The following is a 55700-nucleotide window of genomic DNA, read 5'->3' as shown; positions in this document are numbered from 1 at the left end:
CGGCCGCGCACGCCCGCCACGAAGTTGTGCGCGGCGGCGATCGGCTGGCTGACCTCGTGGGCGATGGCCATCGCCATGTCGCCCATGGCGTTGAAGCGGGCGAGGTGGTTGAGATGTTGCGCGTCCCGGCGGTGCTCCTCCTCCGCGCGTACCTGGTCGGTGATGTCGTGGAAGAGCAGAAGGCACCCTCGCAGGTCGCCCTCGATGTCGATGTACTGGCACCGGACCGAGAGCCAGCGTTCCTCGCCGTTCGTCGCGCGCAACCGGTAACGGCCGTCCCTCGGCGCCCCGCCCCGCGGTGTCGTATCCAGCACCTCGCGCAGCCTCGTGGCCGACTCGCGGTCGCAGAACCGGGTGAAATCGTCCCCGGCGAGCCGCCCGGCGTCGACCCGCAACAGGGAACCCGCCGATTCGCTGGCGAACAGCACCCGCGCGTCGTCGTCGAGAACCACGATGCCCTCGTCCAGATTGCGGAGGAACGTCTGCAGCCGCCCCTCCGTGCGGGACAGATCCATCCGCGTGGCCTTCTCCTCCGCGATGTCGCGGAACTGCACCATCACCACAGGGCCGGACGCGAGGTCCACGCGGATGGCGACGGCCTCGGTGAGAATGTCCTCGCTCGCCTTGGACCGATAGCTCCACTCGATGGTGGCGGTGCCGTGGTCGGCGGCCCGCTGCAACCACGCGACGCCGATCTCGCGGGCGTACTGGCGGGCGTTGGAGCTCATGTCGGGCGCCTTCAAGGGCTTCAGCTCGTCGAGGGTGAAGCCGAGGACGTCGCAGGCGGCCGGGTTGGCCCAGATGATCTCCTTGGTCACCGCGTCGTGTACGAGGACGCAGTAGCGCAGCGCCTGGAAGAGCCGGCCCAGGTCGGCCAGCGTGAGATCGGCCATGCGGTTTCCTCCAGCTTCGGCCATGCGGTTTCCTCCGGCTCAGCTCTCATTTCTCCGGCTCAGCTCGCAGACAGGAGCAGGCCGTATCGCAGCACGTCCGCGACCAGGGCGCCCAGGGTCTCCGCCGCGGTCTTCTCGCGGATGTGCGCCCGATGCACGTCCACCGTCTTCACGCTGATGCCCAGGCGCCCGGCGATGTTCTTGCTGGGCACCCCCTCCACGACCAGCCGCAGAATCTCCAGCTCGCGCGGGGTGAGCACGGCGAGCCGGGCTTCCAGCGCGCGCTGCCCGGCGCGCTCGGCATGCAGCTCCCGCGCCTTGTGCAGGGCGTTTTGTACCACCTCCAGCATGTGCTGGGGGTCGTACGGCTTCTCCAGAAAGTCAACGGCACCCTGCTGCATGGCCCGTACGGACATACGGACATCACCGTGGGCCGACACGAACACAATCGGCAGTAACGAACCCATCCGATTGAGGATCTCCTGCACCTGGAAGCCACCCGTATGTGGCATGCGAACGTCCAGGACGAGGCAGGCGGGCCGTTCCGGATCGATCGCCGACAGGAAGGACGCGGCCTCGGTGAAGCACTCGGCATTGATGTGCACCGATCCCAGCAACCAGGCCAGCGAGGAGCACAACTGCTCGTCGTCATCCAGGATGTAGACCACTTCGCCGGGCTCGTTCCGTCGCGTGCTCACGCTCACGTCATCGGCTCCCACATCGCCGGGCGGTCCACTACTCGCCAGCCACCAGCAGCGTAATGGGACATATGTCGTGGACCACTGGACCGTCCCGCTCAGTGGAACGCGGCAGCATCAGGAGGATGTCGTACGGCGACAGCTGAGGCCGGGGCACGTCGAGCGTGGGGTCGCGCTCGAAGAGCCTCGCACCATGCTTCCCCTGGATGGGACCATGGCCTTCTCCCGCTACCGCCAGGAGCGCCATGCCGGTCCAAAGTACGTCCGTCGCCCTTCGCACCCTCGACGGCCTGCGTCTCGCCGCAACGCTCGTAACGCCGGGCAAATCAGCCGAGTCCGCGGTCGTCCTGGTCCACGGAGGCGGAGTGACCCGCGAGGAGGGCGGGTTCTTCACCCGGTTGGCGGCCGGACTGGGAGAGGCGGGCCTGGCCTCGTTGCGCTTCGACCTGCGCGGACATGGGGAAAGTGAGGGCCGCCAGGAGGAGTTGACTCTCGCGACGATTCTCAACGACATCCGGGTGGCGCTTGCTCACGTACGCAAGGCGATCGGAGCGACCCGGCTCAGCCTGCTCGGTGCGAGCTTCGGCGGCGGGATCTGCGGCTACTACGCCGCCCATAGGCCCGATGAGGTGAGTCGGCTGGTGCTGCTCAACCCACAGTTCAACTACAAGAAGCGCACCATCGACAAAAGGCCCTATTGGCATGACGACTACTTGGACGAGACCGTCGCCCGGCAACTCACCGAACAGGGATACATCGCCTTCACCCCGAGCCTGAAGCACGGCCGCCCGCTCCTCAACGAGGCCTTCTGGTTGCAACCGCATACGATCCTCAGCGCGATCAAGGCGGCGACGCTCATCGTGCACGGCACCAAGGACACCTTGGTGCCCATCGAGTCCTCACGCGTTGCCGTGGGGCAGTTCACCGCCGCCTGCACCTTGGTGGAAATCGAGGGCTCGCAGCACGGCTTCGCCGTCCACGACGATCCCCAGTACCTCCGCCCTCAGAGCCGAATCTGGCAGGCGTCGGTCATCGAGACCGTGGCCAGTTGGCTGCGGGCTGGCGATTAGGCGGTGCGCCCCTCGATCAAGGCATCCCGCAACATCCGCACCTGCGGCCGGGAGCTCCAGCGCTCCAAGATCCGCATCGTGTCCACCAGGACGGTAGTCGTACGCCCGGAGCGAGTGGCCTGGGCGACCCGCGCGGCTTCAGACCCGAGGATGGCCGCCTCATCCGGCTCCCCGATCATGGCTAGGGCGGCTGCACGTCGCGCCCGGAAATAACCAGCATCGCGCGCGGACAGAGTGTCACTAGAGATGATGTCGTCGAGTATCTCGGCCGCCAGAGCGGGCTTGCCCGCCTCGGTGTAACACGCGGTGCTGCGCAGCAGCAGGGTCTCTTGGCTGAAGACACCGCCGAGTGCGTCGGCCTCGTCGCCCGTCGAGCGGGCGAGCAACTGCCGGGCGTCGTCCAACCTCTGTTCGACCATGCGCAGCGGTTCACCAAGCATCGCCAGGCCCAACGCCTCTTGCAGCGTGGTCTCGGCGCAAACCTTGAGTGGTAGCCGGGTGGTTGTCCGTTGCGCCGCCTCGGCCAGAGTGAGCACCCGCAGCGCATCCCGTCGGTCATAAGCCAGCTGAGATTTCCGAAGCAGCACATATGCCTGCATGGAGCTGTCGTCGGCCTCCTGCGCCCACTCGATCGCCCGGTCGTACCAGTACGTCGCCGTACGCAGGTCGAGGAGGTCGCGGTACAGCCAACCGACGAATTCCGCGCCATCGGCGCCCACCGCCAGCAGCGCTGACCCCACGAGCCGCACGATTGGCAGCGCGAAGCAATAAAGGGGAGCGGCCGCCAATCGTGCCAGAGCAGCAGCGAGGCAATATGGCTAAGACCGCCGAAGACCAGTTCGTCAGCTGCATCCCACTTCCTGCTATGGCTTCATCCGTGTCTACAGCCCGTATGCACACCCGAGCCTTGATGGACAAATGGCACCTGACCCATGTGGTCGATGACGCGGAGCTGATAGTCAGCGAAATCGTGACGAACGCGATCAGGGTGACCAACATCATCCCGTTGCAGGCACGCTACACGGAGCTGTACGACCGCATGGAGGTCGTCTGCTTGTACCTCTATCTGCTCACCCCTGAACTGGTGATCGAAGTCTGGGATCCCAAACGGGAGCCGCCGCGGCGTCATGACGCAACCCTCGACGATGAAGGCGGCCGCGGCCTCTTCCTGGTGGAATCGCTATCTCAACGATGGGGCATCCGATGGCCCCCGGCCGGCGGGAAAATCGTGTGGGCCAGTCTCGCGCTTGGCGCCACCTGAGAGAGCCCGGAACGGGCGGGCCGAGCCCCCGCCCGGAGCTAAGGCCCTTCATGGTCAAGCCCTGTGCGCCGGCTCGCGCTCGGGATCCGGGCCGCGATCCGAGTCGTGGGGCGACGTGTCTGTTGTGGTCGTCTTCGCTCTGCGGCGCTTACGGATCACGACGACCGCGACGAGCGCGAGCAACACACCGACGATGACGAGAACCATGCCGCTGGCGTCCTTCAGTCCTGCGGCGACTCCGATGCCGATCAGCAGGGGCAGCGCCGTCGAGCAGGCCGCGCCTGCCGCCATCGGGGGCAGGAACGTGCGGTACGGCATGTGCGCCGCGCCGGCGACGGCGGGCACCACGCTTTGCACAAGCCCAATCGGTACGAGCCGGCCGCCGAACACGGCCCAGGGGCCGTGCTTGCGGAGCAGGGCCGTGGCCTTGTCCCAGCCCTTCGCGCCGCGTTTCTTGACGAGTTTGGTCTCGCGCAGTGCCGGGCCCACGCGGCGGCCGAGCTCGAACCCGATCACGTTGCCCGCGACCGCGCCGACCGTCACCACTGCCCACAGGATCAGGAACTCGGGTATCGAGTCGACGGTGGCCGAGGCGATCATCAGCGCCGCCTGACCCGGGAGGAAGAACCCGATGCCGATGACGGACTCACCGAGAGCGATCACTCCCGCGCCGGCGATGAGGGCGGGCTCCGGCAACGACTGCCACCAATCCAACACATTGGACAACGCCACGAGCGGCACCTCTCAGACGGATAGCTGCGGTAACTGAACTGGCAGCATGCTGACAGTTATAGCTGAGCGCATCAGGGTTCACCCTGAGATCAACCCTGATGTTGACTATCGGTCGTCGGCGCTTTGACAGGAAGTGGCGGCTGGTTGGGCAGCCGGGTCGTCAGAGGACCCAGTTGCCCGTTCGTGGCGTCTTGACCACAGGAACCGCCGCGGGCTGGACGCTCGCCGTGGCCGGCGACAACCCGTCCAGAAGGAAGCCGAGGTAGCGGCGCCAGCCCTCGGTCTTGGGGTCCATGGTCCAGAGCACGCTGGTGAGCATGGCCATGATCCTTGGCAGGTCGTCCGGGACGAGGTCGGCGCGCAGGAGCCGGGCCTGCTGGGCCCGTCGTACGAGCAGAGTGAGCGCCTCAAAGAACGTGGCGGACAGGTCGGGAGTGAGGGAGCCGGCGCTCTTCGCGGCGGCCAGAGTGCTCATCTCACGAGCCACCATGTCGACGGCGGTTTCGATCAACGTGGTCAGACCGTGCAGCGGGTTCTCATCGTCGAGCGCTCGTTCGATGGCCGGTGTGAGGTTCTCGGCCACACTCTGATCGAGAACCGCCCTGACCAGGTCACCCTTGTGCGGGAAGTGCCGGTACAGCGTCCTGATGCCCACCCCCGCGCGGCGGGCGATCTCCTCGAGCGACACGTCCGGGCCGTCATCGGCGAAGGCCGCGTGCGCGGCACGCACGATGCGTTCGAGATTGCGTACGGCATCAGCCCTCAGGGGCCGCTCGGTTTCGGTGACCACCACCAGAGCCTATCAACCGGCACCATGCTGCCATTTGTGTGCTAGCTTTCGCCTTGAAGGTGAAATGGCAGGAAGCTGCCGGTTAGCAACAGGTGAGGAGGAGATCCGATGAAGGTGAGTGTTGCCGCCGACAAGTGCGTTGCCGCTGGTCAGTGCGTACTGCTCGCGCCGGAGGTGTTCGACCAGCGGGAGGAGGACGGCATCGTGGTGTTGCTGGACGAGACACCAGGGCCGGTGCTGCACGACGCGGTCCGGCAATCGGCCATGGTGTGCCCGGCCACGGCGATCCACCTGGCGGAGTCATGAACGCCTCCCCGGACCGGGTCGTGATCGTCGGGGCGGCGGCCGGTGGGCTGGCGGCGGCGGAGGCGTTGCGCGGGGCCGGATTCGGGGGCGTGATCACGCTGGTCGGCGACGAACCGCGGCTGCCCTATGATCGGCCGCCGTTGTCCAAGCAGCTGCTGACCGGGCAGTGGGCGCCGGACCGGCTCGCTCTGCGCCCGGAGACCGACATTGACGCGCTGGGCCTGGAGCTACGGCTGGGTGTCGCGGCGACCGGGGTGGACACCGGCCGACGGGTGGTGACACTCGCCGATGACACCCACCTGCCCTACGACGCGCTGATTGTGGCGACCGGCGTCCGTGCCCGCCGCCTGCCCGGCACCGATGGTCTCGCCGGGGTGCACACGCTGCGTACCCTGCCGGACGCGTTGGCGCTGAAGGAGCGGCTGCGGCCCGGGCGGCATCTGGTGATCGTCGGCGCGGGGTTCGTGGGCGCCGAGGTCGCCGCCACCGCGCGCGATCTCGGGGTACGGGTGACGTTGCTGGAGTCGGGTCCGGTGCCGCTGGCGTTGGCCGTCGGCGAGGAAGCCGGTCAGCTCATGACGCGCCTCCACGTCGAGCACGACGTGACGGTCCGCACCCAGGTCTCGGTCACCGGCGTGATCGGCACCGGTGGCGGACCAATGGTGGGGGTGCGGTTGGCTGATGGCACGGTAGTGGCGGCTGATGACGTACTGGTGGCCATCGGTTCCGTGCCGAACACCGAGTGGCTGACCGGCAGCGGCCTGTCCGTCCACAACGGACTCGTGTGTGACGAGTACAGCTCCGCCGCGGACGGCGTGTACGGGGTCGGTGACGTGGCCCGCTGGCACAACCCGCTGTTCGGTACGCACATGCGCGTCGAGCATCGCACCAACGCCGCCGAGCAGGGCATGGCCGTCGCCCGCAACCTGCTCGGCGAACCCCGGCCGTTCGCCCCGGTGCCGTATTTCTGGTCCGACCAGTACGGCACCAAGTTCCAGGCCTACGGCCACCTCCGCGACCACGACGAGGCACTCGTACTCAACAGCGACCATCTCCTCGTCGCCTACCGCAAGGCCGATCGCCTCGTCGGCGTCCTCGCCGCCGACATGTCCCCCAAGGTTCTGCGCGCGTGGCGCGCTCTCATCGCGGCCCGCGCCCCGTGGACCACCGCCCTCACCACCGCCGCCTGACGGACCCTCACCATCGCCGCCTGACAGAAGGGATTTCCATGACCACCACCGACCTGCCGATCTTCCCCGGCGAACGCGTCGCCCGCTGCCCGTTCAACCCGCCCGCCGAGTACGCGCGATGGCGGGAGGAGGGTCTGCGGCAGGTGAACTGGGACGGCCACACGGTGTGGGCTGTGAGCCGGTACGAGGACATCAAGACCGCCATGGCTCACCCGGCCGTCAGCGCCGAAGTTCTCGGTGTGCTGCAGGGCCACGGTAGACACGACGGCCCGAACGCCCCGGAGATGTTCCCCCGTATGGACGACCCCGAGCACGCTCGGCTGCGTCGCATGCTCACCAAGGACTTCACCGTCAAGCGGGTCAACGCGATGCGCCCGGACATCGAGGCGATGGCGAACGAGTTCATCGACAAGATGGTGGCCAAGGGGCAGCCGGGCGACCTGGTCCAGGACTACGCGCTGCCGATCCCCTCTCTGGTGATCTCCCTGCTGCTCGGGGTCCCGTACGCTGACCACGGCTTCTTCCAAACGATCACCGGCAAGCTGATGAACATGAACACCTCGCCGGAGGTGAAGGCCAAGGCCTCCAGGGAGTTCTTCGGGTACATGATGGAACTGGTCGCCCGCAAGGAGAAAGAACCCGGCGACGACCTGATGAGCCGGGTCATCCGCGAACATGTCCAGACCGGCGAACTACGGCGGGAGACCGCCGCGATGAACGGGGTCATCCTGCTCAACGCCGGCCACGAGACCACCGCCAACATGATCGCTCTCGGCACCGTGGCCTTGCTGGAGAACCCCGAGGCCGCCGCCAGGATCCGCGACACCGACGACCCGGCCGTGCTCGCCAACGCCGTCGAGGAACTCCTGCGCTACCTCACGATCGTGCACAGCCTGATCGTTCGCATCGCCAAGGAGGACGTCGAGATCGGCGGCACGCTGGTCAAGGCGGGCGAGGGGCTGATCATGAACCTGCCCGCCGGCAACTGGGACCCCGCCTTCACCCCCGAGCCCGAGACACTGGACCTCGACCGGCCCGCGCGCGGGCACCTGGCGTTCGGGTACGGCGTACACCAGTGCATCGGCCAGACCCTCGCCCGCGCCGAACTCCAGATCGCTCTCCCCACCCTGCTGCGCCGGCTTCCGGGGCTGCGGCTCGCGAAACCGATCGAGGACATCCGGTTCAGGAACGACATGAGCATCTACGGCGTCCACGAACTGCCCGTCAACTGGTGACGTGATGCGTGGCGACTCAACATTCCAGGAGCCGGACGTGGCGCTCCCCCGGGCTGCCCAGCACGCCCGCACGCGAAGCCCGCGCTCGTCTTCGGCTTCCTGGCGCTGGCCGGGGTGGTGTTCGCGATGCTGCAGTCGCTCGTCGCCCCGGCCCTCCCGGCCATCGCCGCCGACCTGAGGGCCTCGACCGCGGACATCAGCTGGCTCGTGACCGCCTACCTGCTGGCCGCCGCCATCGCGACCTCGATCGCGGGCCGTCTCGGCGACATGTTCGGCCGCCGCCGGGTGCTGCTCATTGTCCTCGGTGTGCTCGCCACCGGCGCCCTGGTCGCCGCCCTGGCCGGCCTCCTACTCCCCACCGGCCGACGCCCGAACAGGTAATCTGTCAAATGGCCAGAATATCCTGGCTTTTTGACAGTAATATACTGAGCGTGATCATCCTGTCACGCATGCCCCTGACGAAGGATCCAGGCATGCAGCAACCACCGCCCTCGATCTTCCCGATCTTCCGCTCTCGGATCACATGCGCGGTGCTGACGCACACGTACGTGGGCGACGCGGAGTACTCCATCGGTGAGCTGGCCGAGGCCGCCGGGACCGATAGCGGCACCATGGCCCGCGAGGTGTCCCGGCTCGAACAAGCCGGCGTCCTTAGTTCGCGTCACGTAGGACGCACCAAACTGGTCCGAGCCAACCAGACAGCCCCCTTCTTCGGGCCCCTGCGCGACCTCGTCACCATCACCCTGGGCCCGGCCCAAGTCCTCGCCGAAGAGCTGTCCCACCTCAACGGGATAGAGGAAGCCGCCGTCTTCGGCTCGTGGGCGGCACGCATGCGCGGAGAGCCCGGTCCCGCCCCGGTCGACATCGACCTCCTCATCATCGGCCGACCCGATCGCGATGATCTCCAGGAGGCCACAGCCCGCGCACGGTCCAGGCTCGCACGCGAGGTCAACACGGTGATCACCACTCGCACCCGGTGGGAAGCCAACGAGGACGGATTCATCCGCGAGCTGCACAGCCGCCCGCAGGTGCCCGTACCGATCCCCATGGGAGACAGCGAATGACGGGTTGGGCACGGGGGAGAGACGAAGATCATCGGCATGCTCCAACGACGCGAATTCACCCAGGTCGTCGCGGATGCCGAACTCGCCGAGCGGATGCTCTCGAACGCCCGGCAGCACCTGGTCAGCGCCGAAGCACCTGCCCGCACAGATCCGTATCTCGCATACGCGGCCCTGCATGACTCGGTCCGCAAGTCTTTGGCAGCACTTCTCCAGATCCAGATCCAGGGCCTACGGGCGACGACAACCGGCGGCCACTTGGCGACGCATGCCGCCCGCGCCGGTGCTCTACGCCGACGGCGCCGACACACCGGGAGTACGCCGGAAGCGCCGCAGGGCGGCGGGTTGCACGGGTCCAGCGCGCACAGTGCGGTGGTGCCCTTACCCGATCCCAACGCGTTCTGGCGTGCCTGCTTGACTTGCGAAGTACGTTCACCAGCGACGATCGAGTGCGGCTGCGCCTGCAGACATGAGAAAACCCGGCCCACAAGGAGCCGGGTGGTATGTGCTTCCAGCATAGCAGGTGACCTTCGCTAGATGTCGGCGATCGCTGTCACCAGCCCGGAGGGCGAGTGTAGGCCCCGACAGTTACGGGCAGTTGGCACCCCATCAGGTCTCCTGCGACCAATTGATACCACCAGTGACGCCCCACGCCTTCCGAGGGCTGTCCGCGCAGCGCACCTGCGAGATAGTTACTGCTGGGGTTGACGAGCCCGACCGGCACGCGCTGCCGCGCCTGTTCAATGGGAAAGCGCAGGTCGCTGTCATTGGAGATGACCACCGCCGCGTCGATGCTGCCGGTGAAGACATCTAGGAGAAGGTGCGAGGCGACATTGACGTCCGAGCCCTTCTCCTCACGGTAGGCGTAGGAGACCATGAAGCTCGCATCCGGGACCGGCGCGCCGGAGGAGCCACAGACCTGGATTGGCCACGCCGAACGGGCGAGCACGGGTCTACCCATCCGATCCCGTACGGCCAGCGGTGCATGCTTAACCCGAGAGACGTAGTAGCCGAACTCAATGTGGTCGACGCTGCGGCCAACTCGCAGGGTGTTGAGGTAGACGCTTTGATCGCGCTGGCCATCCGGGTTATCAGCGCCATCTATGCGGGCGGTGCAGTATACGAGCCGCTCGACGTGTGCGCCCTGCCAATCAGTGCGCCGGCCAACGAGATCGGTTGCCAGGGTTCGGAGGTCGAGCCAGCGCCAGCCCGGCGTGCCCCGTCCACACAGGCCCCGCGCTCCGTAGTAGAGGTTGTAGCCGTCCACGTAGATTCCGACCCGCATGCGTGCGACCGTATCTCGAAACATCCACTCTCCGTGACCGAATCATGACGCGACGCCAATATGCGTTGCCAGGCTCAGCCCCGCCAACACGTCGATGTCCCGAGCTCTCTCGCTCTCGGCGTGTCCGACATCGCAACTGCGCCCATCCTGGCCAGGCTGACTCGGCTTGACCAACCCTCAACAGCTAGCCCTCATGATCTCTCCGGCAGCCGAGATCTTCAGATAGCCCGATCGGTCAACGGGAACCGCGTGGGCGAAGCCCACGCCCAAATCAAGCGCCCGGAGCGAAGCGGAGGCCCTTCAGGGGTCGCGGCTACGGCGCGACTGGAAGCAACGCCTGAGCCCAGGCGCGAAGCGCCCCCAAAGGCGAAGCCCTTTGAGGGCAGGGTGGGCGGCAACTCGCCAACCACCGAATCGGGTAACGGGCGGGCTCGGAAAAGAACGCCCGGAGCGAAGCGGAGGCCCTACAGGGGGTCGCGGCTACGGCGCGACTGAAAGGCAACGCCTGAGGCCCTTGAGCGCGAAGCGCCCCAATGAAGACCTTTGTGCGGGGAGAGTGGAGCTATGGGGATTCGAACCCCAGACCTCCTCCATGCCATGGAGGCGCGCTACCAACTGCGCCATAGCCCCTTGAACCGTCCCCAAGTGTATCCGACTCCCAGCCTCAGGCAGCCGCCCCAAGCAGCTGGGCCGCCTCCCGAGGAAGCGGCCCAGCCGGAAAATGCCTGGTTAGCGGCTACCCCACCGAGCGGGCCTTGTCGATGAGTCCCGCCAGCTCAGTCACCATCGGGTCCTCCGCCGCCTCCGCCAGCCGCTTGGCCTGCTCCCCCAGCGTCGGCAGGGTCAGCCCGAACGCCTCCCGGTCCCGCATGTACACCGCGAAAGCCGCCGCCACCACGTCCACCTGCAGCCGCACCGGCGCCTTCTCCCATACCGACTCCGTCAGCGCCCCCACGTCCACCGACTTGCTCGTCTCGGCGGGGTTTCTGGTGTCGGGGTTCTGCCAGCGTACGGTCGCCTGAGCCAGCTGCCCCGTCGCGCCTGACTTGAGCCGTACCGCGTAGAGAGCCGTGACCGAGTGCCCTGGGCCGATCTCGCCGCCGTCCCGGTTGTCGTCGCGGAACTCCTCGGTGGACAGCGCGCGGTTCTCGTACCCGATGAGCTGGTAGCCCTCCACCACCGAGGGGTTGAAGACCACCTGCGCCTTGGCGTCGCGCGCCCGCAGCTCGATCGTGGCCGGGAGCTGCGAGGCGAAGACCTTGTCCGCGTCCTCCTGCGTGCTGACGTAGACGGCGGCGCCGTCGCCGTTGTCCGCCAGCTGTTCCATCAGCTGGTCGCCGTAGTCGCGGCCGACGCCGACGGTCAGCAGGGTGACCTGCCGGCCCGCGTACTCCTTGACCCGGTCCAGGATGGAACGCCACTCGGTGCTGCCCTGGTTGGCCAGGCCGTCGGAGAGCAGGATGACCCGGTTGGTGGCCGCGGGGCGGAACGCCTTGGCCGCCTGCTCGTAGCCGGTGACCAGCCCGGCCTCCAGGTTGGTGCTGCCGGCCACGGTCAGCTGGTCGACCGCCGCGTGCAGCTCGGTGCGGGCGGCCAGCGGCGTCATCGAGGCCAGCACCGTGGCCTCGTCGCTGAAGGAGACGATCGACACCTGGTCGCCCGGCGCGAGCTGGTCGATCAGCGTGTCCAGGGACTGCTTCACCAGGTCGAGCCGGCCGGGCTCAGCCATCGACCCCGACACGTCGATCACGAAGGTGAGGTTGGCGGGGCGCCGCGCCGCCGCGTCGGAGGCGCGCGTCTGCAGGCCGACGCGCAGGACGGCCTGGTTGCGTGACGGCATCATGGCGCCGTCGACGTGCACGGTGAACCCGTCGTCCCGCGGCTGCGTGTAGTCCTGCCGGAACGCGTTGACGAACTCCTCCGGCCGGATCTGCCCCGGTTCGGGCCAGCGTCCTTCCTGGAGGGTACGGCGGGCATAGGTGTATGAAGCGGTGTCCACGTCCAAGGCGAACGTCGAGATCTGCTCCGCCGACGTGTCCTTCTGTTCCTCGGGAGCGGCGCTCTGGTTCTTCGCGGACGCGCTCGCCCGAGCCTCGGGCTTGGCATCCGCGGGGAGTTCGGGCCTGGACGAAGCCGACGGTGCGGCCCTGGACGAAGCGGGCGCCCGAAGGCCGGAGTCTCCCTTGTTCCCCCCGGGACCGCCGCCGCAAGCGGCCAGTGCCAGGAGTCCAGCAATTCCGACGCTGATCGCCAAAGGACGAAATTTCATCGCAACCACCTCCGGCCCGTATGACGGCTCCCGGAAATGGCCTGGCCGGGCCGGTGACGCAAGCGAGCGCAAACCGCGATCAACACGTGATCCGGTCAGCCGACCAGCGCCGCCTCCTCCACCCGGATGCGAATCGTCAGCAATACCCCGTTCACCAGCGTGAACGCCAGCGCGGTGAGCCAGGCGGTGTGGACGAGCGGCAGCGCCACCCCCTCCGCGACCACAGCCACGTAGTTCGGATGACGCAGCCACCTGTACGGCCCGGCGCCGACCAGCGGCATCCCTGGCACCACGACGACGCGGGTGTTCCACTGCCTGCCCAGGTGGGCGATGCACGACCAGCGCAGCCCCTGGGCCAGCAGGACGATCGCGAGCATCGGCCAGCCGAGCGCCGGGATGAAGGGCCGGTCGAGCAGCCACACCTCGGCCGGGCAGGCCAGCAGGAGTCCGGTATGGGCCAGGACGATCAAGGGATAGTGCCACCGGCCGTACTCGATGCCGCCCTTCGATCTGGCCCAGGCCAGGTTGCGGCGCGCCACGCCCAGCTCGGCCAGCCGCTCGACGACGACCAGCCCGATCAGCAGCGTGTACGGACCCATCAGCCCGATCAGGCTCGTGTAAGGAGTCAAAGAGGTCACCAGTGCAGCAGGAGCAACTCGGCCGAGAAGCCGGGCCCGAGGGCCAGCAGCACGGCCGGCTGGCCCGGACGGCCGCGCGTCTCCTGCAGGACGTGCAGTACCGAGACCGACGACATGTTCCCGTGTTCGCGCAGTGACCGCCACGTGACCTCCAGAGCCGCCGGATCCAGGCCCAGCCGCTCCACGATCTTGTCGATCACCTTCGGGCCGCCGGGGTGGCAGATCCAGGTGCCGACCTGTTCGGGGGTGAGTCCGTTGTCGGCGAGGAAGCCCCTGATGTCGCCCGCGAGCACCTTCTCCACGAAGGCGGTGAGTTCGGCGTCCAGTACGAGGCGAAAGCCCCGCTCGCTCACCTGCCAGCCCATGAGGTGCTCCGTGCCCGAGTACAGCCTGCTGCGCGTGGCCACCACCTCCGGCCCGTGGCCGCGTCCCACCGCGACCACGGCCGCCGCGCCGTCGCCGAACAGGCCGCTGGCGACCAGGTTGGCGATCGAGGTGTCGTCGCGCTGGGTGGTCAGCGAGCACATCTCCACGCAGACCAGCGCCGCCACCTGTTCGGGCCAGCCGCGCAGGTAGTCGTTCAGCCGCGACAGGCCGGAGGCCCCCGCCGCGCAGCCCAGCCCGAACACCGGCACCCGCTTGACGTCCGGCCGCAGCCCCACGCGCTGGATCAGCCGCGCGTCCAAGGACGGCGTGGCGAGGCCGGTGGTCGAGCAGAAGACCAGGTGATCCACCCGCCGCGGTGATACGCCCGCCTTGTCCAGTGCACCACGAAGTGCCCGTTCGCTCAGGTCGAGCGCGATCTCAAGGTAGATGTCGTTGGCGCGGCCGAACGAGTCCAGCTTGGCGTAGTCGTCCAGTGGGAGGGCCAGGTTCCGGCTCTGGACGCCGGTGGCTGCGTGGAAGCGTTCGAGCTGGTCGAGGTCGGCCTCGGTCAGCCGGGAGAATGCCTCGGTGATCTCCGCCTGCGCGTAGCGGTAATCGGGCAAAACGGTCTGTACCCCCGAAATGTGCATGTATCTCTTCTGCCGCGGAGAGGGGCTGGCTAACCTGCCACCGCGCTCATGCCCGTACGCGCCGAGCTTCTGAGCCGTGCGAGCCGGAGTACACCGGCCAAAAGCCACACCCTCAGCAGGCGAGCCGCCACAGAGACGTCACCTCGGCGGCCCGCGCGGCCCTCAGCGGGTCGGTGCCGTCGGACACGCGCCGGTGACGCGGCCGGGTGTAGAGCCGGTCCATGACCCGCACCCCCGCGCCGTCGAACGCCGCCATCAGGTCGGCACGGGACCGCAGGCCAAGGTGCTCGGCCAGGTCCGACAGCACCAGCCACCCTTCGCCGCCCGGCTCCAGATGCTCGGCCAGGCCGTCGAGGAAGCCCCGGAGCATGCATCCACCGGGGTCGTACACCGCCCGGTCGAGCGGCGACGACGGCTCGGCGGGCAGCCAGGGCGGGTTGCACACGACGAGCGACGCGCGCCCCGGTGGGAACAGGTCCGCCGCCACCACCTCGACCCGATCGGCCAGGCCCAGCCGGGTCATGTTGTCGCGGGCGCAGACCACCGCGCGCCGGTCGAGATCGGTGGCCACGACCCGCTCGACGCCCCGCCTGGCCAGCACCGCGGCCAGAACTCCGGTGCCCGTGCCGAGATCGAAGGCCAGCCGCTTGCCAGGCAGCGGCGCCTGGGCCACCAGATCAATGTATTCACCACGGATCGGGGAGAACACTCCGTAATGCGGATGGATCCGGGCACCCAGCGCCGGGATCTCGACGCCCTTCTTGCGCCATTCGTGCGCGCCGATCAGCCCGAGCAGCTCGCGCAACGACCCCACGTACGGACCTTCCGCCGGCCCGTAGACCTCCTCGCACGCCTGCCGTATGTCGGGAGCGCGGGTGAGCGGAATGACGTGGCCTTCGTCGTACGGGATCAGCAGCAGGCCGAGCGTCCGCGCCCGCCGGCCCTGGGCCTGGCGGTAGCGGTCGAACGTGGCGCCGGGCTCGGCCGGCTCGCACCGGCGGCCCATCGCCTGGAGCAGCTGCCGGGCGTTCTGGAAGTCGCCGCGCCACAGCAGGGCGGTGCCCTCGCGAGCCAGGCGGTAGGCGGTGTCGGCCTTCATCCGGTCGTCGGCGATCACCACCCGAGCCGGTGGCGGCGCCTCCAGCGCGGACCGCCACGCCGCCGAACACTCTTCGCCCGCCTCAGTCCATGTGATCATCAGGCTCAGACCGTTTCACGGACGACCGTCCCGTGGCCAACCCTTTTAGCAGCAGCCCGGCCACGAGAGCGCGCAGCCCCTCGCCGTAGGTGTCGCGCGCGGTGAGCTCCTCCCACCGCCCGCCCACCGCCGCGAGGCGCGGCAACGCCTCGGCGTCGAGCGCGGCGAACACCTGCCGCCGGTACGTCGGCCTGCCCTCCTCCCGCCTGCGCAGCGCCGCCGCCCGCGCGGTGATCTCCCCCGCCGTGTAGTGCCAGATGATCCGGTACGCGGCCACGGCCAGCTCCAGCGACAGCCCGGCGCGTACGGCCGCGTCGATGATCATCTCCGGATACCACAACGCGTTGACCGAGAGCAGGTCGTCCGCCCTGAGGATGTCCACGATCCACGGGACGCCCACCAGCGCGTCGTGCATGGCGATGGCCGCCGCGGCCATCCGCTCGTCCGGCTCGTCCGGGAGCTCGGGCCGGGGCATCGCCGCCGCGTAGTCGTCGAGCAGCAGCAGGAGGAGTTCCTCCTTGTCGTGCACGTGGTGGTAGAGGGCCATGGGCGTGGTGCCGACCTCACGGGCCAGCCTGCGCATCGTCAGGCTCTCCGTCCCTTCGGCCTCGATGAGCCGGTGGGCTGCGGACACGATGTCCGCCCGGGAGATCTTGGGCGGCCGTCCAGTACGTGCGGGCATCCTGTCATGCTACTTTCTATACGCGTACAAAAACTGTCCAGGAGGTGGTGTGACATGAGCGAGGAACGACTCATCGCCATGGGTGACGAGCTGGTGAAGCTGCACGACGGCTTCCGGCGAGAGCTCGCGGAGCTGCGGCGGACACCCGGCTCGCGGCCCGACCTGCGGGAGCACTGCCTGACGTTCTGCGACGCGCTGCACGCCCATCACACCGGCGAGGACGGCGTCCTGTTCCCGCACCTGGCGGACGCGCATCCCGAACTGGTGGAGGTGCTGGCCCGGCTGCGCGCCGAGCACGAGGTGGTGGCGCGGCTGCTTGCGCGGATCCGCGAGCTCCCCGACGAGGGCGACGTCGGCGCCGAGCTCGATCAGCTGTCCCGCGAACTGGAGGCGCACCTCGACTACGAGGAGGAGCAGTTGGTGCCGCTGCTCAACGCGATGACCGACTTCCCCGAAGGGCTCTAACCGGCCGGTGGCGGGGGTCTCAAGGCGTCGAGCATGAGCGTGAAGTGGCGCCGCCACCGGCTCGCGTCGGCCTGCGCCACGCGCGAGTTGGCCATGATGAAGAACGCCAGATCAAGCGGGCCGATGTCGAGCCGCAGCACCCCCGCCGCCTGCGCCCGCTCCACCAGCCGGGAGATCAGCTGATTGATCTCGGCCTGGTCGTCCTGGTGGGACACGCAGGCCAGCTCGGCGAAGGCCTGGTCGGCGGCCTGCAACTCACAGGTGCGCTCCAGGAAACCCGCCAGCCCCAGCCACGGGTCTTCGGCAGCGAGCGACTCGCGGGCCAGGTCGCTCCAGGCCGCCATCTTCTCGTCGAGAATCGCGTCGACCAGATCGCCGCGCTCGGGAAAGTGCCGGTAGAGGGTGCCGATGGCGACGCCCGCCCGCCTGGGCGACCTGGCCACGGTCCAGGCCGCGATCAGCCAACTGAGCGCCGCCCCAACCCCCTGAGGTCACGGGCGGGTCGTGTATCGGGGGCCCGGGTCGAGGACGGCGTAGGCGTCGTGGACCCACTCCGTCAGCATCGGCCGCGTCCGCGCCGGATCGATGATGTCCTCGACGAGGAACGCCTCCGCCGTCCTGAACGGTGACCTGACCGCCTCCAGCCGCTCGGCGATCTCCGCCTTCAGCGTCTCAGCCTCCGGTCCCGCCTCGGCGAGCAGGCGTTTGAAGGCCACCTCCAGCCCGCCCTCGATCGGCAGCGAGCCCCAGTCACCGGACGGCCAGGCGACCCGCAGGCCGTACCTGTCGTGGGGCCGGTGCGCGGCGCCCGCGACGCCGAAGACGCGGCGCACCAGCACGGACGCCCACGGGATGGTCGACTGGTAGACGGCGGCCAGCGCGCGGGCGCCGTGCCTGATGGTGCCGGCCCGCTCGGCGGCGCTGCCGATCACGAAGCCGGGCTGGTCCACGAGGTGGACGACCGGCAGGTGGAACGTCTGGGCCAGGTCCACGAACCTGGCCGTCTTGTCCGCGCCCTGCGCCGTCATGCCGCCGCCGTAGACGCGCGGGTCGGCGGTCAGCACGGCCACCGAGTGCCCGTCGAGGCGGGCGAGCGCGGTGATCGTGGAAGGCGCGAACCTCCTGCCGAGTTCCAGCACGCTCCCGGTGTCGAAGACGAGGTCCATGATCCGCCGCATGTCGTACGGTCTGCGCCGGTCCCTGGGCACGATGTCCCGCAGCTCCGGCGACTCCCTGCCGGAAATATCATCAGATTTCGATACGGGCGGCAGCCGCCACGCGCTCTGCGGCAGGTACCCCAGCACCCGCCTGGCCAGCTCGAACGCCTCCTCCTCCGACTCGGCGACCAGGTCCACGGTCCCCGCCGCCGAAACGGTCCGCCACCCGCCCAGCTCCTCCTTGCCGACCCGCTCCCCCATCCCGGCCTCCACCACGGCCGGCCCGGCGACGAACACCTGAGAGAGCTCCTTGACCATGATCGATACATGCGAGGTCACCAGGCGGGCCGCGCCCAGCCCGGCGACGGGACCCAGCGCCAGCGCGACCACCGGCACCCGGCCCAGGTTCGCCACCACCTGGTCCCAGCCGGGGTTGTGCGGTACGTACGTGCGCCCGAGATCCTCCAGCTGCTTGACGCTGCCCCCACCGCCGGTCCCGTCGATCAGCCTGAGCAGCGGGACCCGCATCTCCCCCGCCATGCGCTCGGCCAGCACCTGCTTCTCGTGGATGGCGGCGTCGGCCGCCCCGCCGCGCACGGTGAAGTCGTCGCCCGCCACGACCACCCGCCGCCCGGCGACCACGGCCCGGCCGATGATCACGTTCGACGGGGTGACGCTCTCCAGCCCGTCCTCCCCGTACACGGCCTGGCCGGTGAGCGCGCCGACCTCGCGCCAGCTGTCGGCGAGGGCGGCCAGGCGCTCGCGGATCGTCAGCCGCCCGGTCGCGTGCTGGCGGGCGACCCGCTCCTCGCCTCCCATCCGCTCGGCCAGCCGCTTGCGGCGCTCCAGTTCGGCGAGTTCGGGGTCCCACACGGCGTTCGTCCCTTCACCGGCTGATCGGTAACGATCCCTCGAATCTAAGGGCCGTCGTAGGACGATTGTCATAGCGAGGTCAGGATGGATGGCACCTCCCGTCGCGCCCGGTTCTGAGGAGTATCGGTGGCATGCGACGAATCCTGCCGGCCTTCGGCCTCGCCCTCCTGTCCCCGCTCGTGGCCGAGTTCCTGCTCGGCGACTTCCCGCTCACCTCGCTGCACTTCCTGGTCCTGCTCGCCCCCACGTACGGCGGCGCCGCGCTGCTGATCCGCGAGGTGGCGCGCAGGGCGGGGATCGGCTGGCCGGGCATCGTGCTCATGTCCCTCGCCTACGGCGTGTTCGAGGAAGGGATCATGACGATGTCGCTGTTCAACCCCAACTACGCCGGTCAACGGCTGCTCGATCCCGGGTTCGTCCCGGCCTTGGGGATCGGGGTGCCGTGGACGCTGTTCGTGCTGGCCCTGCACACCGTGTGGAGCATGAGCGTGCCCATCGCGCTCACCGAGGAGCTGACCGGTGCGCGGCGCACCACGCCGTGGCTCGGCAAGATCGGGCTGACCGTCACCGCCGTGCTGGCCGTGCTGGGCGCGGCCCTGACAACGGTGTTCAGCTACATGAACGGACATTTCCTGGCGTCCGTGCCGCAGCTGGTGGCGATCGTGGTGATCGTGGTGGCGCTCGTCGTGCTGGCCTTCCGCCTACCGCGCCGGACCAATGTTCACCGGGCCGCTGAGGCGCCCGCGCCCTGGCTGGTCCTCGTGGTGACGCTGGTGGCGGGCGTCCTGTTCGAGGCGCCGAACGTCCTGCTCGGCGACCAGGTCGGCCTGGGGATCACCCTGCTGGCCGGGGTCGAGGTGGGGATGACGGCCCTGGCCCTGTTCTGGTCGGCCCGGCGCGGATGGGACGGCAGGCACCGGATGGCGCTGGCCGGCGGCGCCCTGCTGACCTACGTGTGGCATGCCTTCTTCTCCGGCCCGGTCGTGCCGGCGACTCCCCTGATCAACCTGGTCAGCCACATCGTGTTCGGCCTCGGCGCCCTGGTCCTGCTCGCGTTCGCCGTCCGCCGCGTCGCCGCGGACGCCAACGTCCCTCAGAGCCGGTAGTCGAAGACGTACGAGTGTGAGCCGTCGGGAGCGATGAGGATGTCCATCTCCCCCCTGAGTCCGCTCAACCCGCCGGTGCCGGAGTCCGGGACGACCGAGACGCGCAGTGACTGCTCGCCCCGGTCGCCCACCGCGAAGTGCTGCAGGACGAAGCTGCCCGACCGGCCTGCCAACGTGCCCACGACCCGCTCCATCGCCACGTACGCACGGGAGTCCGCCACCGGCGTCAACGCCATGATCATGCTGACCGTGCTGGTGCCGGTCAGGTCGCCGTGGAAGGTCTTGCCCAGCGTGACGTGGGCGAGCGACACGCCGTCGCCCTCCTCGTACGGAGGCTGGGGTGTCCAGTCGGCGGTGTCGAAGGTTCCCTTGGCTGTCATGCGTCCCATGGTGCGGGTCATACCTGTCAGATCCGGTCAGGTATCCAGCAGCGTCCCAACGAAGTCGTTGCGGAACTTGCCCGCCGGGTCGTAGCGCCCCACCAGGTCCCGGAAGCGCTCCGGGCACGACGGCCACCGGGTGAACAGCTTGCCCCAGTGCGGCCGGGGATCGAACGGCGCCAGCCGCTCCTCCACCAGCTCGATCACCGGAAGCACCGCCTCGGTGTCCTTGATCCAGGTGAAGTGCACACCCACGGTGTCGCGGCCGAGATACGGGCTGAGCCACAGGTCGTCGGCGGCGATCGTGCGTACCTCGGAGATCTGCAGTACCGGCCTGAGGCGGTCGCCGATGGCCCGCAGCTCGCGCAGCGCCTCGGCCGCCCGCCCCCTGGGCAGCAGGAACTCCGACTGCAGCTCGTCACCCGCGCTGCTCGGCGGCGAGTCGGCCCGGAAGTGCGGCAGCCGCTCGTGCCACGCCCCCGGCACGCCGAGCTGTTCGGTGCAGCTCCCGGCCGGCATGCCCGGCACCGGGTGGCGGGGCCCGTCGGCCGCGCGGGTGCCGTGCCAGTCACCGAGGGGCAGTTCGGTGCGGCGCTTGAGCCACACAGTGGTCGCCAGCCAGTTGGTGAACAGGCTGACGCTGTAGCCGGCCGACATGACGGCCTCGAAGTCGAAGTCGTCGGGCAGGCCCTCCCGGACGTACTGGCGCAGCTCGAAGGCGGGCACGAGGTCGAGCGTGACCGAGGTGACGACGCCGAGCGCGCCGAGCGCCACGACCGCGCCGGGGAAGTCGGCGTCGCCCCGCGCGAGGGTGATCAGGGAGCCGTCGGCGGTGACGAGGTCCAGCGCCGAAACGGCCGCCGACAGGCTCTGGTTGCCGCCGCCGGAGCCGTGCGTGCCGGTCGCGACCGAACCGGCCACCGAGATGTGCGGCAGCGAGGCCAGGTTGCCGAGCGCGAACCCGCTCGCGTGCAGCACGGGCGCGAGCTCCGCGTACGTCACCCGCCCGCCGACCCGCACGCGCGCCGCGGCGCTGTCGATCTCGATCTCGTACGGCAGGCGGTCCAGAACGACCAGGTCCCCCGTCGAGTCGGCGACGTCGTTGAAGGAGTGGCCACTGCCTAACGCCCGAATGGAGGCGGTGCCGGCGACAAGGCTCTGGAGCTCGTCGAGGGAGGAGGGATGATGCACGTTTTTCATCTGAAAGGCGATGTTTCCCGCCCAATTCTTCAACGTCACTGCCCTACAGTTCCATAGCTCTTGTCAGCGCCGCGAGGGGGCGCTAGTTTCGGGTGCCGCCGACGAAAGCGCCGACGACAAAGGCGCTCTGGGCGCCGCCGAGGAGAATTCCGTGCTCTACCTGTCCGAGGCCCTCGGTCTGGCCACGCTCGTGCTCTGGCTGTACTGCCTCTTCGACGCGATCACCACGCCGGAAGAGGCGTGCCGCAATCTGCCGAAGATCCTCTGGGTGCTCGTCGTCCTGCTGTTCCCGCTGGTCGGCTCCATCATCTGGCTGGTGGCCGGGCGCCCGCAGGCGCTCCCGCCGGCGCGGCCGACCGGGTACCCCGAGTACGACCGGCCGGGGCGCGCGACCGCGAGCAACCCCGACGACGACGAGGAGTTCCTGCGCCGCCTCCGCGAGCGGGCCGAGGAACAGCGCAGGAACGCCCCGAAGCCACCTGACGACACCCCCAAGGGCGACTAGAAGCCCTGCGCCAGCCGGTAGTACGCCTGGTTCCAGCGCAGCTCCTTGGCGAACCCCCGAGCCGTCGTGTCCGCGTCGATGACCAGCAACTCGACCCCGAGCATGTCGGCCAGATCGGTCAGCTCCTCGGTGCCCACGGCCGTCGAGAGCACGGTGTGGTGCGGCGCGCCCGCGGTCAGCCACGCCTCGGCGGAGGTACGCAGGTTCGGCCGGGGTCGCCAGACCGCGCGCGCCACCGGCAGGTTGGGCAGCGGGTGCGGCGGCGCGACGATGTCGATCTCGTTGGCCACCAGCCGGAACCGGTCCCCCATGTCGGCGAGCCCGATGACCACGCCGGGACCCGGCTCGGCGTCGAACACCAGCCGCACCGGGTCCTCCCGGCCGCCGATGCCCAGCGGGTGGATCTCGCACGACGGGGTGCCCGTGGCGATCGACGGGCAGACCTCCAGCATGTGCGCGCCGAGGATGAGCTCCTCGCCCGGCGTCATGTTGTAGGTGTAGTCCTCCATGAACGAGGTGCCGCCCGGCGCCATGGCCTTGAGCGTGCGCAGCAGCACTGAGGTCTTCCAGTCGCCCTCGCCGCCGAAACCGTACCCGTCGGCCATCAGCCGCTGCACGGCCAGCCCGGGGAGCTGGCGCAGCCCGCCGAGGTCCTCGAAGTTCGTGGTGAACGCGCGGAACCCGCCCGCCTCCAGGAAGCCGCGCAGGCCCAGCTCGATCCTGGCGGCGTAGCGCAGCGACTCGTTCCGCTCGCCCAGCAGCTCCGGCGCCACCCGGTAGAGCTCGGCGTACTCCTTGACCAGCGCCGTCACGTCCGCCTCGGAGGCGGCGTCCACGGCCTCGACCAGCTCGTTGACACCGTAGGTGTTGACCGAGACACCGAAGCGGAGCTGCGCCTCGACCTTGTCGCCCTCGGTGACGGCGACGTCGCGCATGTTGTCGCCGAACCTGGCGAGCTTGAGCGTACGCACCTCCGCCAGGCCCGCCGCCGCCCGCGACCAGGCGAGCACCCGGTCGGCCACGAACGGGTCGCTGACGTGCCCGGCCACCGTCTTGCGCGGCACGCCCAGCCGGGTCTGGATGTGGCCGAACTCGCGGTCGCCGTGGGCGGCCTGGTTGAGGTTCATGAAGTCCATGTCGATGGAGCTCCACGGCAGCTCCACATTGGCCTGCGTGTGCAGGTGCAGCAGCGGCTTGCGCAGCGTGTCCAGCCCGGCGATCCACATCTTGGCCGGGGAGAAGGTGTGCATCCAGGCGATCACGCCGGCGCACGAGTCGTCGGCGTTGGCCTCCAGCATCACCCGCCTGATCGCGGCCGCGTCGGTGAGCACGGGCTTCCACTCGACGGGCACCGGGAGCGCCGCGGCGATTCGCTGCGACTGCTCGGCGACCTGGCGCAGCGTGTCCTCGCCGTACAGCCCCTGGCTGCCGGTCAGAAACCAGATGTTCAACGCGGGCTCCTCTGTTGTCCGTAGACGTTCTGATAGCGGTCGTACAGGCGGTCGATGTCGTCCTGGGCGATGGCCAGCGGCTCGCCGAGCTGCTTGGCCACGTGCACGGTACGGGCGACGTCCTCGCACATCACGGCGGCCTTGACCGCGGCTTTGGGGGTCGGGCCGATGCTGAAGACGCCGTGGTTCTGCATCAGCACGGCCCGCGAGCGGTGCCCCTTGAGCGTCTTCACGATGCCCTGGCCGATGGAGTCGTCGCCGATCAGCGCGAACGGCCCGACCGGGATCTCGCCGCCGAACTCGTCGGCCATGGCGGTCAGCACGCAGGGGATGGCCTCGCCGCGCGCCGCCCAGGCGGAGGCGTACGTGGAGTGGGTGTGCACCACCCCGTTCACCTCGGGCATGTTGCGGTAGACGTAGGCGTGCGCGGCGGTGTCGCTGCTCGGCGCGTGTTCGCCGGCCACCAGGTTGCCGTCGAGGTCGCAGACGACCATGTTCTGCGGCGTCAGCTCGTCGTAGGTGACGCCGGACGGCTTGATGACGAACAGGTCCTCGCCGACGACTCGGCCGGAGACGTTCCCGGCGGTCCAGACGACGAGGTTGTTGCGCACCAGCTCGGCGTGCAGGTCACAGACCGTCTTCCGCATGGCCTCGGTCATGAGCGGGCCTCGTTCCTGATCGCGCGTAGCGTGTGCAGCATTCGTCCATCCCCGAAGTAGTCGTGCAGTGTGCGGTATTCGGCATAGAGCCGGTCGTAGGCGTCGGCCCGGTCCGCGTCGGGCACGTAGGCGTTCTCCTGCCGCGCGCCCATCACGGCCGCGGCTTGCTGGATGTCGTCGTACGCGCCCGCCGCGACGGCCGCGTGGATCGCCGAGCCGAGCGCGGGGCCCTGCTCGGAGTCGATGATCGAGAGCGGGCGGCGCAGCACGTCGGCATAGACCTGCATGAGGAAGCGGTTCTTCAGCAGGCCGCCCGCCACCACGAACTCCGCCACCGGCACGCCCGACGCCTCGAACGTCTCGACGATCACCCGGGCGCCGAACGCGGTGGCCTCGATGAGCGCGCGGTAGACGTCCTCGGGCTTGGTGGCCAGGGTCTGGCCGACGACCACGCCGGACAGGTCGTGGTCGACCAGCACCGAGCGGTTGCCGTTGTGCCAGTCGAGCGCGACCAGGCCGTGCTGCCCGACCCGCTGCCCGGCGGCCAGCTCGGTCAGGTAGTCGTGCACCGACTGTCCCCGGTCGGTCGCGAGCCGCGCGTACGAGGCGGGCACGGCGTTGTCGACGAACCAGGCGAAGATGTCGCCCACGCCCGACTGTCCCGCCTCATATCCCCACAGCCCCGGCACGATCCCGTCGCGGACCACCCCGCACATGCCGGGCACCTCGGCCAGCTGGTCGGAGGGCATCACGTGGCAGGTGGAGGTGCCCATGATGGCGACCATCTGGCCGGGCCGGACGGCGTCGGCCGCGGCGGAGGTGACGTGCGCGTCGACGTTGCCGACGGCGATGGCGATGCCCTCGGGCAGCTTGGTCCACTCGGCGGCCTGCGCGGTCAGCTGACCGGCGAGCCCGCCCAGCGGAGACAGCTCATGTCCCAACTTGCCGGCAAATCCAGCAAAGTCGGGGTTGAGGGCGGCGAGGAAGTCCTCGGACGGATAGCCCCCATCCTGAAAAATCCCTTTGTATCCGGCGGTGCAGACGTTGCGGGTCTCGATCCCGGTGAGCTGCCAGATGATCCAGTCGGCCGCCTCGATCCACCGCTCGGCCCGCCCATAGGTCTCCGGGTCCTCTTCGAGCACCTGCAGGCCCTTGGCGAACTCCCACTCCGAGGAGATCTTGCCGCCATAGCGCGGCAGCCAGCTCTCCCCGCGCCGCGCGGCCAACTCGTTGATCCGGTCGGCGTGCGCCTGCGCCGCGTGGTGCTTCCACAGCTTGGGCCAGGCGTGCGGCCGCTCGGGCGTCTGGAAGCAGAGCGGCGTGCCGTCGCCGGTGGTCGGCAGCACCGTGCACGCGGTGAAGTCGGTGCCGAGCCCGACGACCTGCGCCGGGTCGATCCCCGCCGCGGCCACGGCCTCCGGCACGGCGGTACGCAGCACGTCCAGCCAGTCCTGTGGGGACTGCAGCGCCCAGTCGGGTCCCAGCCGGACCTCGGAGCCGGGCAGCCGGTCCTCGATGACGCGGTGGGCGTACTCGTGCACGGCGGTGCCGACCTCGGCGCCGTCGCCGACCCGCACCACCACGGCGCGGCCGGACAGCGTGCCGAAGTCGACACCGATCACGTATGTGTTGTTGTTAGCGTTCACACAATCTCCCTTGATCCGGTACGGCGGAGGCCGTGCCGGAGGTCAGGTCCGGCGCGCCGAGAATAGACGCTGGAGCAGGATGAAGACGAAGAGCAGAAGTCCGATGAATATCTTGGTCCACCACGAGCTGAGCGTGCCCTCGAAGCTGATGACCGTCTGGATCAGGCCCAGCACGAGCACGCCCAGCACGGTGCCGAGCAGGAACCCCGAGCCGCCGGTCAGCAACGTGCCGCCGATCACGACGGCCGCGATCGCGTCGAGCTCCATACCGACGGCGTGCAGCCCGTACCCCGAGAGCATGTAGAACGACAGCAGCACCCCGCCGAGCGCCGAGCAGAACCCGCTGACCGTGTAGACCGTGATCTTCGTCCGGGCCACGGGCAGGCCCATGAGCAGCGCGGACTGCTCGCTGCCCCCGGTGGCGTAGACGGCGCGGCCCAGGCGCGTGTAGTGCAGCACGTACGCCGCCACGAGCACCACAACGGCAGCGATGATCACGCTCGGCGAGATCCACAGACCGGCGAACAGGTCGATCCTGGTCTGCGCGAACGCCGTGAACGTCGGGTCCTCGATGGGGATCGAGTCGGTGCCGATCGTGTAGCACAGCCCCCTGGCCAGGAACATCCCGGCCAGCGTGACGATGAACGGCTGGATGTCGAAGGCGTGGATGATGTACCCCATCACCAGCCCCAGCGCGGCGCCGATGACCAGCACCAGCGGGATCACCAGGTACGGCGGCCACCCGGGTCCCTTCATCAGGCTCGCCGAGATCATCGTGGACAGCGCGACCACCGAGCCGACCGACAGGTCGATCCCCCCGGTGAGGATCACGAACGTCATGCCGACGGCCACGACCAGCAGGAAGGCGTTGTCGATGAAGACGTTGAGTATCACCTGCCCGCTGGCGAACCCCTCGTAGCGGATGCCGCCCGCGACGAACATCGCCACGAACAGGCCGGCGGTCACCAGGACGGGCACGTACTTGGCCGGGATCGTCCTGAGGCCGTTGAGCGTCACGGTCGTCATGCCGTCACCCTGACCTTCTCCTCGGCCGCCGGGCTGGGCGGCACGGCTCGGCGGCGACGGCCGAACACCTTCTCGCGGAACGACTTCGACTGGATGAGGCAGACCGCGGTCACCACGAGCGCCTTGAACAGCAGCGTGGTCTCCGGCGGCACCCCGATGGAGTAGATGGTCGTGGTCAGCGTCTGGATGATCAGCGCGCCGAGCACGGTGCCGCCGAGCGAGAAGCGCCCGCCCGACAGTGAGGTGCCGCCGATGACCACGGCCAGGATGGCGTCGAGCTCGACCCAGAGGCCGGCGTTGTTGCCGTCGGCGCTGGAGACGTTCGAGCTGATCATCAGCCCGGCGACGCCGGCGCAGAGCGCGGCGAAGGCGTAGACCATGATGATGATGCCGCGCGCGCGGATCCCGGCGAGCCTGCTGGCCTCGGCGTTGCCGCCGACCGACTCGATCAGCATGCCCAGGGCCAGCCTGCGGGTGAGGAACACGGTGATCGCCAGGACCACCACGACCAGCAGGATGCCGAAGGGCACGGTCAGCCAGTAGCCGCCGCCGATGACCTTGTACGAGGGGCTGTTGACGGTGATGATCTGCCCGCCGGTGATCAGCTGGGCCAGGCCGCGCCCGGCCACCATGAGGATCAGCGTGGCGATGATCGGCTGAATGCCGACGACCGCGACGAGCAGGCCGTTCCACGCCCCGAGCAGCACCGACAGGCCGAGCGCCAGCGCCACGGCGGTGAACACGCCGGCGTCGTCGCTGATCTGCAGGCAGGCCAGCGCCCCCGCGATCGCCACCACCGAGCCGACCGACAGGTCGATGCCGCCGGTCGCGATGACCAGCGTCATCCCGAGCGAGACCAGGATGAGCGGGGCGCCGAACCGCAGGATGTCGATCAGGCTGCCGTAGAGATGGCCGTCGCGCATCTGGATCGAGAAGAAGTTCGCGGTGAAGAACACGTTGACGAGGAGCAGCAGGGCCAGGATGACGACCGGCCAGAGCAGGCGTCTCATTCCGTTCGCCCCCCGCCCGCGCCGCCGCTTGCGATGGTCTCCATGAGCACGTCCGTGGTGAGGTCGTCGTCGTTGGGCAGCTCGGCGACCAGCCTGCGGTCGCGCAGGACGCCGACCTTGTGGCTGAGCCGCAGCACCTCCTCCAGCTCGGCGGAGATGAACAGCACCGCCATGCCGCCGTCGGACAGCTGGGCGACCAGGCGCTGGATCTCGGTCTTCGCGCCGATGTCGATGCCGCGGGTGGGCTCGTCGAGGATGAGCAGCCTGGGCTCCAGGATCAGCCACCTGGCCAGCAGGACCTTCTGCTGGTTGCCGCCGCTGAGGTCGCGTACGAGGTGCTCCGGGTTGGCCGGGCTGATCTTCAGCGCGGCGATGTACTTGCCGACCAGCTCGTCCTGCTGCTCACGCGGGACCGGCCTGGTCCAGCCCCTGGTGGCCTGCAGGGCCAGGATGATGTTCTCCCTGAGCGTGAGGTCGGGGATCAGCCCGTCCGACTTGCGGTTCTCCGAGCAGAACGCGATCCGGTGGTTCATCGCGACGCGCGGCGCGCGCAACGAGACGGGCGTCCCCTCGATGCTCACCTCGCCGACGCTCGCGTGGTCGGCGCCGAACAGCAGCCGCGCGACCTCCGTACGGCCCGAGCCCAGCAGCCCGGCCAGCCCCACGACCTCGCCCTCGTGGACGGTCAGCGTGAACGGCTCGATGGCCCCGGCCCGGCCCAGCCCGCGCGCCTCCAGCAGCGGCCGGTCGAACACCTTGGCCTCACCATGCAGCTTCTCCAGGGCGGCCAGCTCCTGGCCGATCATCTTGGCGACCAGCTCGACCTGGCTGAGCTCCGCGGTGAGGTATTCGCCCACCAGCCGCCCGTTGCGCAGGATCGTCATCCGGTCGGAGATCTCGTAGACCTGATCGAGGAAGTGCGAGACGAACAGGATCGCGATGCCCTCCTCCTTGAGGGTGCGCATCACGCGGAAGAGCTGCTCGACCTCGCTCGCGTCGAGGCTGGAGGTCGGCTCGTCGAGGATCAGCACCCGGGCCTCGATGTCGATGGCTCGCGCGATGGCCACCATCTGCTGGATGGCCGGCGAGTAGGTCGACAGGGGCGCCGAGACGTCGAGGTCGAGCTCCAGCCGGGCCAGCAGCTCCGCAGCCCTGGCCCGCATCCGCCGCCAGTCGATTCTGCCCCAGCGCCGGGGCTCGCGGCCGACGAAGATGTTCTCGGCGACCGAGAGGTTCGCGCAGAGGTTGACCTCCTGGTAGACCGTGCTGATGCCGGCCCCTTGAGCCTCCAGCGGGCTGCCGAACGAGACGGGCTCGCCGAGCAGCTCGATGGAGCCGGCGTCGATGGAGTGGACGCCGGTCAGCACCTTGATCAGGGTGGACTTGCCCGCGCCGTTCTCGCCCATGAGCGCGTGCACCTCGCCCGGCAGCAGTCGCAGGTCCACGCCGTCGAGAGCCTTCACGCCGGGGAACTGTTTGCCGATTCCGCTCATCAGCAGGATCGGCGCGGGTACGGCCATCGGCGCCCCTCTCCTCCTCTTGCTCGTATGGGTGGGCCGGCCCCCGAGGGCCGGCCCCGGTCGGCGGTCAGTACTGGCGGTTGGGCAGAGCGGCCTTGGCCTGCTCCTGGTTGAACGCCGTCTCCTGCGTGATCACGCGGGTCGGCACGGTCTCGTTCTTGACGACCTTCTTGGCCAGGTCCATCAGCTGCGGGCCGAGCAGCGGGGAGCACTCGACGATGTAGTTGATCTTTCCGTCGGCGAGCGCCTGCATGCCGTCCTTGACAGCGTCGACCGTGATGATCTTGATGTCCTTGCCGGGCACCTTGCCCGCGCCCTCGATGGCCTCGATCGCACCCAGCCCCATGTCGTCATTGTGCGCATAAAGCACGTCGATGTCCGGAGTGGACTTCAGGAAGGCCTCCATGACCTCCTTGCCCTTGGCCCGGGTGAAGTCGCCGGTCTGCGAGGCGACGATCTGGAACTTGGGCTCGGCCTTGATGACCTCCTGGAAGCCCGCCTTGCGGTCGTTGGCCGGCGCCGAGCCCGTGGTGCCCTGCAGCTCGACGATCTTGACCGGGTCGGTACTGCTCTTGTACTCGTCCACCAGCCACTTGCCGGCCTTGCGGCCCTCCTCGATGAAGTCCGAGCCGAGGAAGGTCTTGTAGAGCGAGGTGTCCTTGGAGTCCACGGCCCGGTCGGTCAGGATCACCGGGATCTTGGCGTCCTTGGCCTCCTTGAGCACGGTGTCCCAGCCCGACTCCACCACCGGTGAGAAGGCGATGACGTCCACCTTCTGCTGGATGTAGGAGCGGATCGCCTTGATCTGGTTCTCCTGCTTCTGCTGGGCGTCCGAGAACTTCAGGGTGATCCCGGCTGACTTGGCCGAGTCCTGCACCGACTTGGTGTTCGCCGTGCGCCAGCCGCTCTCCGCGCCGACCTGTGAGAAGCCCATCGTGATCGCGCCACCGCCACCACCGCCGCCGCCGCATCCGGCCACCGCCATGGCGGTGAACCCGGCGAGCATCAACACCGAGATCCTCTTCAACACGTGGGGGGTCCCTTCTGATGTGAGCGCTAACACCGAACGCGTGGGTGCGTGCGCGCTTCCTATCGTGTACGGCCTACCGCCGGGCCGTACTGGCCCGGGAGACGAGCGAGGGCGGGACCACGAGGCGTTCGCGCTCGTGGGAGCCTTGGCCCTCGATCTGCCGAAGGAGCACCTCGATGCTGTGCCTGCCCACCGCGCCGAAGTCCTGCCTGATGGTGGTGAGCGGCGGCGAGAAGAACTCCGATTCGGGGATGTCGTCGAAACCGACGACGCTCACCTGGTCGGGCACTCTCACCCCCTGCTCGGTGAACGCCCGCAGCACGCCCAGCGCCATCTGATCGTTGGCGACGAACACCGCCGTGACGTCCTTCATGCTCGCCAAGCTGCGCCCCGCCTCGTATCCCGAGCGCGGGCTCCAGTCTCCGGCGAGCGGCTCAGGGGCCGGACGGCCCGCCTGCTCCAGCGCGGCCCGCCACCCGGCCACGCGTCCCTCGGCCTCCAGCCAGTCGGAGGGGCCGCGGATGTGCCAGACCGTCTCGTGTCCCAGGGAGAGCAGGTGCTCGGTGGCCATCCTGCCGCCGCGCACCTGGTCGACGCAGACGACCGACACGTCACCGGCCTCGCCGCCCTCGACGGCGACCGTGGGCACCCCGAACGGGAGCTCGCCCAGCGCCTGGGCCGCCGACCGTTGCGGCGCGACCACCACGATGCCGTCGACGCCCTGGTCGGCCAGGTAGTCGAGGGCGTCACTGACGCCGATCTTGTCGATGGACTTGAGACTCACGATGCTGACGAAGTAGCCGGCCCCCCGGGCCGCCTGCTCGATGCCGTAGACCGTGCTGGCCGGGCCGTACAGCGTGGTGTCGAAGCTGACCACGCCGAGCGTCCTGGAGTGCTTGGTGACCAGGGCGCGGGCGACGAGGTTGCGGCGGTAGCCGAGCTTGTCGATCGCCTCCATCACCCGCGCGCGGGTCTCGCTGCGCACGTTGGGATGCTCGTTGAGCACGCGTGAGACCGTCTGGTGCGATACCCCGGCCTCTTTGGCCACATCGGCCATGACCGGCGGTCGACGCCCCTGGGTCGCTCCCACTGCCGTGCTCCCTTCCTGGCTTGGCATGACTGTGAACGTTAACAACAGGTCTCGTCAAGAGGTCGTCCGATTACGGTCGCGTCACACGAGCCCTGCCTTGAGCGCTCCTCATCTTTGGCGCCCAGCCTGGAGAGGAAGTTCACTCAGAATGTTAACGCTAACATACCAGGAGGGCCAGGCCCTCCGCGCGCGGTTACGCCGACGACGCCGTGGAGTCGCGGATCACCAACTGGCAGGGCATGCGATGGACGCCCGGCGTGGCCCGTCCGTCGATGGCCGCGAACAGATGCTGGGCGGCCGTCCTGCCGAGGAGTTCGAGGTTCATGTCCACGGTCGTCAGGGCCGGGCGCGTCTCGGTCGACAGCACCTCCCAGTTGTCGTAGCCGATCACCGCGATGTCGTCGGGCACCCGCCGCCCCCGCTCGCGGACCGCCTCCACGAACCCGGCCGCGACCTGGTCGCTGCCACAGAACACCGCGTCGATCTCCGGCTGGGCCATCAGCAGCATCTCCGCCGCGTGCCGCCCCCACCGCTGCGACCACGCGCCCCAGAGCGTCTCGCCCGCCTGCTCCAGCCCCGCCTCGGACAGCGCCAGCTGCACGCCGGCCACGCGATCACGGGCCGCCTTGTAGTGCTCGGGCCCGGTGACGTGCGCGATCCGGCGCCGGCCCAGCGCGATCAGATGGTTGACGGCCATCACCGCGCCGCCCACGTCGTCCGGCACGAACGACACGTCCTCCGGATCGTCCGACGGCCCGTAGGCGTAGACCACCGGCACTCCGAGGTCGCGGCTGACGGACGGCCGCAGGTTGGTGCTCTCGCCCACCACGATCAGCCCGTCGACGCGGCGCGACAGCAGCGCGCGCAGGTGGTGCTGCTCCCTGATGGCGTCGCCGCGGGCGTCGCAGAGCAGCACCGCCATCTCCCCCGCGCCGAACGCGTCCTCCGCCCCGAGCAGCACCGGGATGCCGAACCGGCCCGCGCTGTCAGAGGTGAGCAGCCCGACCGTCCGCGTCTGCCCGGACAGCAGCCCCCTGGCCAGGGCGTTCGGCTGGAAGGAGAGCTCCTCCGCCGCGGCGAGCACGCGCTGACGGGTCGAGGCCCGCACGTCCTGCCGCCCGTTGAGCGCCTTGGAGGCCGTGGCGATCGACACCCCTGCCAGGGAGGCCACGTCGTTGATGGTCGCGCGCCTACCCGCCATATTTTCGAAACCCTTTTCAGTAACCCGGTATCTAGGACAAACCATAATACCCATTGACAGGCCCCAATGTTTCTTCTACGTTTCCGAAAACCTTTCAGTTCACGGGGGTCCCGAAGGAGACAACCATGAGACGACGGCTGGCTGGGATCGCCTTCCTCGGTTTGTTAGCGCTCACATCCGCCGCTTGCGGCAGCGGTGGGAGCGAGAAGCAGCCCCAAGCGGCAGGCCCGGTCACGATCACCATGTGGACCCGCGCGGCGACGCAGGCCCAGAGCGAACGGCTGGTGAAGGCCTACAACAGCAGTCACAAGAACCAGGTGAAACTGACCGTCATCCCGACGGACAACTACCAGCCGCGCATCGCGGCCGCGGCCGGGGCGAAGCAGTTGCCGGACGTGTTCGCGGCCGACGTGATCTTCGTCCCGAACTACACCTCGCAGGGCCTGTTCATGGACATCACCGACCGGGTCAACGCCCTGCCGTACAAGGCCGGTCTCGCGCCCTCCCACATGAAGCTGGGCACGCTGGACGGCAAGCTCTACACCCTGCCGCACACGCTGGACCTGTCGGTCTGGTTCTGGAACAAGGACCTCTACGCCAAGGCCGGGCTCGACCCGGAGAAGGGGCCCAAGACGCTGAAGGAGTTCGCCCAGCAGGCCACCACGATCCAGCAGAAGCTGGGCAAGGACGGCAAGGTGCACGGTACGTTCTTCGGCGGCAACTGCGGCGGCTGTTACGTCTTCACCTTCTGGCCCTCGGTCTGGGCGGCCGGCGCCCAGGTCATGAACGCCGAAGGCACCACCTCGCTCAACGACCAGCCCGCGATGACCGAGGTGTTCAAGACCTACCGCGACCTGTACGAGAAGAAGGTCACCGGCCCGACGGCCAAGGAGGAGCAGGGCCCGACCTGGACCGGCTTCTTCCCCAAGGGCGAGATCGGCGTCATGCCCATGCCGTCGACCACGCTCGGCACGATGCCCGCCGGGATGAAGATCGGCGTCACGCCCATCGCCGGTCCCGACGGCGGCGAGTCGACGTTCGTGGGCGGCGACTCGATCGGCATCTCCTCGACGTCCAAGAACGCCGACGCGGCCTGGGACTTCCTGTCCTGGACCGTCTCCGATGACGCGCAGGTCGAGGTCATGGCCAAGAACAAGGACGTGCTCGCGCGTACGGACCTGGCCAACAACAAGTACTCGGCTGAGGACCCGCGTGTTGTGCTGATCAACTCGCTGGTCGCCAAGGGGCAGACGCCTTACGCGTTGCGCTTCGGCCAGACGTTCAACGACCCGCAGGGGCCGTGGCTGCGACTGGCTCGCGAGGCGGTGTTCGGCGACGCCGCGAAGGTCCCCCAACTGAATGCCGAGATAACGAAGTCCCTGCAGCAATGATCGCAACTGTGTTCATGGCCTCACTCCGTTCGGCGAGTCGGTCGCTCAAAAAGCTCCCGACTTCGTCGGGAGCGCGACCTCCGGGGCGGCGGGCGGCGCACACGGTGCCGTCCGCCCGATGGCGGAGGAGACAGGTCCAAGGCTGGCTGTACGCCGCGCCGACCGCCGTCATCGTGGGCGTCCTGTTCCTCGCACCGCTGGTGCTGGTCGTCTGGATGTCGCTGAACCGCTGGCCGTTGCTGGGCCAGGCGGTCTTCAACGCGCCCGACAACTACACCAAGATTCCGAAGAACCCGCTGTTCTTCGACGCGGTGCTCTTCACGCTGAAGTACACCGCCATCACCACCGTCCTGCTATCGGCCGTCGCGCTCGGCCTGGCCCTGCTCGTGCAGGAGCGCCGGCCGGGGGTGGCCTTCTTCCGTACCGCGTTCTTCCTGCCGGGAGCCGTCGGCTTCGCCGCCGCCGCGCTGCTGTTCTACGGCATGCTGAACAACGACTTCGGCCCGATCGACCCGCTGCTCCAGACGCTGGGGATCACGCACGAGCCGGTGAAGTGGATCGGCACGCCCAACATGGCGTTGTTCTCCACGATCGCGCTCGTGCTGTGGCGCTTCGCCGGGTTCAACATGCTCATCCTGCTGACCGGCCTGCAGTCGATCCCCGTCGAGGTGTACGAGGCGGCCAGGAGCGACGGCGCCAACCGCTGGCAGATCTTCACCAAGATCACGATGCCGCTGCTGCGCCCGACGCTGGCGCTGATGCTGATCCTCAGCATCACGGGCTCGCTGCTGGCCTTCGACCAGTTCTTCATCTTCACCAACGGCGGCCCGGACAACAGCACGGTCTCGATGGTCATGGTCGTCTACCGCGACGCGTTCTTCCGCTTCGACCTCGGCGGGGCGGCGGCGCTGTCCGTCGTGCTGCTGGTCGCCCTGGTCGGGTTCAACACTCTGCTGATGCGGAGGCTCAAGTGAGGTATTACCCCACTGTCACGGCGCTGGCCATCCTGTTCCTGTTCCCGCTGCTGTGGAGCGGCTGGGCGTCGCTGGAGGAGCCGTCCAACTACCTGAAGATGGCCCAGTTCGGCGAGGGCGTCGGTACCTACGCCACCAACAGCGTGCTGGTGTCGTCGATGACCGTCGCCGGCACGCTGATCGTCTCCGCGCTCGGCGGTTACGCCTTCGCCCGGTTCGACTTCCCGGGGAAGAACCTGCTGTTCCTGGCCACGCTGGCGATCCTCATGGTGCCGTATGCGACGATCCTCATCCCGCTCTACGTGCTGCTCGGCTACCTCGGCCTGCAGAACTCGCTGCTGGGGCTGTCGCTGGTGTTCGTGATGTTCCAGCTGCCGTTCGCGCTGTTCATGATGCGCAACGCCTTCGAGGCGATCCCGCGCGAGCTGGAGGAGGCGGCGCTGGTCGACGGCTGCGGCACCTTCCGGGCCTTCTCCCGGATCCTGCTGCACGCCGTACGGCCCGCGCTCGTCACCGTCGGCCTGTTCGCCTTCCTCGCCTCGTGGAACGACTTCTTCGCACCGCTCATCCTGCTCAACGACGGCGCGTCGTTCACCCTGCCGGTGGCCGTGGTCAGCATGACGCAGGGCACGTTCGGCGCCATCGACTACGGCATGCTCCAGGCCGGCGTCATGGTCATGGCACTCCCCTGTCTCATCCTGTTCGTCATTCTGCAGCGCCACTACGTGCGCGGATTCATGTCGGGAGCTCTGCGTGGCTAATCCTGTCCTGCCCTCATCGGGCGTGCTGTCCCCCCTCGGCCTGGACGCCGTACGCCCGGCGCCCGGCTTCTGGGGCGACCGCATCGCCCTCAACCGGGACGTCACCATCGCCCACTGCCAGGAATGGATGGAGCGCGAAGGCTGGATCGGCAACTTCCGTGGCCGTCTGCCCCGCAAGGGCAGGGAGTTCAGCGACTCGGAGATCTACAAGCTGCTGGAGGGCATGGCGTGGGCCGACCACCCCGCGCTGCCCGAACTGGCCGAGACCGTGGCCAGGGCCCAGGAGGGCGACGGCTACCTCAACACCCGATGGAGCGGCCACCGCTACACCGACTTCGAGTGGGGCCATGAGCTCTACTGCTACGGCCACCTCATCCAGGCCGGGGTCGCCAGGCTGCGCATGCACGGCGAGGACCGGCTGACCGAGGTGGTCAAGCGGGCGGCGGACCACATCTGCCGCCGCTTCATGGACACCTCGGAGACCTGCGGCCACCCGGTGGTGGAGATGGCGCTGGTCGAGCTGTACCGGGCCACCGGCACCGAGCGCTACCTGGAGATGGCCCGCCGCTTCGTCGAACGCCGCGGCCTGCCCGCGCTGGCCGAGATCCCCTTCGGCCGCGCCTACTTCCAGGACGACGTCCCGGTACGGCGCGCGCAGTCGTTGCGCGGGCATGCCGTACGGGCGCTCTACCTGGCCAGCGGCGTCGTCGACGTCGCCGTGGAGACGGGCGACGAGGAACTGCTGAAGGCCGTCGAAGCGCAGTGGGAGCGCGCGGTCGCCAGGCGTACCCATCTGACGGGCGGCATGGGCTCGCGGCACACCGACGAGTCCTTCGGTGACGACTACGAACTGCCGCCGGACCGGGCCTACTCCGAGACCTGCGCGGGCATCGCCTCGATCATGCTGTCGCACCGGCTGCTGCTGGCCACCGGCGACGCCCGGTACGCCGACGTGGCCGAGCGGACGCTGTACAACGTGCTGGCCACCGCGGTGGCCCTGGACGGCCGGTCGTTCTTCTACGCCAACCCGCTGCGCGTGCGGGTGCCGGCCGTGCCGCTGAACGGGGTCAACCACGCCGCCGAGGGCGGGCTGCGCTCGCCGTGGTTCGACGTGTCGTGCTGCCCGAACAACATCGCCCGCACGCTCGCCTCGCTGCCCGCCTATGTGGCGACCAGTGACGCGGGCGGGGTACAGATCCACCACTTCACGCCCGGCGAGATCACCCACGGGCCGCTCGCGTTGCGGGTGGAGACCGGGTATCCGTGGTCGGGCGGGGTGCGCGTGCGGGTTCTGTCGGGTGGCAGCGGGCGGATCTCGCTGCGCGTGCCCGCCTGGGCGAAGGGCGCCACGCTCGCGTACGGTCCAGCGGGTCCGGACGGTGGCGCGGGGTCAGACGCTGGTGAGTCGGACATTTCGCATATGTCGGGTAGTCGGGAGGTCGAGCCCGGATACGCGGTCGTCGCAGGCGACTGGCGGCCCGGTGACGAGATCCGTCTCGACCTGCCCATGGCTCCCCGCTGGACCTTCCCCGACCGGCGGGTGGACGCGCTGCGCGGGAGCGTCGCGGTGGAGCGCGGGCCGCTCGTCTACTGCGCGGAGTCCGTCGCCGACGAGCCGCCACTCGCCGACGTGGCCGCCCGCATCTCGTCCGCACCCATCGACCGTCCGGCCGACCCTCTGGCCGATCAACCAGCTGACCATCCGGCCGACCACCAGGCCGGCTCTCCGGAAGGGGCGTCCGCAGCCGCCCCCGTACCGAGGGCGGCCGGTTCCGAGGCGGGCGCGCCCGATCCCGTCGCGGGCGCGCCCGCCGCTGACCCCGCCGCCGGTTCCACTGTCGGTCCCGCCGCTGGTCCCGCTGTCGATCCCGTTGTGGAGATCGAGGTCGCCGTCGTGCTCGGGGCTCCGGCCACCGACGACTGGCCGTACGGGCCGACGCCCGACGCGCCGGAGGGCACGGACACCGTGCTGCGGCTGGTGCCGTACCACCGCTGGGGCAATGGCGGCCCCGCCACCATGCGCGTCTGGCTGCCTGTCGCCGACTGACACCCCCCATGGAGAACTCCGTGCGCAAAACCCTCTCCGGCCTGGCCGCGTTAGCCGTCGCGGGCAGTCTGCTCGCCGCCGGCTCCCCGGCCACGGCCGTCCAGGACGACCTCGGCATGCCGGTGTTCACCGGCGCCGACCCCGTCCCGGCCGAGCCCGTCCGCTACCAGCCGCGCAAGATGATGGAGGAGATCTACAAGAAGGAGAAGGGCGGCGACTCGTACTGGATCGACCGCATGCTGGCCCGCCCCGGCGACGACCCGGCGGGCACGTGGCTGATGTCGCGGGGCCGGGCGCTGTTCATGAAGGAACACGACCCGTCGGTCATCGGCTTCGGCGGCAGCGTGGCGTACTGGGAGAGCATCGACAACCGCGACGCCTACAGCGTCTCGCTCGGCACGGACCTCAAGGAGGACGTGAGCAAGCGGTTGCAGATGCCCAGCCACTGGATCGGCCAGTACGCGGGCGGCGATCTGGCCGTGACCGTCAAGAAGTTCATCACGCACGAGAACGTGGCGGTCACCACGCTCGCGGTCACGAACAGGGGCACCACGAAGCTGGAGGTGCCGGTCACGGTGATCTCTCCGTACACCAAGACCGCGGACGGCGACCGTGAGCTGACCGGCGTGGTGGCGGCGAAGAACCGGCTGACCACGATCTTCCCCCGGCTCAGCGGCGACGGCCTGAAGGTCGCGGACGGCGCGCTGAAGGGGACGCTCTCCGTCGAGCCGGGCAAGACCGTGCGGACCAAGGTGCAGATGGGCTTCGTCACCGAGGAGCTGGCCGGGTCGCGCGGTGAGTACGACGGCTACAAGGGGCGCTCGCCGGAGAAGGCGCTGCGCCGCCAGCTCCAGGACTACAACGCCTGGTGGGCGGAGAACCTGCCCTACATCGACGTGCCGGACGCCAACATCAAGAAGTTCGTCTACTACCGCTGGTGGTTGATGCGGTTCAACTTCCTCGACGCCGACATCCCGGGCAACGACTTCCAGTTCCCGACGTCGGTGGAGGGGGCGCTCGGCTACAACAACGCGATCGTGCTGACCGTGCCGATGTTCCTGCAGGATCTGAAGTATCTGCGGGATCCGATCTACTCGTACGGCCCGTGGGTGTCGGCCGGCGAGGTATCACGTAACTCGAAATATACGGATAACCCGGGTGATCCGGAGAACTGGTCGAACAGCTACACCCAGTACATCTCGGCTTCCGCGCTGGAGAGCTACCAACTCCACGGCGGCCAGCCCGCGATCCTGCGCAACCTCGCCCGCTACGCGGAGAAGGACGTCTACGGGCAGCTCAACGCCTACGACTCCAACAAGAACGGGGTCATCGAGTACGACTGGGAGGCGATGACCGGCAACGACGCCGACGCGGTGTCGTTCCACTACTACAACCGGGCGAACGAACGGCTCGAGGGCGCCTATGTCTACGCCAACGCGATGGCGGCGGCGCAGGCGTACACGCTGATCGGCGACACCGCGAAGGCCGCTGAGCTGCGGGGCGTGGCCGACAAGGTGAAGAACGGCATCCTCACCCTGCTCTGGGACGACCAGAACAAGCTGTTCAAGCATCGCGACCTGCGGACGGGCAACCTGATCCCGTGGAAGGAATCGAACAACTACATCCCGTTCGCCACCGGCCTGGTCCCGACGGACGACCCGAAATATCGGGAAGCGCTCCGCCTATGGGCCGACCCTGCTGAATATCCGATTTTCCCGGCCTATACGGCTAATCAGAAGGACAAGGCGGAGGCCGCCGCGGCAGGGCATCCGGGGTCGAACAACTTCTCGCAGATCAATTCGACCCGGAACTTCTCGCTGTTCTCCAGAGCGTTGCGCGAATACACCTCGCCGTACATCACGGCCGACCGGTACAAGCAGTTGCTGTACTGGAACGCCTGGTCGCAGTTCGTCGGCGGCGACACCCGTTACCCGGACGCCAACGAGTTCTGGTCGAACTGGAATCCCGCCACCAAGACCATCGACTACCGGTCGTGGATCCACCATACGATCCTCGGTAGTAGCAACTGGACGGTCATCGAGGACGTGATGGGCCTGCGCCCGCGCTCCGACGGCAAGGTCGAGCTGTGGCCGGTCGACATCGGCTGGGACCATTTCACGGTCAACGGCATCAACTACCGCGGCAGCGACCTGAGCATCGTCTGGGACAAGCCCGGCGACGGCAAAACGCACTACGCGGGCGTCCCCGAGGGCTACTCGATCCTTATCGACGGCAAGCGCAAGGTCACGCTGTCCGGGCTCGCGCACGCGGTCTGGGACCCGGCCACGGGCAAGGTCGAGGGCGGAACGGTCGTGCACGCCGAGGCGGCGCGGTCGATGAAGGCCCCGGCCGAGGTGAAGCTGTCGGGCGACCGGGTCGAGGACCTGTTCCAGAAGGCGGGGGTCGACCTCGGCTCCACTCGGCCGAACCTGGTCAAGTCCGCCACGGCCTCGTACGGCGACCCGGCGGGCGCGGTGGACGGGTTCACCATCAACGAGCCGTACTGGGGCAGCAAGGGCTCCGGCAAGGCGCAGGACTGGCTGGAGGTGGACCTGGGCTCGGCCCGGCCCGTCGACCGGCTGCGCCTGTATTTCTACAACGACCGCAAGAGCTACAGCGAGCCCGCCCTGTACTCGGTGCAGTACCTCGACGGCTCCACCTGGAAGGACGTGCCCGGCCAGGCCAAGGACCCGGTCTATCCCCGGGCCAACCTCAACGAGGTCCGCTTCAGGTCCCTCACCGCCCAGAAGCTGCGCGTGCTGGTCACCCACCGGCCGGGCTACTCGACGGGCTTGAAGGAGGTGCAGGCGTACGCGACCGGCTCGGCTCCGCCGTCCGTGGGCAACCGGGCTCCGTACGTGCTGGCCGTACAGGACGCGACCTTCAACCGTCCCGGCCAGGCCAGGCTGGACGCGGTCGTCAAGGACGACGGGCTGCCGTCGGGGACGCTCAGCATGACGTGGAGCGTCGTCGACGGGCCGGGGCAGGCGTTCTTCACCGATCCGGCGAGCCCTGCCACGGTCGCGTCGTTCACCGAGGCGGGCACGTACCACCTGAAGCTGACCGCCTCCGACGGCGCCAAGTCGGCGTCCGGCACGGTCGCCGTCACGGTGGGCGCGCTGGGCACGCAGGTGAACGTGGCGCCGTACGCGACGCCGACCGCCTCCTACACCTCGCCGTGGGAGAAGGTGACGGCGATCAACGACGGCATCGAGCCGCCGCGCTCCAACGACGGCGCCAACCCGCGCTGGGGCACCTGGCCGCAGGAGGGCACGCAGTGGGTGCAGCTCGACTGGCCCTCGCCGGTACGGGTGAACAAGGCCGACCTGTACTTCTTCGATGACGGCGGCGGCGTCCGCGTCCCGGCGTCGTGGAAGATCCAGGCATGGGACGGCGACTCCTTCGAGGACGTGACCGGCGCCGCCTCCTACCCGACCGCGGCCGACGCCTACAACACGGTCTCGTTCGACACGGTGACGACGACGAAGCTGCGCGCCGAACTGGTCTCCGGGCCGGCATCCGTCGGCGTGCTGGAGTGGAAGGCGTACGCGGTGCCGCCGGACTCGGTGCGGCCGGTGTACGTCCCGACGGTGGCCGGCACGCTGCCCCAGCTCCCGGCCAAGGTGGAGACGCTGTACGCGGACGGCGGCCGGGGTCAGGCCGCGGTGACGTGGCAGCAGGTGACCGCCGACCAGGTCAAGTCCGGTGGCACCAGCTTCAAGGTCGCCGGGCTCGCCGAGGGCCTGCGCTCACCCGTCGAGGCCACGGTGTACGTCAGGACGAGTCCGGCGGTGACCATCACCTCGATCGCCGAGGAGGCGGTGCGGACCCGGGCGGGCACCGCGCCGTCGCTGCCGGCGACCGTGGTGGCCACGTACAACGACGGGTCCAAGGACAGCTCGGTCGCTGTCACCTGGGCGCAGATCGACCCGAGCTCGTACGCCTCCCCCGGCACCTTCTCGGTGACCGGGCAGGTGGCGGGCACCACGGTCCCGGCGAACGCGACGGTGACAGTGGAGTGACCACCACACTAAACCCGATATTTCGCCAATTTTCGGGTAGCTGGGAGCCCTCGCGATCTCATGGAGGGAACCTCGATGGGCTGGAGCTACCGAAAGTCGATCAAGCTCGGGCCGTTCAGGCTCAATCTGTCGCGCGGCGGTGTCGGGCACAGCTGGGGCAACCGGTTGTTCCGTGTCACCCGCACGGCGGACGGCCGCCGCACGATATCCGTCAACCTGCCCGGTGGTTTCACCTGGCGCAAGACCACCCGGCATAACTAGCCGGATATTCCGAAGGGCCGGAGGCGATCGCCTCCGGCCCTTTTTCGTACCGCTCCGACCTGCGCGTTCTTCGGCTGGCTGAAGCGGCCGGGAAAGACAAGACTGCCTCTTTCTGAATTCTCGCCCTACATTCCTCGGCACCGCTTACCCCTCAAGGAGGATGTTGTGGCTGAGCTATGGGCATTGACCGCCGGAGATCTGACGCGGCTGATCGGCACCCGCGAGGTGTCCAGCCGTGAGGTGGTCCAGGCCCATCTGACGCGGATCACCGAGGTGAATTCGCAGGTAAACGCCATCACGGTGGTGTTGGAGGAGCAGGCCCTCGACGCGGCGGACGCCGCCGACCGGGTCCTGCGCGAGGGCACGGCGCCGGGCCCACTCTGCGGCGTCCCCATGACGGTCAAGGAGAACGTCGACGTGGCCGGCTCGGCGACGACACTCGGCATCGTCCCCCTCCGTGACGCCGTCGCCCAGCGCGACGCTCAGCACATCGCCCAGTTGCGCGCGGCGGGCGCGATCCCGATCGGCCGGACGAACATGCCGGAGTTCGGCATCCGCTGGCACACCGACAACGACCTGCGCGGCTCGACCCGCAACCCCTGGTCGGCCGGCCACACGCCGGGCGGCTCCAGCGGCGGCGACGCGGCCGCGGTGGCGACCGGCCTGACCCCGCTCGGCATCGGCAACGACGGCGCCGGCTCGCTGCGCTGGCCCGCGCAGTGCTGCGGCGTCGCCGCGCTGAAGCCGTCGCTGGGCCGGATCGCCCAGCGAGGGCAGGCGTCGCCGTTCGCGTTCCAGCTCCTGGGTGTGCACGGGCCGATCGCGCGCCGGGTGGCCGACCTGCGGCTGGCCTTCGACCACATGTGCGGCCACGCGCCCGGCGACCCTTGGTACGCCCCGGTCCCCCTGCGGGGCCCCGCCCCGGCGACGCCGATCGGGGTGGCCGCGGTCACCGGCCTCGACGCGGACCCCCGGGTCACCGCCGCCGTGCGGCAGGCGGCCAAACTGCTCGCCGACGCCGGGTACCAGGTGACGGAGAGCCTGCCGCCCGCCCTGGACCGGGCCTCCGAGATCTACACCCAGATCATGTCCTCCTACGGCCGCGTCCACGAGGAGCAGCCACCCGTCGAGACGGTCGCCTCCAAGGGGTTCGTCCAGTTCTGGGCCGCCTACGAGGAGATCTGGACGCGAGCGGGCGGGCGCGCCGCCTTCGACCCGATGATGGAACGCGCCGCCATCGCGCGGGCCTGGGACGACTGGACGGCCTCGACCCCGCTGGTCCTCGCGCCGATCTGCACGATCCCGGCGTTCCCGGTGGGCGCCGACCTCGATCCCGAGTGGCTGGCCGGGTGGCCGGCGGCGCTGCGCATGAGTGTGGTGGCCAACCTGCTGGGGCTGCCCTCGGTCGCCGTCCCGACCGGTTTGGCGGACGGGCTGCCGCAGGCCGTACAGATCATCGGACCGCGCTTCCGCGAGGACCTGTGCCTGGACGCGGCCGCCGCCATCGAGGCCGGAACCCCGCCCCTGACACCGATCGACCCCCGCTGAGCTCAGCGGAGCGCTCTGGCCAGGGGCGTGTCGGCCGCCGGATCCAACGGCTCGGCCAGCATGAACGGCATCTGCGCCATGAACCTCGGCCGCTCGCCCAGGTGCTCCTGCGCGGCGTGCACGGTCAGCGGATGCACCAGGTAGGCGTCCCCCGGTGAGCCGGTCGCCAGCGCCACCGGCCGGTCCTTGCTTGCCGCGTCCACCAGCGCGCCCGCGCTGATGTGGTCGTACACCTGCTGCTCGTCCAGCGCCCGGAAGCTGTCCCGCTGCGACCCCGCCCTGACCCGGGTCGGCGCGTCCGACTCGCCGACCTCCGAGAACAGCATGAGCACCAGGAGGGTATGCGAGCGAACGGTCACCCCCCAGCTGCCGTCGGGCCGCGACACGCCGGCGTCCAGGTGCCAGCCGCGGTCATCGGCGGGCGGTCGCCGCGGGAACCGGATCGGGATGTTGCCCGCCGCGCCACGCGGCTGCCAGCCGCCCTTCCCGCACACCGCGTCCAACCCCGCCGCCAGCTCGGGCGACCTGACCAACTCGCCGAACGGCCCCTGCCCCGTCATGTCCGCGGCCCACACCACCGGCTCGCGCCATCCTTCGGGCTCGTCCGGCGACAGGCCGATCTGCTGCCACAGCAGCGCCTGCGCCGCCTCACCCTGCTCGCGCGAACCGATCGTCAACTTCACGAAGCCGTCCCGCACGAACGACTCCACCAGTGCCTCCATGCCGACCACGCTATTGACGGCCGCAACCGGTTTTCGAGCCCGAGTTTGTAAGGCGGCTTGCATTTTATCGGTAAGGTGGCTTACATTTTCCGGATGTACGACACCCCGACCGTCTATGAAGAGCTCGTCGCCCGGCTCGGCCCCCCGCTCGGCGTCGAGGAGGCGCGTGTTCACTGGGGCCGGTTGGTGCGCGCCGCCCAGGACGGCGAGACGACGCTGATCACCCGCGAACGCTGGGAATGGGCCGCGCTGGTCCCGCTCTCCGGGGTGTCCGGGCCGCTGACCGGCCTGCCCGCCCTGCCGCTGTCAACGGTCCGCCGCAAGCTCGGCGACCTCGTACGACAGGCCGCTCAGCCGCACGACAGCGGCCCCATTCTCCTCACCCGCCACCGCGCCCCCGTGGCCGCCCTGGTCGCCGCCCGTCACCTGGCCGACCGGCGCGAACACCGCCTCGCACCGGAGGACCTGCTGCGCGACGGCAACACCATCCTGTTGACCCAGCTGCCGGGACCGGCCTACTCCGCCGTCGCCCGCGACTCCGACGGCAAGCCGATCGCCACCGGACAAGGCGAGAGCGTCAACGAGGCCCTGCGGCGCCTGCGCCCGCCCGAGGCCGGGGCCTGATCACTTGCCGTCCTTGTCGGAGTCGGCGGAGAAGACGATCGCCCCCAGATAGCCGTCGTCCTCCTCGGTGACCTTCAGCAGCATGCTGTCCTTGTAGATGGTGTCGCCGTCGTTGAAGGTGTCCCGGCCGGTGTGTGCCGCGTACGGCGACTGCGTGAAGACCTTGGTGTTGAGCGCCTCGTCGAACATCACCTGAGTGGTCAGCACCCGCGCGTTGCTGAAATGCACCATCGCGTGGATGTGCACCGTCCGTCCCCGGTACCAACCCGGCCAGATGGTGGTGAACTCCACGATCCCCTTGCTGTTGGTCACCTGAGCGCCGCGCAGGTAGCGCTTGTCGTCCGTCGGAGTCAGATCGTTCGCGGCGCTCTCACCGGTCGGGGCGCCCGTGGGCGGAGCACCGGTCGGCGGGGTGCCCCCGGGACGGCCGCCGCCACCGGTCGACTGCGACTCCGCTCCCGAGTAGAGCCCGGCCGCGTCGCAGTGCCAGATCTCCACCACCGCGTTCCCCAGTGGCTTGCAGGTCTCGCTGTCCTGGACCTTGACCGCCAGGCGCAGGCGCATCCCCTTCCGATCCTCCCGGATGTCGCTGCGGATCTTGTCCGCGTCGAAGTAGTAAGGGCCCTGCGTAGTGGTGGCGGTCAGCGTACAGGTGTTGGCGTCGGCGAACAGGGCGGTCAGATCCTTGGACGTGGTCGCCGTCGGAGACACGCTCGCCCCTGTCGAGGTGGTCACCGCCGGCGCGTCCTGGCCGCAGGCGGCGAGCAGGCTGCCCAGCCCGAGCGAGCTGACCCCGGTGATCAACCGCCGTCGGCTGACGCGCTGGCCCTCATGATCGTGTCCCACGTGGTCGCCTTCCGAAGAGTCGAACTTCCCTTACGCCAGCAAAGCTAGGAAACACCCCTTGGGACGCCATTTGCGGCGGATGAACTTTTCATGAGTCTCCGCCAGTACAAACCAGGACAAGACCCCCGGACGGGCCCTGGCTTGCTACTGTCCTCTTAGCCGGGTGGGAGCGAGGGAGATGACAAATGAATGACACGCCCCGACGGCCAGGGGTGTCGGCCAACGCTCCCAGCGTCGCCCGCATGAACGACTACTTCCTGGGCGGCAAGGACAACTTCGCCGCCGATCGCGAAGCCGCCGCGCGAGTCCTGGCGCTGATCCCCGACGCCGGGGTGATGGGCGAGTACGTCCAGGAGTTCCGCGAACGGGTCGTGCGCTACCTGGTCGAGCAGGGTGTCACACAGTTCGTCCATGTCAGCTCCGGGCTGCCTACCAAGCGGAACGTCCACGAGGTGGCCCAGTCGCTCGACCCGGACGCCAACGTCGTCTATGTCGCCGACGACCCGGTCGCGCTCAACCACGCGCGAGCGCTGCTGGCGACCAACGAGCGCACGGGAGTGGTCGAAGGGGACATCCTCCATCCCGACGCCATGCTGGACGATCCCACCCTGAATCAGCTGATCGACTTCGACCGGCCCGTCGGCGTCCTGATCATTGGCGCACTCCAGTACATCCCCGACGAGGACGGCCCGTTCGAGCACGTGGCCCGGCTGTGCGAGCGGCTGGCGCCCGGGAGCTTCCTCTGCCTCACCCACGCCGTCTTCGACGGCCGCCCCGAGATAGCCGAGCAGATCGCCGACGTCTTCCGGGAGGCGCTCAACCGGCCCAAGGGCGGCCCGCGCAACCGCGAGCAGGCGGTGCGCTTCTTCGACGGGCTGGAGCTCGTCGACCCCGGCTTCATCTATGTCCGTCAGTGGCGCTCCAGCACCCCGGTCTCCGACCAGGAGGCCAAGCGGGCCTGGGTCCTGGCCGGAGTCGCCCGCAAACCGTAATCCTCTTTCCGCTAATCCTTCTACCGCTCCGGGACCGAGCCGCGCGCCGACCGCACCCTGATCTGGCCGAGCGCGGCGTGGCTGGCCCGGATGTCGGAGATCAGCACGTACGCGACCAGCAACAGCCCGAGACAGAGGGCGTCGGCGCCCCACCAGGGGATCTCGGCGAGCAGCAGATAGCCGTCACTGTCACTCAGCGACCTGATCACCACCGTCACCGCGGCCACCACCACGGTGACCATCAGCCAACTGCGTATACGCGGTAGATTTCCGTTGTTCCACAGCCGGATCCGCCAGCTCATGAACACGGTCAGCACACCGAGCAGCGCGCAGAACCCGATCAGCCACCACGGCAGCGCGAAGGCGGTCTGCTCGGCGATCTGCGCCTGGGTGGTGCGCAGCTCGGTCTCGGCCTTCCGCTTGGCCACCATGGCGGCGTCGAGCTGCTTCTGCAGCTGGGCCACGCTCTGGCGCGTCTCCTGACGCGGCGGCGTGGGGACGTCCGTCGGCAGCATCCGCGCCACGACGGTCAGCATGATCGCCACGAAGGACAGCGCCAGGACGATGGACATGAACAGGTCGATGAAGCGCAGGTCGAGCGGCGGCGCGAACGATCTGACGGCGCGCTTCCTCACTGCTCCCTCACCAGCGTGTACTTCTGCGGCCGGCTCTCGGCGGCGCTCAACCGCTCCACCGCGGTACGCAGCGCGTCCAGACCCTTGACCAGTTCCTCGGTCCTGCCTCTGGACTGAGACAGCTCCTGGGTGAGCCCCGTCATGGCGGGTGCCACCTGCTTGACGGGCAGGCGCGCGATATAGATGAGGAACACCTCGTCGGCGGCCACCACGCTGGCCCGCTCCGCCCGCTCGATCAGCGCCATCCCACCGAAGGCGAGCACGCTCAGGAACAGCGCGACCAGGGTGACACCGAACGCCGACGCCAGCTCGGGCAGCACGTGCTGCTTGAGCGCGGTGATCAGCACGCTGGGGTCCCCCTGGTTGTCCAGGGCGTTCGAGAAGGAGCTGACCATGGCGGCCATCGTCAGCGCGGTGCCGATGAACCCGAACACCGGCAGCGCCCAGATGAGCGCGTGGTCGAGGTGATGCTTGTTGGCCATCTCGCTGTCGTCCAGCGCGGACCGGGCGCCGAGCACCGCCTCACAGTCGTTCCCGGCCTCGGCCGCCTCCTTGAACAGCTTGAGCCGCCGCCCCACCAGCGTGTCCTCGCTCGGCTTCACCGCCTGCACGTTGGCCACGGCCCGCGCCGTCGCGGCACTCTCCCGCCGGATATCCGGTACGGCCCTGACGAGCCTGAGAACGGTGGTCAGGAACACCGCGATGATCAGCGTGACCACGACCTCCGCGGCCGGCGGGGCCGTGGTCGCACCCACGGACACCAGCAGCGTTTCCACCGCTCCGGCCACGAACAGCAGCGCGGAAACCATCAAGCCCACCGCAGGCGCGAACGCCGAGTGACGCCAGCCGTACTTTGACACCCTTCAACCCCACTCCGGCCCACAAACTTGTCAAAGGACTACCTAAGCACACGTAAAGCAACCATTGGGTTACGGAGGGCAGATCGGTTCTCTTCAGTTCGATCGCGGCGACGGCACCACTCTCTGACACCACAATCAGATACCATGCGCGCATGGACCTTCGACTGCGCCTCCCCGACGAGATTCACAGCAGACTGCGCACCGTCGCGGAAGACGACGGCAAGAGCCTCAACGCGGAAATAATCATCGCCATCGAGGAATTCCTGGAGCGTAAGCAGACGAGCACCGTACGAGCGATCGCCCGGAAAGTGGCTCAGCGCGACGCCGAGCTTCTCGACCGGCTGTCCAAGTGACGATCTATCTCACCAAGTCCGATGTGCTGGCCATCGCGGAGGAGATCCTGCCATCCGTCGGCCTCCGAGATGGGGGCCAGCTACACGCAGCCGTGCTGCGCCCGCAGACCAGCGTCTTCGGCGACGACGCTTATCCCGATCTCTGGACCAAGGCCGCGGCCCTGCTGCAGAGCCTCATCATTGGACATCCCCTGGTCGACGGCAACAAGCGACTCGGGTGGACGTCGGCAGTCGTCTTTCTTGAGCTGAATGGCGAGACGCTGGACGGCACCGACGCCGACGCCGCCGAAGCCATCGTGATCGCCGTGACAACCGGGGAACTGGACGACATCCCGGAAATCGCCCGACGACTTCGCAAACTGTCCTGACTTCTGGCGCAAAGTCGAGCCAGAGGCCGGACGCGGAGTAGCTACGAGCGGGACGACTTCTGCACGGGCGACCGTGGCGTGTGGTGCGAGCCCATGAGCGGCAAGTCCCAAGTAAGTCGCCACCCATCTCTGCGCGGCATCGCCGAATCCCGCGTCCCCGCACTCACAAGCGTCACATCAGTCCTGGCCGAGGTAAATTTTTTGCGCGGCATTCCATGCGGAGGCTATGTTCCGCCTACACTCCTCAGATGCGTTACGTCCCTTTTGTCCTAGTTTTTGCGGCCACGATCGCTTATTCCGCCACGCCCGCGGTAGCCATCACCAACGGCTCGGACGACGGTGACGCCCATCCGGAAGTAGGGGCCCTCGTCGCCGAGAAGCCGCACTCCGACGGTACCTGGGCATACTGCACCGGCACCCTCGTCTCGCCGACGGTCTTCCTCACCGCCGCGCACTGCGGGGAGCGGAATCAGAAGACGGCCCAGGTCTCCTTCTCCCATCACTACACGCGCGGCGACCAGCTCTACGCCGGCCGGTACATCCCCGACCCGCGATTCTCGACGGACTCGGATCTGCACGACATGGCAGTCGTCGTCTTCGACAAGCCCGTCACGGGCATCCGGCCGGCCCAGTTGCCGGAGGTGGACATGCTCGACCGCCTCAAGGCCGACGGCAAGCTGAAGTCCACACATTTCACCCCGGTCGGGTACGGCGCCCTGTCCCCGACCAAGGGTGGGCACGGCTCCCAGGCCAAGGGAGGGCACGGCGAGCAGTGGCATTACACCGACACACGCCGCCAAGCGTCCATCTCCTTCGAGAACCTGTCCGCCAAATGGCTGGACCTGTCCCTGGCCTCCAATGGGGACGGCAGCACCTGCTTCGGCGACTCAGGCGGCCCGAACTTCCTGGGCGGCCCCGACTCGCATCTCCTCGTGGCCACGTCGATCAGCGGCGCCGACGACGCCTGCAAGGGAACCAACTACGACTACCGCCTGGACAAGCCGTCAGCCCGGCAATTCCTCGGCAAGTACGTTCCTCTTCCCGGAACTGCCAACGCCTCTGCTGACCCTCGGTAGCCCCCTGGATGAGCCCGGAAAGTTTTGAAGGAAAATCCGAGAGGCGTGTCGGATCGGGGCGGTGGTGTTCGTAGCAGGGGTGAGGCCGCCGCAAGGCGGGCGCGGCCAACTTCCCGCAAGGAGACACCCCATGACTGCCACGTACACCTTCGACATCTTCTCCACGCTCGACGGCTTCGCTAATCACAGCGGCGACTGGGGCGGCTACTGGGGCAAGCAGGGCCCCGAATTCCTCGCACATCGCGCCGCTGCCTACCGCGACCCGCTGCGCATGGTGCTCGGGGCCAAGACCTACTCCTCCAACGCGCCGTTCCTTAACGCGGACTTCGACCGCAGCCTGTTCGACGGGTGGATCACGCGCATGTTCGACTCCCCGGTCACGGTGCTCTCCAGCCGGCTGACCGAGCCGCTCGATTGGCCGGACACGACCATCGAGTCCGGCGACCCTGTCGAGGTGGTCACGCGCCTCAAGGCCGAATCCGATGTGCCGCTGCGCTCCCACGGCAGCCTGAGGCTCAACCGGACACTGCTGAACGCCGGCCTGATCGACGCCATCGAGGTGACGGTCTTCCCCGTGATCTCCGGGACGACCGGCGTGGACCGGATCTTCGACGGTGCCGGCGACTTCGACCTCGAACTGCTCGAGGCCCGCACCTTCGACGGCCACACGCAGGTGCTGACCTACCGGCCGACCCGACACGGTTGATCGGCGACGGGGCGTCGTTGAGCCATGCCGGGCACGCTGATCGCTCAGGTTCGATTGGCGCTGGTGGCGAAGCGACGTTGCCGCATGGAACCGGCCACGCTGGATGAGCTGGTCGAGTTCTGGGCGCTTCTGGATGAGGATCGGTCGCTGGTGCCGGTCGCAGGGCGCGACCGCGCTGGGGTTCCGCCTGGAACACCTACGCGGCTCCGCCCTGGGCTTCCGCAACCTCACCGACCACGAACGCCTAGGACCCGTGAAGCCGCTCTGGCCGGAGAAGGCCCTCCCAACGCGGGGAAACGGCGTCCCGGCGCCCATGCGGGCGAACGTAGTCACGCGATCAACAGAGATGACGTCCCGCAGAGCGGTGCGGTTTCTCGGCCACTCAGCCCTGACCGTCCTCGTAGAGGCCATACAACGAGATCGTGGATCCACAACCCAGCGGGGGACGCCATCTCGACAAGATGTGGCTTTCCAGATGGTCGCAGCAATGAGATCCCGCCGGGGCACAAGCAGGCGAAGCGCCTAAATAAGACCGCCCGAGCGAAGCGAAGGCCCTACAGGGGTCGGGACCAGGCCCGACTGGAAGAAAACGCCTGAAGCCCCCAAGCGCGAAGCGCCAATGAGGCGAAGCCGATTGGGAACCAAAAGAAAAACAGCCCGGAGCGAAGCGAAGGCCGATTGGCCCGACGCTGGGGGTCCGGGGGTTATCCCCCGGGGTAAACAACGAGGAGGCCGAGGGAAGCGAAGCCCCCGTAGGGGGCGAGCGACCATACCAACCCCGCCGACGAGTGGAGCTATGGGGATTCGAACCCCAGACCCCCTCCATGCCATGGAGGTGCGCTACCAGCTGCGCTATAGCCCCTTGGTGCGATCTCAGTGTATAGGAATCCTGGTGCGGGTGTGTCACACACGATCCCCCGTGATACGTCTTAAGTCTCATGTCGACCTTCGAAGACCACCGCAGCCTGCTGACCGGCGTCGCGTACCGGATCCTGGGCAGCGTGGCCGATGCCGAGGATGTGGTGCAGGAGGCGTGGCTGCGCTGGTCCGGCGTGGATGAGACGACCGTCGCCGATCCCAAGGCGTATATGGTCAGGATCACGTCGCGGCTGGCCATCGACCGGCTGCGGTGGGCGAAGTCGCGGCGCGAGTCGTACGTCGGCCCGTGGCTGCCCGAGCCCATCAGCACCGCGCCCGACGTGGCGGAGCACGCGGAGCTGGCCGATTCCGTCGAGTTCGCGCTGCTCGTGGTGCTCGAAACGCTCTCGCCGCTGGAGCGGGCGGTGTTCGTGCTGCGGGAGGCGTTCGATCTGCCGTTCTCGGAGATCGCCGAGGTGATCGGCCGGGCCGAACCCGCCACACGGCAGCTGGCCAGGCGCGCCCGCGATCACGTACAGGAGAAGCGGCCCCGCTTCGACGTGGACCGCGGCGAGCGGCGGCGCATCACCGAACGCTTCATCCGCGCCTCCACCAGCGGTGACCTGGACGGGTTGATCGAGCTGCTGTCCACCGACGTGACGTTGGTGAGCGACGGCGGCGGCAAGGCCCGGTCCCCGCTGCGCGCCCTGACCGGCGCCGCGAACGTGACGCGCTTCCTGACGTCCATCGCCACCCCCGACGGCATCGCCAAGTTCATGGCCTCGATCGGCGCAAGCGACTTGGTCACCCTGTCGTACGGCCTGGCGAACGTGAACGACGCACCCGGCGTGGTCATCTCAGCCGCGGGCCGGGTCGTCACCGTCATCTCCCTGCTCATAACGGACGGCAAGATCGACACCATCTACCTCATCGCGAACCCAGACAAGATCACCCACCTCGACGCCCCGACCTGACGCAGCGCTATGCGGTCCGAGCCACCGGTATCCCCGCCTCCTCCACCAGCGCCCGCAGATCCACCCCGCCGTCCCGCAGAATTCGCCCCACCCCGTTCGAGCAATCGGCGAGCAACCCCCGAAGCAGCCTCTCCCCCGTCACCACCCCCGGCCGCCACATCGCCACCTCCACCGCCTTCCACACGTGCATGGCCAGCGGTACCGCCCCCAACGGTCCGTACAGGGTCACCCGCAGCGGCTTGATGCGCGACCGCGTCAGCCGCCACCGCGCGGCGATGGAGGTCCCCTCCCTGGTACGGCGGTGCACGGCGTCGAGGTCGATCCCCAGGGTGGCGAGCAGCTCACGGGCGTCACCGAGATCGACCTGCCCCCGTACGTCCTCAGCCGTCACGGTGAACCGCTCCAGCGAGAAGGGCCGGATCTCGGCCAGGGCGAGCAGCAGGAGGTCAGGGGTGAGCGCCGGACGCCCCGCGTCGAGGGCCAGCGTGCCGGCCCTGATCAGCGTGCGGCGGGCGGGGTCGGTGAATCTGGCGAGCATGTGGCTACCTTCCGACTCGGCGGGCGTGCTTGCGGTGCGCGGACTGCCGTCTGACCCCGAGGGCGTCGGCGATCTGCTCCCAGGACCACCCCTGGTCCCGGGCGTTGGACACGTGCGTGGCCTCGAGCTCCTCCAGCAGAGCTCTCAGGGCGGCCACGGCCGCCAGACCCACGCCGGGATCGCGATCGGTGGCCGCCTCGGCCAGCTCGTTGACCTTCATGGTGTCAGCATGCGCTGACAAGCACCCGCTTGTCAACACATGCTGACAGACCTGTCGGCCGAATCGGTGCTTTGGTAATTTCGCCCCATCATGTGCTACGACGACGATGCGAAACCACCCGCCCCCACCGCCCCCATCACCGGCACGAGCGCCTCCGGCATAAGGCTGACCTCGGCCGACGGCGCCGTGTTCGCCGCCTATGAGGCCCGTCCCGACGACGTCCGCGGGCCGGGCGTGGTCATCCTCCCCGACCTACGCGGCTTGCACGACTTCTACAAGCAGCTCACCGTACGGCTGGCGGAGCAGGGTCACCCGGCCATCGCCATCGACTACTACGGCAGGACCGCCACCGACGACGAGCGGGGCGAGGACTTCCCCTTCATGGAGCACGTCTCCAAGCTCGGCAGGGAGACCATCCAGGATGACATCATGGCCGCGGCCGAGCGGCTGGGCAGGCCGGCGGTGGCGCTCGGGTTCTGCGCGGGCGGGCGCAACGCGTTCCTCGCCTCGGCGCCGCGCTTCGGGCTGGCGGGCGTGATCGGCTTCTACGGCGCGCCGGGCATCGTGGGCCCGTACGGTCCCGGGCCGACGCAGCACGCGGCCGAGCTGGGCGCGCCGATCCTGGGCCTGTTCGGGGGCGCCGACGAAAAGATCACCGGTGAGCAGGTGAGCGAGTTCGGCGCGGCGCTGACGGAGGCGGGGGTGGCGCACGAGCTGGTCACGTACCCGGGCGCTCCGCACGGCTTCTTCGACGCCACCGCCGGCGAGCACGAGGCGGCCTGCGCCGACGCCTGGCAGCGAGTGCTCGCCTTCCTCAGAGGCAAGAACTAGTAGTACGCATCGTCAGCGCGGCATCCTCCAGAGCCAGCTCGACCGTGACGACCCCGAGCTCCGCCGTACCCCGGACATGCGTGCCCCCGCACGGGATCGACGTCTCCCCTTCCGGCAGTGCGCAGTGCCATGTACGGCGGGCCGTCAGCCCGGGCCCCGGCACGTCGAGCCAGACCGCCGCGTCGGCCGCGACCCATGCCTTGAGCCGGTCGTTCACCTCTGAGGCGACCTGCGAGAGATCCAGTCCCTCGGCGGAGAACCCCTTCTTGCGCAGGGACTTGCCGAGCCGGTAGACGTCCTCGCTGCCGAAGGGGGAGATCCGCGACGAGGTGATCGCGCTCTGGTCGAAGTCCGGGTGGCCGAGCCCGTCCAGCGCCGCGGGCTTGCGCCAGTGCCCGGCCAGGGCGGCGTTCAGGGCGAGCGCGGCCAGGTGGCAGGCGGTGTGGCCGGCCGACAGGGCCGCCCGGTGGCCAGGGTCCACCTCCAGCGCGACCTCGCTCCCCACGGGCAGCGGGGTCTCGGCCACGTGGACGACCAGCCAGGCCCAGCCCTCGGTGCCACGGCGTACCGGGATGTCGGGGCCGAGGAAGATCTCGCCGGTGCCCGACTGGGCCCCCGTGACGCAGTCGGCCACCGGCAGACCGCCGATCGTGCCCCGGTCGGCGGGCTGGTCCGGCCAGGTGTGATCAAGCGGGTGGAACGGTGTTTCGGCGACGACGAGACCGTGCCGACCCCCCGCCGGCACGGCCCCGACGATTTCCGAGCGGCCACTGACATGACCGTCGGGGAAGGTGACAACTGTCGAGTTCATCCGCTCATTCTGGCAGGGACGGGCTTGCTCACCGGCAGGGACTCGTCCTCGAGATACCGGTTACGTCCCGCGTACAGCCCGGTGAGAAGCTGCACGACCAGCACCGCGAACATCAGCGCGTACGGCAGCGTCCACCCACCGGTCATCTGGTGCAGCACCCCCACGAGCAGCGGCCCCGCACCCGCGATCAGGTAGCCGGCGCTCTGCCCGAACGCCGACAGCGCGGCGGTGGTCTCCGGCGTACGTGTACGCAGGGCGAGCATCATCAGCGCCAGCGGGAACGACCCCATGCCGATCGCCACGAACGTCACCCAGACCGCCGCCGTCGAGATCGGCGCGAGCCACAGCCCGGCGAACCCAATGGAGTAGCAGGCGACGAGCCCGACGACGACCGGCCGCTGGTCGCGGAAGCGGGAGGCGAGGACGGGCACCAGGATCGAGACCGGGATGCTCAACGCGGTGAACACGCCGAGCAGGAGCCCGGCCTGGCCGGTGGTGTAGCCGCCGTCGGTGAGGATGGTGGCGAGCCAGCCGAACATGATGTAAGCGATCATGGACTGGGTGCCGAAGTAGATCGCGACCATCCAGGCCAGCTTGCTCCTGACGAGCCGGCGGATGCCCGCGTCCTCCTGGCCGATG

The 55700-nt window shown here is 68.9% G+C and carries 57 protein-coding genes and 2 tRNA genes (2 of these 59 only partly in view); 25 read left to right on the top strand and 34 right to left on the bottom strand.

Annotated features, from left to right (window positions below; translation table 11 throughout):
- Both AB0L53_RS18520 and AB0L53_RS18515 read right to left on the bottom strand, forming a co-directional pair.
- Positions 1-893 carry the 5' portion of a PAS domain-containing protein gene (locus AB0L53_RS18520; RefSeq protein WP_363994848.1) on the bottom strand. It extends 604 nt beyond the left edge of the window, so only the first 893 of its 1497 coding nucleotides appear in the window; the start codon lies at positions 891-893; the stop codon falls past the left edge of the window.
- A 59-nt stretch (positions 894-952) separates the two neighbouring features.
- Positions 953-1591: a response regulator gene (locus AB0L53_RS18515; RefSeq protein WP_363994846.1), complete on the bottom strand. Its 639-nt coding sequence runs from the start codon at positions 1589-1591 to the stop codon at positions 953-955.
- Positions 1592-1836: 245 nt separating this feature from the next.
- Here AB0L53_RS18515 and AB0L53_RS18510 point away from each other — a divergent pair, with 245 nt between their 5' ends.
- Positions 1837-2661 (top strand): alpha/beta fold hydrolase, encoded by an 825-nt coding sequence (locus AB0L53_RS18510; RefSeq protein ID WP_363994843.1) that lies wholly within the window; start codon positions 1837-1839, stop codon positions 2659-2661.
- Here the strand turns inward: AB0L53_RS18510 and AB0L53_RS18505 are convergent.
- The gene (locus tag AB0L53_RS18505) at positions 2658-3449 is read right to left on the bottom strand and encodes a hypothetical protein (RefSeq protein WP_363994841.1); all 792 of its coding nucleotides are present in this window, start codon (positions 3447-3449) and stop codon (positions 2658-2660) included. The genes AB0L53_RS18510 and AB0L53_RS18505 overlap by 4 nt on opposite strands.
- A 26-nt stretch (positions 3450-3475) precedes the next feature.
- Here AB0L53_RS18505 and AB0L53_RS18500 point away from each other — a divergent pair, with 26 nt between their 5' ends.
- The gene (locus AB0L53_RS18500; protein WP_363994838.1) at positions 3476-3922 is read left to right on the top strand and encodes an ATP-binding protein; all 447 of its coding nucleotides are present in this window, start codon (positions 3476-3478) and stop codon (positions 3920-3922) included.
- A 54-nt stretch (positions 3923-3976) separates the two neighbouring features.
- Here the strand turns inward: AB0L53_RS18500 and AB0L53_RS18495 are convergent, their stop codons facing one another.
- On the bottom strand, positions 3977-4654 hold the full coding sequence (locus AB0L53_RS18495) for a DedA family protein (RefSeq protein ID WP_363994835.1): 678 nt from the start codon (positions 4652-4654) through the stop codon (positions 3977-3979).
- A 160-nt stretch (positions 4655-4814) separates the two neighbouring features.
- Positions 4815-5444 carry a helix-turn-helix domain-containing protein gene (locus AB0L53_RS18490; protein WP_363994832.1) on the bottom strand — a complete coding sequence of 210 codons (630 nt, stop codon included), beginning with the start codon at positions 5442-5444 and terminating at the stop codon, positions 4815-4817.
- 108 nt (positions 5445-5552) lie between these two features.
- Between AB0L53_RS18490 and AB0L53_RS18485 the strand changes: the two genes are divergently transcribed.
- The 5 genes from AB0L53_RS18485 (at position 5553) to AB0L53_RS18465 (ending at position 9239) form a co-directional block, all read left to right on the top strand.
- A complete protein-coding gene (locus AB0L53_RS18485) occupies positions 5553-5750 on the top strand; it encodes a ferredoxin (protein ID WP_363994829.1) in 198 nt (65 codons plus the stop codon).
- The gene (locus AB0L53_RS18480; protein WP_363994826.1) at positions 5747-6940 is read left to right on the top strand and encodes an FAD-dependent oxidoreductase; all 1194 of its coding nucleotides are present in this window, start codon (positions 5747-5749) and stop codon (positions 6938-6940) included. The genes AB0L53_RS18485 and AB0L53_RS18480 overlap by 4 nt, the downstream gene beginning before the upstream one ends.
- A gap of 38 nt (positions 6941-6978) precedes the next feature.
- Positions 6979-8175 (top strand): cytochrome P450, encoded by a 1197-nt coding sequence (locus tag AB0L53_RS18475; protein WP_363994823.1) that lies wholly within the window; start codon positions 6979-6981, stop codon positions 8173-8175.
- A 21-nt stretch (positions 8176-8196) separates the two neighbouring features.
- Positions 8197-8556: an MFS transporter gene (locus AB0L53_RS18470; RefSeq protein ID WP_363995470.1), complete on the top strand. Its 360-nt coding sequence runs from the start codon at positions 8197-8199 to the stop codon at positions 8554-8556.
- 92 nt (positions 8557-8648) lie between these two features.
- Positions 8649-9239 carry a nucleotidyltransferase domain-containing protein gene (locus tag AB0L53_RS18465; RefSeq protein WP_363994820.1) on the top strand — a complete coding sequence of 197 codons (591 nt, stop codon included), beginning with the start codon at positions 8649-8651 and terminating at the stop codon, positions 9237-9239.
- Positions 9240-9789: 550 nt separating this feature from the next.
- Here AB0L53_RS18465 and AB0L53_RS18460 read toward each other — a convergent pair.
- The 7 genes from AB0L53_RS18460 to AB0L53_RS18430 all read right to left on the bottom strand — a co-directional run bounded on the left by AB0L53_RS18460 (position 9790) and on the right by AB0L53_RS18430 (position 16324).
- The gene (locus AB0L53_RS18460; protein WP_363994817.1) at positions 9790-10521 is read right to left on the bottom strand and encodes an NYN domain-containing protein; all 732 of its coding nucleotides are present in this window, start codon (positions 10519-10521) and stop codon (positions 9790-9792) included.
- Positions 10522-11078: 557 nt separating this feature from the next.
- Positions 11079-11151, bottom strand: a tRNA-Ala gene (locus AB0L53_RS18455).
- 106 nt (positions 11152-11257) lie between these two features.
- On the bottom strand, positions 11258-12790 hold the full coding sequence (locus AB0L53_RS18450) for a von Willebrand factor type A domain-containing protein (protein WP_363994814.1): 1533 nt from the start codon (positions 12788-12790) through the stop codon (positions 11258-11260).
- Positions 12791-12885: 95 nt separating this feature from the next.
- Complete coding sequence (locus tag AB0L53_RS18445) at positions 12886-13419, bottom strand: isoprenylcysteine carboxyl methyltransferase family protein (protein WP_363994811.1); 534 nt, start codon at positions 13417-13419, stop codon at positions 12886-12888.
- Between the two features lie 5 nt (positions 13420-13424).
- A complete protein-coding gene (locus AB0L53_RS18440) occupies positions 13425-14444 on the bottom strand; it encodes a 3-oxoacyl-[acyl-carrier-protein] synthase III C-terminal domain-containing protein (protein ID WP_363994809.1) in 1020 nt (339 codons plus the stop codon).
- Positions 14445-14556: 112 nt separating this feature from the next.
- Positions 14557-15642 (bottom strand): class I SAM-dependent methyltransferase, encoded by a 1086-nt coding sequence (locus AB0L53_RS18435; protein ID WP_363994806.1) that lies wholly within the window; start codon positions 15640-15642, stop codon positions 14557-14559.
- Complete coding sequence (locus AB0L53_RS18430; RefSeq protein ID WP_363994803.1) at positions 15626-16324, bottom strand: helix-turn-helix domain-containing protein; 699 nt, start codon at positions 16322-16324, stop codon at positions 15626-15628. The genes AB0L53_RS18435 and AB0L53_RS18430 overlap by 17 nt, the downstream gene beginning before the upstream one ends.
- 54 nt (positions 16325-16378) lie before the next feature.
- Between AB0L53_RS18430 and AB0L53_RS18425 the strand changes: the two genes are divergently transcribed.
- Entirely contained in the window at positions 16379-16789 is a 411-nt protein-coding gene (locus AB0L53_RS18425; RefSeq protein ID WP_363994800.1) for a hemerythrin domain-containing protein, read from the top strand.
- On the opposite strand, the gene AB0L53_RS18420 is transcribed toward AB0L53_RS18425, so the two are convergent.
- On the bottom strand, positions 16786-17232 hold the full coding sequence (locus AB0L53_RS18420; RefSeq protein WP_363994797.1) for a hypothetical protein: 447 nt from the start codon (positions 17230-17232) through the stop codon (positions 16786-16788). The two genes, AB0L53_RS18425 and AB0L53_RS18420, sit on opposite strands and share 4 nt — an antisense overlap.
- Before the next feature lie 48 nt (positions 17233-17280).
- Entirely contained in the window at positions 17281-18819 is a 1539-nt protein-coding gene (locus tag AB0L53_RS18415; RefSeq protein ID WP_363994794.1) for a carboxyl transferase domain-containing protein, read from the bottom strand.
- A 131-nt stretch (positions 18820-18950) separates the two neighbouring features.
- Here AB0L53_RS18415 and AB0L53_RS18410 point away from each other — a divergent pair, with 131 nt between their 5' ends.
- Entirely contained in the window at positions 18951-19925 is a 975-nt protein-coding gene (locus tag AB0L53_RS18410) for a hypothetical protein (RefSeq protein WP_363994792.1), read from the top strand.
- Here the strand turns inward: AB0L53_RS18410 and AB0L53_RS18405 are convergent.
- Both AB0L53_RS18405 and AB0L53_RS18400 read right to left on the bottom strand, forming a co-directional pair.
- On the bottom strand, positions 19913-20305 hold the full coding sequence (locus AB0L53_RS18405) for a DUF3224 domain-containing protein (protein ID WP_358555143.1): 393 nt from the start codon (positions 20303-20305) through the stop codon (positions 19913-19915). The genes AB0L53_RS18410 and AB0L53_RS18405 overlap by 13 nt on opposite strands.
- A gap of 36 nt (positions 20306-20341) precedes the next feature.
- A complete protein-coding gene (locus AB0L53_RS18400; RefSeq protein WP_363994789.1) occupies positions 20342-21505 on the bottom strand; it encodes an FAD-binding protein in 1164 nt (387 codons plus the stop codon).
- A gap of 151 nt (positions 21506-21656) precedes the next feature.
- Between AB0L53_RS18400 and AB0L53_RS18395 the strand changes: the two genes are divergently transcribed.
- Entirely contained in the window at positions 21657-22010 is a 354-nt protein-coding gene (locus AB0L53_RS18395) for a PLDc N-terminal domain-containing protein (RefSeq protein ID WP_358442191.1), read from the top strand.
- Here the strand turns inward: AB0L53_RS18395 and araA are convergent.
- From araA to AB0L53_RS18350, 9 genes are all read right to left on the bottom strand, one after another.
- On the bottom strand, positions 22007-23461 hold the full coding sequence (araA, locus tag AB0L53_RS18390; protein ID WP_358555134.1) for an L-arabinose isomerase: 1455 nt from the start codon (positions 23459-23461) through the stop codon (positions 22007-22009). The genes AB0L53_RS18395 and araA overlap by 4 nt on opposite strands.
- Complete coding sequence (locus AB0L53_RS18385) at positions 23458-24120, bottom strand: L-ribulose-5-phosphate 4-epimerase (RefSeq protein ID WP_363994786.1); 663 nt, start codon at positions 24118-24120, stop codon at positions 23458-23460. Before AB0L53_RS18385 ends, araA begins: the two co-directional genes overlap by 4 nt.
- Positions 24117-25766: a ribulokinase gene (araB, locus tag AB0L53_RS18380; RefSeq protein ID WP_363994783.1), complete on the bottom strand. Its 1650-nt coding sequence runs from the start codon at positions 25764-25766 to the stop codon at positions 24117-24119. Before araB ends, AB0L53_RS18385 begins: the two co-directional genes overlap by 4 nt.
- A gap of 42 nt (positions 25767-25808) precedes the next feature.
- Positions 25809-26792 (bottom strand): galactofuranose ABC transporter, permease protein YjfF, encoded by a 984-nt coding sequence (yjfF, locus tag AB0L53_RS18375; RefSeq protein ID WP_363994780.1) that lies wholly within the window; start codon positions 26790-26792, stop codon positions 25809-25811.
- On the bottom strand, positions 26789-27802 hold the full coding sequence (locus tag AB0L53_RS18370; RefSeq protein ID WP_363994777.1) for an ABC transporter permease: 1014 nt from the start codon (positions 27800-27802) through the stop codon (positions 26789-26791). The genes yjfF and AB0L53_RS18370 overlap by 4 nt, the downstream gene beginning before the upstream one ends.
- Positions 27799-29322, bottom strand: a complete 1524-nt coding sequence (locus tag AB0L53_RS18365; protein WP_363994774.1) for a sugar ABC transporter ATP-binding protein — start codon at positions 29320-29322, stop codon at positions 27799-27801. Before AB0L53_RS18365 ends, AB0L53_RS18370 begins: the two co-directional genes overlap by 4 nt.
- A gap of 67 nt (positions 29323-29389) precedes the next feature.
- Positions 29390-30352: an ABC transporter substrate-binding protein gene (locus tag AB0L53_RS18360; protein WP_363994771.1), complete on the bottom strand. Its 963-nt coding sequence runs from the start codon at positions 30350-30352 to the stop codon at positions 29390-29392.
- Positions 30353-30425: 73 nt separating this feature from the next.
- Positions 30426-31409 (bottom strand): LacI family DNA-binding transcriptional regulator, encoded by a 984-nt coding sequence (locus tag AB0L53_RS18355; protein ID WP_363995467.1) that lies wholly within the window; start codon positions 31407-31409, stop codon positions 30426-30428.
- A 226-nt stretch (positions 31410-31635) separates the two neighbouring features.
- Positions 31636-32643 carry a LacI family DNA-binding transcriptional regulator gene (locus tag AB0L53_RS18350; RefSeq protein ID WP_363994768.1) on the bottom strand — a complete coding sequence of 336 codons (1008 nt, stop codon included), beginning with the start codon at positions 32641-32643 and terminating at the stop codon, positions 31636-31638.
- Between the two features lie 125 nt (positions 32644-32768).
- Here AB0L53_RS18350 and AB0L53_RS18345 point away from each other — a divergent pair, with 125 nt between their 5' ends.
- From AB0L53_RS18345 to AB0L53_RS18315, 7 genes are all read left to right on the top strand, one after another.
- A complete protein-coding gene (locus AB0L53_RS18345; protein WP_363994765.1) occupies positions 32769-34034 on the top strand; it encodes a sugar ABC transporter substrate-binding protein in 1266 nt (421 codons plus the stop codon).
- Between the two features lie 104 nt (positions 34035-34138).
- A complete protein-coding gene (locus AB0L53_RS18340; RefSeq protein ID WP_358555109.1) occupies positions 34139-35008 on the top strand; it encodes a sugar ABC transporter permease in 870 nt (289 codons plus the stop codon).
- A complete protein-coding gene (locus AB0L53_RS18335) occupies positions 35005-35769 on the top strand; it encodes a carbohydrate ABC transporter permease (RefSeq protein ID WP_357648178.1) in 765 nt (254 codons plus the stop codon). The genes AB0L53_RS18340 and AB0L53_RS18335 overlap by 4 nt, the downstream gene beginning before the upstream one ends.
- Positions 35762-37816, top strand: a complete 2055-nt coding sequence (locus tag AB0L53_RS18330; RefSeq protein ID WP_363994761.1) for a beta-L-arabinofuranosidase domain-containing protein — start codon at positions 35762-35764, stop codon at positions 37814-37816. Before AB0L53_RS18335 ends, AB0L53_RS18330 begins: the two co-directional genes overlap by 8 nt.
- Positions 37817-37836: 20 nt before the next feature.
- On the top strand, positions 37837-41838 hold the full coding sequence (locus AB0L53_RS18325; RefSeq protein WP_363994758.1) for an Ig-like domain-containing protein: 4002 nt from the start codon (positions 37837-37839) through the stop codon (positions 41836-41838).
- Between the two features lie 60 nt (positions 41839-41898).
- Positions 41899-42099 (top strand): DUF4236 domain-containing protein, encoded by a 201-nt coding sequence (locus AB0L53_RS18320; protein ID WP_357939902.1) that lies wholly within the window; start codon positions 41899-41901, stop codon positions 42097-42099.
- A 165-nt stretch (positions 42100-42264) separates the two neighbouring features.
- Positions 42265-43647: an amidase gene (locus AB0L53_RS18315; protein ID WP_363994755.1), complete on the top strand. Its 1383-nt coding sequence runs from the start codon at positions 42265-42267 to the stop codon at positions 43645-43647.
- Between the two features lie 2 nt (positions 43648-43649).
- Here AB0L53_RS18315 and AB0L53_RS18310 read toward each other — a convergent pair whose 3' ends face one another.
- Positions 43650-44369, bottom strand: a complete 720-nt coding sequence (locus tag AB0L53_RS18310) for a phytanoyl-CoA dioxygenase family protein (protein WP_363994752.1) — start codon at positions 44367-44369, stop codon at positions 43650-43652.
- A 93-nt stretch (positions 44370-44462) separates the two neighbouring features.
- Here AB0L53_RS18310 and AB0L53_RS18305 point away from each other — a divergent pair, with 93 nt between their 5' ends.
- The gene (locus tag AB0L53_RS18305; protein WP_363994749.1) at positions 44463-44993 is read left to right on the top strand and encodes a type II toxin-antitoxin system prevent-host-death family antitoxin; all 531 of its coding nucleotides are present in this window, start codon (positions 44463-44465) and stop codon (positions 44991-44993) included.
- Here the strand turns inward: AB0L53_RS18305 and AB0L53_RS18300 are convergent, their stop codons facing one another.
- Entirely contained in the window at positions 44994-45839 is an 846-nt protein-coding gene (locus AB0L53_RS18300; protein ID WP_363994746.1) for an intradiol ring-cleavage dioxygenase, read from the bottom strand.
- Positions 45840-46024: 185 nt separating this feature from the next.
- On the opposite strand from AB0L53_RS18300, the gene AB0L53_RS18295 reads away from it, so the two are divergent.
- Positions 46025-46831: an SAM-dependent methyltransferase gene (locus tag AB0L53_RS18295; RefSeq protein ID WP_363994743.1), complete on the top strand. Its 807-nt coding sequence runs from the start codon at positions 46025-46027 to the stop codon at positions 46829-46831.
- A gap of 20 nt (positions 46832-46851) precedes the next feature.
- Here the strand turns inward: AB0L53_RS18295 and AB0L53_RS18290 are convergent, their stop codons facing one another.
- A complete protein-coding gene (locus tag AB0L53_RS18290; RefSeq protein ID WP_363994740.1) occupies positions 46852-47466 on the bottom strand; it encodes a hypothetical protein in 615 nt (204 codons plus the stop codon).
- The gene (locus AB0L53_RS18285; RefSeq protein WP_358555082.1) at positions 47463-48275 is read right to left on the bottom strand and encodes a hypothetical protein; all 813 of its coding nucleotides are present in this window, start codon (positions 48273-48275) and stop codon (positions 47463-47465) included. Before AB0L53_RS18285 ends, AB0L53_RS18290 begins: the two co-directional genes overlap by 4 nt.
- 203 nt (positions 48276-48478) lie before the next feature.
- On the opposite strand from AB0L53_RS18285, the gene AB0L53_RS18280 reads away from it, so the two are divergent.
- From AB0L53_RS18280 to AB0L53_RS18265, 4 genes are all read left to right on the top strand, one after another.
- Positions 48479-48679: an Arc family DNA-binding protein gene (locus AB0L53_RS18280; RefSeq protein ID WP_363994737.1), complete on the top strand. Its 201-nt coding sequence runs from the start codon at positions 48479-48481 to the stop codon at positions 48677-48679.
- Entirely contained in the window at positions 48676-49047 is a 372-nt protein-coding gene (locus AB0L53_RS18275) for a Fic family protein (RefSeq protein ID WP_363994734.1), read from the top strand. Before AB0L53_RS18280 ends, AB0L53_RS18275 begins: the two co-directional genes overlap by 4 nt.
- Positions 49048-49295: 248 nt before the next feature.
- The gene (locus tag AB0L53_RS18270; protein ID WP_363994731.1) at positions 49296-50123 is read left to right on the top strand and encodes a trypsin-like serine protease; all 828 of its coding nucleotides are present in this window, start codon (positions 49296-49298) and stop codon (positions 50121-50123) included.
- 130 nt (positions 50124-50253) lie between these two features.
- On the top strand, positions 50254-50829 hold the full coding sequence (locus AB0L53_RS18265) for a dihydrofolate reductase family protein (RefSeq protein WP_363994728.1): 576 nt from the start codon (positions 50254-50256) through the stop codon (positions 50827-50829).
- Positions 50830-51618: 789 nt separating this feature from the next.
- Here AB0L53_RS18265 and AB0L53_RS18260 read toward each other — a convergent pair.
- A tRNA-Ala gene (locus AB0L53_RS18260) sits at positions 51619-51691 on the bottom strand.
- Between the two features lie 76 nt (positions 51692-51767).
- Here AB0L53_RS18260 and AB0L53_RS18255 point away from each other — a divergent pair.
- Positions 51768-52661 (top strand): RNA polymerase sigma-70 factor, encoded by an 894-nt coding sequence (locus AB0L53_RS18255; protein ID WP_363994725.1) that lies wholly within the window; start codon positions 51768-51770, stop codon positions 52659-52661.
- 7 nt (positions 52662-52668) lie between these two features.
- Here the strand turns inward: AB0L53_RS18255 and AB0L53_RS18250 are convergent, their stop codons facing one another.
- On the bottom strand, positions 52669-53199 hold the full coding sequence (locus AB0L53_RS18250; RefSeq protein ID WP_363994722.1) for a Clp protease N-terminal domain-containing protein: 531 nt from the start codon (positions 53197-53199) through the stop codon (positions 52669-52671).
- Positions 53200-53203: 4 nt separating this feature from the next.
- On the bottom strand, positions 53204-53419 hold the full coding sequence (locus tag AB0L53_RS18245; protein ID WP_357648152.1) for a helix-turn-helix domain-containing protein: 216 nt from the start codon (positions 53417-53419) through the stop codon (positions 53204-53206).
- A gap of 90 nt (positions 53420-53509) precedes the next feature.
- On the opposite strand from AB0L53_RS18245, the gene AB0L53_RS18240 reads away from it, so the two are divergent.
- Entirely contained in the window at positions 53510-54250 is a 741-nt protein-coding gene (locus AB0L53_RS18240; RefSeq protein ID WP_363994719.1) for a dienelactone hydrolase family protein, read from the top strand.
- Here AB0L53_RS18240 and AB0L53_RS18235 read toward each other — a convergent pair.
- Both AB0L53_RS18235 and AB0L53_RS18230 read right to left on the bottom strand, forming a co-directional pair.
- Positions 54234-55061, bottom strand: a complete 828-nt coding sequence (locus tag AB0L53_RS18235) for a metal-dependent hydrolase (protein ID WP_363994717.1) — start codon at positions 55059-55061, stop codon at positions 54234-54236. The two genes, AB0L53_RS18240 and AB0L53_RS18235, sit on opposite strands and share 17 nt — an antisense overlap.
- Positions 55058-55700, bottom strand: partial view of an MFS transporter gene (locus AB0L53_RS18230; RefSeq protein ID WP_363994714.1) — the 3' portion only. 605 nt of this gene lie beyond the right edge of the window; only the last 643 of its 1248 coding nucleotides appear in the window; its start codon lies beyond the right edge, outside the window; it ends in the stop codon at positions 55058-55060. The genes AB0L53_RS18235 and AB0L53_RS18230 overlap by 4 nt, the downstream gene beginning before the upstream one ends.

The organism is Nonomuraea sp. NPDC052129 (assembly GCF_040680095.1).
Taxonomy (GTDB): Bacteria; Actinomycetota; Actinomycetes; order Streptosporangiales; family Streptosporangiaceae; genus Nonomuraea.
Note: the sequence above shows the minus strand (reverse complement) of the source record. Positions and strands in the feature narration are given on the sequence as shown.

Bases quoted from the DNA above. Each gene is read 5' to 3' on its own strand.
- AB0L53_RS18510 (WP_363994843.1), top strand. From the start codon at position 1,837: ATGCCGGTCCAAAGTACGTCCGTCGCCCTTCGCACCCTCGACGGCCTG.
- AB0L53_RS18500 (WP_363994838.1), top strand. From the start codon at position 3,476: ATGGCTAAGACCGCCGAAGACCAGTTCGTCAGCTGCATCCCACTTCCT.
- AB0L53_RS18485 (WP_363994829.1), top strand. From the start codon at position 5,553: ATGAAGGTGAGTGTTGCCGCCGACAAGTGCGTTGCCGCTGGTCAGTGC.
- AB0L53_RS18480 (WP_363994826.1), top strand. From the start codon at position 5,747: ATGAACGCCTCCCCGGACCGGGTCGTGATCGTCGGGGCGGCGGCCGGT.
- AB0L53_RS18475 (WP_363994823.1), top strand. From the start codon at position 6,979: ATGACCACCACCGACCTGCCGATCTTCCCCGGCGAACGCGTCGCCCGC.
- AB0L53_RS18465 (WP_363994820.1), top strand. From the start codon at position 8,649: ATGCAGCAACCACCGCCCTCGATCTTCCCGATCTTCCGCTCTCGGATC.
- AB0L53_RS18460 (WP_363994817.1), bottom strand. From the start codon at position 10,521: ATGCGGGTCGGAATCTACGTGGACGGCTACAACCTCTACTACGGAGCG.
- AB0L53_RS18450 (WP_363994814.1), bottom strand. From the start codon at position 12,790: ATGAAATTTCGTCCTTTGGCGATCAGCGTCGGAATTGCTGGACTCCTG.
- AB0L53_RS18440 (WP_363994809.1), bottom strand. From the start codon at position 14,444: ATGCACATTTCGGGGGTACAGACCGTTTTGCCCGATTACCGCTACGCG.
- AB0L53_RS18435 (WP_363994806.1), bottom strand. From the start codon at position 15,642: ATGATCACATGGACTGAGGCGGGCGAAGAGTGTTCGGCGGCGTGGCGG.
- AB0L53_RS18430 (WP_363994803.1), bottom strand. From the start codon at position 16,324: ATGCCCGCACGTACTGGACGGCCGCCCAAGATCTCCCGGGCGGACATC.
- AB0L53_RS18425 (WP_363994800.1), top strand. From the start codon at position 16,379: ATGAGCGAGGAACGACTCATCGCCATGGGTGACGAGCTGGTGAAGCTG.
- AB0L53_RS18410 (WP_363994792.1), top strand. From the start codon at position 18,951: ATGCGACGAATCCTGCCGGCCTTCGGCCTCGCCCTCCTGTCCCCGCTC.
- AB0L53_RS18405 (WP_358555143.1), bottom strand. From the start codon at position 20,305: ATGACAGCCAAGGGAACCTTCGACACCGCCGACTGGACACCCCAGCCT.
- AB0L53_RS18400 (WP_363994789.1), bottom strand. From the start codon at position 21,505: ATGAAAAACGTGCATCATCCCTCCTCCCTCGACGAGCTCCAGAGCCTT.
- AB0L53_RS18385 (WP_363994786.1), bottom strand. From the start codon at position 24,120: ATGACCGAGGCCATGCGGAAGACGGTCTGTGACCTGCACGCCGAGCTG.
- yjfF (WP_363994780.1), bottom strand. From the start codon at position 26,792: ATGACGACCGTGACGCTCAACGGCCTCAGGACGATCCCGGCCAAGTAC.
- AB0L53_RS18370 (WP_363994777.1), bottom strand. From the start codon at position 27,802: ATGAGACGCCTGCTCTGGCCGGTCGTCATCCTGGCCCTGCTGCTCCTC.
- AB0L53_RS18365 (WP_363994774.1), bottom strand. From the start codon at position 29,322: ATGGCCGTACCCGCGCCGATCCTGCTGATGAGCGGAATCGGCAAACAG.
- AB0L53_RS18355 (WP_363995467.1), bottom strand. From the start codon at position 31,409: ATGGCCGATGTGGCCAAAGAGGCCGGGGTATCGCACCAGACGGTCTCA.
- AB0L53_RS18350 (WP_363994768.1), bottom strand. From the start codon at position 32,643: ATGGCGGGTAGGCGCGCGACCATCAACGACGTGGCCTCCCTGGCAGGG.
- AB0L53_RS18345 (WP_363994765.1), top strand. From the start codon at position 32,769: ATGAGACGACGGCTGGCTGGGATCGCCTTCCTCGGTTTGTTAGCGCTC.
- AB0L53_RS18320 (WP_357939902.1), top strand. From the start codon at position 41,899: ATGGAGGGAACCTCGATGGGCTGGAGCTACCGAAAGTCGATCAAGCTC.
- AB0L53_RS18310 (WP_363994752.1), bottom strand. From the start codon at position 44,369: ATGGAGGCACTGGTGGAGTCGTTCGTGCGGGACGGCTTCGTGAAGTTG.
- AB0L53_RS18305 (WP_363994749.1), top strand. From the start codon at position 44,463: ATGTACGACACCCCGACCGTCTATGAAGAGCTCGTCGCCCGGCTCGGC.
- AB0L53_RS18295 (WP_363994743.1), top strand. From the start codon at position 46,025: ATGAATGACACGCCCCGACGGCCAGGGGTGTCGGCCAACGCTCCCAGC.
- AB0L53_RS18285 (WP_358555082.1), bottom strand. From the start codon at position 48,275: ATGGTTTCCGCGCTGCTGTTCGTGGCCGGAGCGGTGGAAACGCTGCTG.
- AB0L53_RS18280 (WP_363994737.1), top strand. From the start codon at position 48,479: ATGGACCTTCGACTGCGCCTCCCCGACGAGATTCACAGCAGACTGCGC.
- AB0L53_RS18270 (WP_363994731.1), top strand. From the start codon at position 49,296: ATGCGTTACGTCCCTTTTGTCCTAGTTTTTGCGGCCACGATCGCTTAT.
- AB0L53_RS18265 (WP_363994728.1), top strand. From the start codon at position 50,254: ATGACTGCCACGTACACCTTCGACATCTTCTCCACGCTCGACGGCTTC.
- AB0L53_RS18255 (WP_363994725.1), top strand. From the start codon at position 51,768: ATGTCGACCTTCGAAGACCACCGCAGCCTGCTGACCGGCGTCGCGTAC.
- AB0L53_RS18250 (WP_363994722.1), bottom strand. From the start codon at position 53,199: ATGCTCGCCAGATTCACCGACCCCGCCCGCCGCACGCTGATCAGGGCC.
- AB0L53_RS18245 (WP_357648152.1), bottom strand. From the start codon at position 53,419: ATGAAGGTCAACGAGCTGGCCGAGGCGGCCACCGATCGCGATCCCGGC.
- AB0L53_RS18240 (WP_363994719.1), top strand. From the start codon at position 53,510: ATGTGCTACGACGACGATGCGAAACCACCCGCCCCCACCGCCCCCATC.
- AB0L53_RS18235 (WP_363994717.1), bottom strand. From the start codon at position 55,061: ATGAACTCGACAGTTGTCACCTTCCCCGACGGTCATGTCAGTGGCCGC.